The organism is Aeromonas sp. 97A (genome assembly GCF_051919185.1).
GTDB classification, from domain to species: domain Bacteria; phylum Pseudomonadota; class Gammaproteobacteria; order Enterobacterales; family Aeromonadaceae; genus Aeromonas; species Aeromonas veronii.
The window spans coordinates 1,958,513-2,016,183 of the sequence record NZ_JBQBFF010000001.1 but is presented as its reverse complement, the minus strand read 5'-3'; the positions used below and the strand labels follow the sequence as shown (position 1 = coordinate 2,016,183).

The window sequence follows — 57,671 nt, the reverse complement described above, 5'->3', positions numbered from 1 at the left end:
GGGAGGTCGGTGTGGCCTCGGTTCCCGGTGAAGGCACCTGCTTTACTCTGTCGTTCCCCCTGCACCAGCAAACGGTGCAGCTTGGAGGTGTAGCATGACACAGGCCAGGATCCTGGTAGTTGAAGATGACAATGGCCTGCGCGAAGCGCTGGTGGATACCTTGTTGCTCGGCGGTTATGAGTGCCGTGAAGCGGACAGCGGCGAGCGGGCTCTGCTGGCCCTCTCCCGTCAGCCGTTTGACATGGTGATCTCCGATATCCAGATGGGGGGGATGGACGGCCTCACCCTGTTGGCTACCATCCGCCAGCAATATCCACAGATACCTGTGCTGCTGATGACCGCCTACGCCAATATCGATGGCGCGGTGCGCGCCATGCGTGAAGGGGCCATCGACTATCTGGCCAAGCCATTTTCGCCAGAGGTGCTGCTCAATCAGGTCAGCCGCTATGTGCCCGCCCAGAAGGTGGAGAAGCGCGCCGTGGTCTACGGGGATCCCAAAACTGCCGAGCTGTTCCAGCTGGCGACCCGGGTGGCCAGAAGCGAAGCGACCGTGATGGTGACCGGCCCGAGCGGGACGGGTAAAGAGGTGCTGGCCCGTTACATTCACGATAACTCCAGCCGCGCCGAGCAGCCCTTCGTCGCCATCAACTGTGCCGCCATTCCGGAAAACATGCTGGAGGCGACCCTGTTTGGCTACGAGAAGGGGGCCTTCACCGGTGCGGTGCAGGGGTGCCCGGGCAAGTTCGAGCAGGCGCAGGGAGGCACCCTGCTGCTTGACGAGATCACCGAGATGGATCAGGGGCTGCAAGCCAAATTGCTGCGGGTGTTGCAGGAGAAAGAGGTGGAGCGGCTCGGCAGTCGCAAGATGATCCCGCTGGATGTGCGGGTCATCGCCACCAGCAACCGGGATTTGAAAAAAGCGGTGCAGGATGGCCAGTTCCGCGAAGATCTCTACTATCGCCTCAACGTTTTTCCGCTGCGCTGGTCTGCCCTCTGTGAGCGGCCCGGCGACATTCTGCCGCTGGCGGAGCACCTGCTGGCACTTCATGCCAGTCAGCAGGGGCTGCCGACACCGCAGTTGACGGACGCCTCGCGGGAGCGGCTGCTGGCCCACCCCTGGCCCGGCAACGTGCGGGAGTTGGATAACGTGGTACAGCGTGCCCTGATCCTCAGCCCCGACGGGATCTTGATTGTGACCACCTCATTCTGGAAGAGCTGGACGAGCAGGAGATGGAGTTTGTCAGCGTCGAGCGCAGCTATGGTGGCGACCGCCTCGGCAGCGAGCTCAAGCAGCAGGAGCACCAGATCATCCTCGACACCCTGCAAGATTGTAACGGCAGCCGCAAGGCGGTGGCCGACCGACTCGGCATCAGCCCGCGCACCCTGCGCTACAAGCTGGCTCAGATGCGGGAGGCGGGGATCGACCTGCCAGCCTAAGGATGTAGGGAAACCGCACTGTGTGGGGGCTGTCATGGTCTTGACGGCCCGGCTCGATTATCATGGGGCCCTTGGCGCTTTGAGCCTGGGCCCTGTTTTTATTGGTAAAGCAGGGGACCGAGCCTTAATAAGGGACCCCTATGATCTCTCATCGAAAACTCGAAACCGTACTGAATCATCTGCTCGAACCGCACGCCATCAAGGATTACTGCCCCAACGGCTTGCAAGTGGAGGGGCGCGAGCGCATTCGCAAGGTGGTGACCGGTGTCACCGCCAGTCAGGCGCTTATCGACGCGGCGGTGGCTGCCGAGGCCGATGCCATTCTGGTCCATCACGGCTACTTCTGGAGCGGTGAACCGGCCCAGATCACCGGCATGAAGCAGCGTCGTCTCAAGACCCTGCTGACCCACGATATCAATCTGTTTGCCTACCATTTGCCGCTGGATGTCCATCCCGAGGTGGGTAACAACGCCCAGCTCGCCAAGCTGCTCGACATCAAGGTACGCCGCGGTCTGGAGCCGTGGAACAGCAAGAGCGTCGCCATGGTGGGCAAGCTGGAAGAGCCGATGAGTGGCGCCGACTTTGCCAAGCTGATTGCCGAGCGCCTTGGCCGCGAACCACTCTATTGTGGCGATACAGGCCCCGAGCTTATCCGCTCCGTGGCCTGGTGCACCGGTGGCGGTCAGAGCTACATCAATCTGGCTGCGGAGCAGGGAATCGATGCCTTTATCTCCGGTGAAGCCTCCGAGCAGACCATTCACACCGCCCGCGAGATGGGGATGCACTTCTACGCCGCGGGCCATCACGCCACCGAGCGTTACGGCGTCAAGGCGCTGGGGGAGTGGCTGGCGACTGTGCATGGGCTGGATGTGACCTTTATCGATATCGACAATCCGGTCTAAACCTGTCCACGATCTGGCTACGAAACCGTGATCAAGGCTCATGTGCTGCTCGCTTATGTATACAGCAAAGAGTGCTCACGTATGTCCATACGCTCCGGTTCCTGGGCAGCTTGTAACCTTGTTGACGGTTTCTCGCTGCAGGTCGTGAACAGGTTTAAGCCTGTGCCTGTGGTGGGAAATTTCAGGAAATAAAAAGGAGGCCATCGGCCTCCTTTTTCACATTTCGACAAGACGTCTGCTTACTCGCAGGCGTAACCAGCGGGGCCCAGCAGGGCGCCATCCAGTTGCACAGCGCCGTCCACCATCTGCAGCCTGCCTTCGCAGAACCAGCGCACCACCAGCGGGTAGATGCTGTGCTCCTGCGCCTGTACCCGTGCCGCTACCTCGTCCGCCGTGTCCCCTTCAAAGATGGGCACGCGGGCCTGCAGGATCACCGGGCCACCGTCCAGCTCTTCGGTGACGAAGTGGACGCTGGCGCCATGCTCACTATCACCGGCATCGATAGCGCGCTGGTGGGTGTGCAGGCCCTGATACTTGGGCAGCAGGGAGGGGTGGATATTGATCATCTTCCCAGCGAAATGGCGCACCAGATCGCCGCTCAATATCCGCATAAACCCCGCCAGCACCACCAAGTCCGGCTGATAATCTGCCATCAGCGCCAGCAGGGCGGCGTCATACTCTTCCCGGCTGGCAAACTGCTGCTGGGCCAGAATGGAGGTCGCCACGCCTGCCTCTTTAGCGCGAACCAGACCATAGGCATCGGCCTTGTTGCTGATGACACCGACCACTTCACCGGCAATCTTGCCGCTGGCGCAGTGGTCGAGGATCGCCTGCAGGTTGCTGCCGCTGCCGGAGATTAGGACGAGGATCCGCATCATTTGATGACGACCTGCCCCTCACCGTCTGCTGCCTTGGCGATATGACCGATGTGCCATGCGTTCTCGCCTTCCGCCTTGAGCAGGGTCAGCGCCTTCTCCAGCTGGTTGGCGGGCAGGGCGATGATCATGCCGACGCCGCAGTTGAAGGTGCGATACATCTCGTGACGGGTGACGTTGCCAGCCTGCTGCAGCCAGCTGAACACTGCCGGCCACTGCCAGCTCTGCTCGTCGATCACCGCTTGGGTGTTGGCGGGCAGGACACGGGGGATGTTCTCCCAGAAGCCACCGCCGGTGATGTGGGATAGGGCGTGGATTTCGCACTCCTTGATGAGCTTGAGCACAGGTTTCACATAGATGCGGGTCGGCTCCAGCAGGGCGTTGGCCAGGGTGGTGTCACCCAGCGGCTGATGCACGTCGGCTTTGGAGACTTCCAGAATTTTACGGATCAGGGAGAAGCCGTTGGAGTGAGGGCCGCTGGCGGCCAGCGCGATCAGGGCATCCCCTTCACCGACCTTACTGCCGTCGATGATTTCGCTCTTCTCCACCACACCGACGCAGAAACCGGCGATGTCGTAGTCTTCCCCTTCATACATACCCGGCATCTCGGCGGTCTCGCCGCCCACCAGGGCACAGCCTGACTGCTCGCAACCGGCACCGATCCCGGTGACCACCGCGGCCGCGGTGTCCACGTCCAGCTTGCCGGTTGCATAGTAGTCGAGGAAGAACAGCGGCTCGGCGCCCTGTACGATCAGGTCATTGACGCACATGGCCACCAGATCGATGCCAACGGTGTCGTGCTTCTTCAGGTCGATGGCCAGCCGTAGCTTGGTGCCCACACCATCGGTACCGGAGACCAGTACCGGCTCCTTGTAGCCCGCAGGGATTTGACACAAGGCCCCAAAGCCGCCAAGACCACCAAGGACTTCAGGACGACGAGTGCGCTTTGACACGCCCTTGATACGTTCAACCAGTGCATTGCCGGCATCGATATCTACGCCAGCATCCTTGTAGCTCAGTGAGGTTTTGTCAGTCACGAGTATTCCCCGTCATGTAAAGAAGTGGAGGGTAAAATTCGGGGCGTATTCTAACAGTGGCGGTGAAAAACCAGAAAGGAAATCGTTTGCGCGTTTTTGCGCGGAAATGCTCTACAAGCGGCGGCTTTTGTTGTATGATTCCGCGATTTTTTTTGCGGCAGGTTAGAGGAGATAATAATGAAAGTCGTTGAAGTCAAACACCCCCTGGTCAAACACAAGATCGGTCTGATGCGTGAAGGCGATATCAGCACCAAGCGTTTCCGTGAACTGGCCAAAGAAGTGGGCAGTTTGTTGACCTATGAAGCGACCTCTGACTTCGAAACCGAGAAGGTTATCATCGATGGCTGGAATGGGCCAGTAGAAGTTGACCAGATCAAAGGCAAGAAGGTAACCGTCGTACCCATCCTGCGTGCCGGCCTTGGCATGATGGATGGCGTGCTGGAGCACATGCCGAGTGCCCGCGTCAGCGTGGTCGGTATCTACCGCGATGAAGAGACCCTGCAACCGGTTCCCTATTTCGAGAAGATCGTCAGCAACATCGAAGAGCGTCTGGCGCTGGTCATCGATCCGATGCTGGCCACCGGTGGTTCCATGATCGCTACCATCGATCTGCTGAAGAAGAAAGGCTGCCAATCCATCAAGGTGCTGGTACTGGTTGCCGCGCCGGAAGGGATCAAGGCGCTGGAAGCCGCTCACCCCGACGTAGAGCTCTACTGCGCTTCTGTCGACCAGGGGCTGAACGAGAAAGGCTACATCGTGCCGGGTCTGGGCGATGCAGGCGACAAGATCTTCGGTACCAAATAAGTTTATGCCTTGACCTGCTTCCCATATGGAAGGGGTGATCGGAGCCGGCGCATCGCCGGCTCTGCTGTTTGTGGCCGCTTGTGCCAGCCTTGCCGCAGGACGCGCCTTGCCGCTACCATAAGCACACTCTCCCATTTCGAGACTCTGTTCATGTTCAAACGTGTTGTGACCGCCCTCTGCTGCGGCTTGTCATTCATGGCCTCGGCCGCTCAGGTGACCGACCTCTATCAGGGCAAGGCCCCGACCAGTGGTGACATGGTGGCCGCTCAGGGGCAGGCACTGGGTCAGGTGCTGATCAAGGTGACCGGCAAGCGCGACATCCTCACCCAGCCGGTGGTGGTCAAGGCGCTGGCGGCGCCGGGCGACTATATCAAAAGCTATGGCTATCAGGATCAGGACTCCGTCAAGTATCTGAAAGCCGAGTTCAAGAGTGACAAGGTCAACAGCCTGGTCTCCGAGAGCCAGTTTGCCCTGCTTGGCCCGGCGCGTCCCCAAATGGCCATCTGGCTGGTGGTGGATCAGGGTGAGCGTCGCTTGCTGGCGGATCAATCCAGCGATGGTTGGGCGCAAGCCTTGCGCGAGCAGGCCCAGACGCTGGGGCTACCCATCAGCATTCCGCTGATGGATCTCGATGACAACATGGCTGTCAGTGCCACCGACGTCTGGGGACGCTTTGCCGACCCGATTTTGCAGGCAAGCCAGCGCTATGGCGCCGAGATGGTGGTGTTGGGCAAGCTGACTCCTGAAGGTGACAAGTGGAGCATCGATTGGGGACTCTACGGCCCCAAAGCGGCCGGTGAAGTGGCCGAGCTGACCCGTGGCAATAACACCGGCACTCAGGCCGAAGTGGCGCAAGGGTTTGCCGATACCTTGGCGGCCTGGCTAGTGAAAAACTACGGTGCCCGCATTTCTGGTCCGGCAACCAGCCAGACCCTGGTGGTAGATGGCCTCTCCGAAGTGGACAGCATGATCGCCGTGCAGAAGATGCTGCAGGGGATGGCCAACGTCAGCAAGGTCGAGATCGGCAAGCTGGAGGGCAATCAGGTCACCTTCAATTTCACCCTGCAGGGGGATCAGAGCGAGTTGGTGCGCGCCCTGCAGCTGGAGAGCCGCTTGCACAAGGTTGACGATAATGGCAGCAATCTGCGTTACCAATGGTCGCAGCCCTGATTTCACAAGGCTTTTGTCTACCGCCCGGCTTGTCCGGGCGGTTCTCTATCTGCCATTGCGATGGTACACTTAGCCACAAATATCACAGTCAAAGCCCAACGAGTGAAGCAACCGGCCCAACTGTCCCTAGCCGTACAACTACCGGATGATGAAACCTTCGTCAGTTTTTATCCCGGCACCAATGCTCATCTGATCACCGCCCTCAAGAATGCGGCCATCGGTCAGGGGTCGCCTTTCCTCTATTTCTGGGGAGCCAAGGGCTCCGGGCGCTCCCACCTGCTCCATGCCACCTGTGCCGAGGTCAATGCCCGCGATGCAGCGGCGGCCTATCTCTCCCTCGATCAGTTTGAACAGCTCGACCCCAGCATGCTTGATGCCCTCGAAAGTCTGCCGCTGGTCTGCCTCGACAGCATTGAGGCCATCGCCGGCAATGCTGTTTGGGAGCGGGCGCTGTTTGATTTTTACAATCGCTGGCAGGAGAAAGGGGAAGGGACGCTGATCGTCACCGGTTGCAGCGCGCCGCGCAAGCTGGGGCTGCAGCTGCCGGATCTCGCCTCGCGACTTGACTGGGGGGTGAGTTTCCATCTCGAAGAGCTGGATGATGAAGGCAAGCTCAGTGCCCTGCAGCTGCGAGCCGAGCTGCGGGGCTTCAAACTGCCCATCGATGTGGGCCGCTTCCTGCTCAACCGTCTCTCGCGCGATATGCGCACTCTGCTTACCACTCTCAATCAGCTCGACAACGCCTCATTTCGCGCCAAGCGCAAGCTGACCATTCCCTTTGTCAAAGAGATCCTCGAGCTCTGATCCTCTCGGCGGTGTGCGGTTGTGCACCTGACTTTCGTTTGAGTGGCAGATAAAAAGAAACCCCAGCTTCAGGCTGGGGTTTTGCTATCTCAAGGACTATCTCAAGGGACTAGGCCTATCAGTGGAACTGATCTTCTTCGGTCGAACCGGTCAGCGCAGTGACCGAGGATTGGCCGCCTTGGATCACGGTAGTCACCTTGTCGAAGTAACCGGTACCGACCTCCTGCTGGTGGGCCACGAAGGTGTAGCCACGGCTGGCGGCGGCAAATTCCGGCTCCTGCACCATCTCGACGTAGTGCTTCATCCCTTCGCCACGGGCGTACTGGTAAGCCAGTTCGTACATGTGGAACCACATGTTGTGGATACCCGCGAGGGTGATGAACTGGTACTTGTAGCCCATGTCGGACAGCTCCTGCTGGAAGCGGGCGATGGTGGCATCGTCCAGATTTTTCTTCCAGTTGAAGCTCGGTGAGCAGTTGTAGGCCAGGATGCGATCCGGGAACTTGGCCTTGATCGCTTCGGCAAATTTACGCGCTTCGTCCAGATCCGGCTTGGCTGTTTCACACCACACCATGTCGGCGTAGGGGGCGTAAGCCAGACCGCGAGCGATGGCCTGATCGATACCGGCACGAACCTTGTAGAACCCTTCGGCTGTGCGCTCGCCAGTCAGGAAGTCTGCATCGTACGGGTCGGCGTCGGTGGTCAGCAGGTCAGCAGCGTTGGCGTCGGTACGGGCTATCACCAGGGTGGTGGTGCCGCACACATCGGCTGCCAGACGGGCGGCAACCAGCTTCTGCACCGCTTCCTGAGTCGGTACCAGCACCTTGCCGCCCATATGGCCGCACTTCTTGACTGATGCCAGCTGATCTTCGAAATGCACGCCAGCGGCACCTGCTTCAATCATCCCTTTCATCAGTTCGAAGGCGTTCAGCACGCCGCCGAAGCCAGCTTCCGCATCGGCCACGATGGGCAGGAAGTAGTCGATAAAGCCCTCATCCTGCGGTCCGACCTTGTTGGCCCACTGGATCTGGTCGGCACGGGCGAAGGAGTTGTTAATGCGCTCCACCACGGACGGTACGGAGTTGGCCGGGTAGAGGGACTGATCCGGATACATGGTGGAGGACAAGTTGTTGTCCGCCGCCACCTGCCAGCCGGAGAGGTAGATCGCCTCGATCCCCGCCTTGGCCTGCTGCACCGCCTGACCACCGGTCAGGGCACCGAGGCAGTTGACGTAGCCTTTCTTGGCGTCGCCGTGGATCAGACCCCACAGCTTGTCGGCACCGCGCTGGGCCAGGGTGTGCACCGGCTGCAAGCTGCCGCGCAGGTTTACCACATCTTCGGCGCTGTAGCCGCGCTTGATCCCTTTCCAGCGGGGGTTTTCCGCCCAGTCTTTCTCGATAGCCTGGATCTGTTGCTCACGGGTCAGTGCCATATCAGTTCCCTCTTTCATTGATTTCACGTTTCCATTGACTTGTTATTGGCGAGCCCCGCCCGGGGCCCGGAGTTCAGAGCCGCTCGTAACCGGGCAGCGTCAGAAAATCGATCAGGGTATCGGCGCAGGTGATCTCTTCCATCAGCTCGCTGGCCTCGGCAAAGCGACCCGATTGCCAGCGGGCGGCGCCCACCTCGGCTTTGACCACCTCCAGCTCCTCGGCCAGCATCTGGCGGAACAGCTCTTTGGTCACTACCTTGCCATTAGACAGGCTCTTGCCGTGGCGGATCCACTGCCAGATGGAGGTACGGGAGATCTCGGCGGTGGCGGCATCTTCCATCAGACCGTAGATGGGCACGCAGCCGTTGCCATTGATCCAGGCCTCCAGATATTGCAGGGCAACCCGGATATTGGTGCGCATCCCTGCCTCGGTGCGCTCGCCCTCACAGGGTGCCAGCAGGTCGGCGGCGGTGATGGGGGCATCCTGCTCGCGCAGCACGCCGATCTGGTTCTTGGCACCAGCCGCAATGGTGGCGTTGAACACCGCCATGGCGGTGTCGGCAAGGCCGGGGTGGGCGACCCAGGTACCGTCGTGGCCGTTGTTGGCTTCGCGCTCCTTGTCGGCCTTGACCTTGGCGAAGACCTGCTCGTTGGCGGCAGCGTCCTTGGCCGGAATAAAGGCGGCCATGCCACCCATCGCCAGCGCACCGCGCTTGTGACAGGTCTTGATCAGCAGCCGCGAGTAGGCGGAGAGGAACGGCTTGTCCATGGTCACCACCTGACGATCAGGCAGTACCCGATCCGGATGGTTCTTCAAGGTTTTGATATAGCTGAAGATGTAGTCCCAGCGACCGCAGTTCAGCGCAACGATGTGATCCTTCATCTGATAGAGCAGCTCATCCATCTCGAATACGGCTGGCAGGGTTTCAATCAGCACGGTGGCCTTAATGGTGCCACGGGGCAGACCGAACTTGTCCTCGGTCCAGGCGAATACTTCGCTCCACCAGCGCCCTTCCAGATGGCTCTGCAACTTGGGCACGTAGAAGTAGGGGCCCGAGCCTTTGGCCAGCAGCGCCTGATAGTTGTGCAGGAAGTAGAGGGCAAAATCGAACAGGCCTCCGGGGATGGGCTCGCCATCGAAGGTGACATGTTTTTCCGGCAGGTGCAGACCGCGCACCCGGCAGATGAGCACCGCCGGATTGGGGGTCAGGGTGTAGGCCTTTCCTTCCGGGCTGGTGTAAGAGATGGTGCCGTTGACCGCATCTCGCAGGTTGATTTGGCCCTCGATCACCTTATTCCAGGCGGGAGCCAGTGAGTCCTCGAAGTCCGCCATGAACACCTTGACGTTGGCGTTGAGGGCGTTGATCACCATCTTGCGCTCGACCGGGCCGGTGATCTCCACACGGCGGTCTTGCAGGTCGGCGGGAATGCCGCGAATGGTCCAGTCACCTTCACGGATGTGGGCGGTTTCCGGCAGGAAGTCCGGCAGCTCGCCGCCATCGATACGGGCCTGACGTGCCACACGTTGTTTCAGCAATTCCCCTCTTTGGGGAGCAAAACGTTCCACCAGTTCGGAGACCAGAGCCACCGCGTCCGGCGTCAGAATTTGCGCGTATTCGGGTTGCATCTCGCCCTGGATGCGAAGGCGGGCGCTGCAGTGGGTCTGAGCCGGTGCCGACATAAGGTTCACTCCTTTGAGAATTACATTTTGAACTTACTAACTACGACTAAAGTCGAATCCCTGTTCCTGAAACGTTCCCGCAACAACGGGATAACACGATTGATAAGGTGCGAAATATTGTTGAGTACGTCAACAGTTTTTTTTAAACACTTGTTTTTTGGATATGGTTAAGTTGATGTTTTTTATTACTTTATTGGGTTGGTATAAAAGCTCTACGCAGATGGTTATGCTCCTGCTTTTTCCCATCGGACAACGGCTAATTTGGGCCGTTACCCTGCCCCTCATTTTGTAACTTATTACGTAATAAAATTACAAATGCAAAAACAAATCCCGACCTAACTCCAGGCTTTGCCAAAACAGCCGTATAAATTGCGTTTGAATGTGGCAATGAATGTTTTGCTATTGCTAGACCTATTTGGTGAACGTGCGTTTTAAACTTGATGTGGTGACGCAGGCTCTGTTGGCACCAGCGGTTGCAACGATGGAAAGTGAAGCGCAATAACGTAGGTTTGTATCAATTGTCGGGGGGGATGCCGGGGAGGGAAGAGGGAGACGCATCAGTCAATAATACTGCCATCCTTGATATAATTAGCAGTTTGTCGTTTTTTGCAGATTTCTCGCCAAGGGTGTGAAACTGAGTGTGTTGAACAGGCGATGCCCCAGTGATTGAGCGGCCATCTGGCCGGGCTCAATAGTCATCATCCGGTTCGGCAAGATCGATCACATCCAGCTGGATGACCTGTTCATTTTCGCTTTCGGTGTGGCAAGGGGTGTCGTGAGGAACGGAATAAAGCGTAATGGCGGGTGCGAAATCGGTGTTCTGGTTCATGCCTGGTCCTGTGTTGCACGCAAGCCGGACAGTGATCCCTTCACTCGTGTTTCCACCTCCCTGTGTTGTCTACCGGCGGAAAGTTGCGCATCTTAATGAGTTCGGCAAAAAGATTCAAGTGGTTCTGAGTATTTTTTGTTCTTGGTAGGCTGGCGTTGTCAGGAGGATAAATCGGAGGCAAAAAAATAGCCCAGTCGTTTGACTGGGCTATTCTGGGGAAAATGGTCGGTGTGAGAGGATTCGAACCTCCGACCCTCTACACCCCATGCAGATGCGCTACCTGGCTGCGCTACACACCGACGGAGTCAGACTCGGCTGACGGGGAGGAAGTCTAATAGCATGGCCAAACGGGTGCAACTCCTTTTTTATCATAGAGATGCCGATTGCTTCTTTATTGCTCAGTCGGGATGCGGCTTGGGTCTGACGTGCAGATTTGGCATAATCGCCGCCCTGTCACTGCGAGCTATCATGCCTGCTATCTATGGAATCATCTGACAGGTATGGATAGCTGGAATGCAAAAAGCACAATTGAACAATATAAAGAGGGGATGGGCGTGAAACCATCAGAGGTCCCAGAAATACCGAGTCAAACCGAGCAGGACGAACAGTGGATGCGCCATGCCATGGCATTGGCCGCCCGGGCCGAAGGGATTGGCGAGATCCCGGTCGGTGCCGTACTGGTGCTTGATGGTCAGGTGGTGGGCGAGGGGTGGAACCGCTCCATCAGTGAACACGATGCCTGTGCCCATGCCGAGGTGATGGCAATCCGGGCTGCGGGCAAGCAGCTGGCGAACTACCGCCTGCTCGACACCACTCTTTATGTGACGCTGGAGCCCTGCTGTATGTGTGCTGGTGCGCTGATCCATAGCCGGGTCAAGCGGGTGGTTTACGGCGCCCGAGATCTCAAGACCGGTGCCGCGGGGTCGGTGTTCGAGATCTTGCAGGACCCGCGCCACAATCATAGCGTCGAGCTGACCGGCGGCGTGCTGGCCGATGCCTGCTCGGCTCAGTTGTCGGCCTTCTTCAAGCGCCGCCGCGCCGAGAAAAAGGCAGCCAAACTGGCGCTGCAACAATCAAACGATACCCTTTCCTGAATCATTCGGGGGCAGCGCAGGCTGCCCTTGCTGATCACCAGCATAAATATCCCTTTATAAACAATATATTGCGCTCACCCGCCTTCGAAAGGATCCCCGCCCATTCTTCCGTTAACAACCTCAGTTAAAGCGTTCTCGATGTAACAAAACTGTCATGCAACCGCCATATAATGCCGCGAAGCCTAGCTTACATTGAGGTCTTGCATGTCATCGGAATCGTTAAACCTGGTCATGGCGGGCAGTAGAAAACGCCGGATCAAGGATAAATTGGCCAAATATGGCGTCACCACAGGCGGAGCCCTGGTACTGGTGGCGCTGCTGCTTATCTTCTTTTATCTGCTCTATGTGGTGAAACCCATCTTCAATGGCGCCTCCATGGAGCCGACAGCCTCGTTTACCCTGCCCGTCGCAGGGAAGACCGCCTGGCTCGGCGTGGAAGAGCAGAACGAGATCGGCTATCGCTTCAGCGATAAAGGGCAGGTCAACTTCTTTGCGGTGCAGGGAGATGACAAGATCAAGGTCGGCCAGTCACTGGGTCAGGCTCAGGTTGCTGGTGACATCACCACGGTAGCGACCCCGGCACCGGGCCAGCGGCTGATCGCTTACGGCTTTGCCGATGGCAAGGCGCAGGTCGTCCAGCCAGCGTTCAAGGTCTCCTATCCCAACGATGTGCGGGTGATTGAACCCAGCCTGCAATATCCCTTCGGCGAAGAGCCTGTGGTGATCGACCCGCAAGGGAAGGCACTGCAACTGATGGTGTTCGAAGCCACCAAGGACAAGATGGCGACCGCCGCCGTGACCGAAGATGGTCGTGGCGTGATGACGGTGATGAGCGGTGAGGAGAACTTCATCTCCGGGGAGATTGAGTGGAGCAGTGAAAACTACACGATTCCCTCCCTGCCGCGCCATGTGGATCAGATGTTGCTGACCCCCAATCTGCGGATCCTGTTCGTGCGCGAGGGTAATCGCCTCTCCGTCTATGACATTCATAACCTGAGCGAAATCTCCCTGCGCAACGTGTTGGAGATCAATGCCCCCAACGCCAATGTGACCCGGGTTCAGCTGCTCTCCGGCGCCTCTTCACTGCTGGTGGGTAATGACAACGGCGTGATTTCCCAGTGGTTCGAAGTGGCGAAGGATGGCAAACGCCAGTTCACCCAAATTCGTGACTTCAAGGGTGATGGCGCGGTAGATCTGCTGACTCCCGAGCACTTTCGCAAAGGCTTCATCAGTGCCGACAAGGACGGCATCATCAGCTTCTTCCACGCCACCGGCGAGACCAAGCTGCTGACCGAGACGGTGGAAGGGGGTGAACTCTCTGCCCTGGCCATCTCCCCCCGTCACAACCTGTTGCTGATGCAGCAAGGGAATACCTTCAAGCTCTTCTCGGTGGAGAACGAACACCCCGAAGTGACCTGGTCTGCCCTCTGGCAACAGGTGTGGTATGAAGGGTATCCGGAGCCCCAGTATGTGTGGCAATCCACCTCCGCCAGCAACGACTTTGAAGCCAAGCTGAGTTTGGTGCCGCTGGTATTCGGTACGCTGAAAGCCTCTTTCTACGCCATGGTGTTTGCTGTGCCGCTCGGCGTGGCTGGTGCCATCTATACCGCCTACTTCATGTCGGCGGGGCTGCGCAAATACGTCAAGCCGACGGTCGAGATCATGGCGGCGCTGCCGACCGTTATCCTGGGCTTCCTGGCGGGTCTGTGGCTGGCGCCCATCATCGAGGGTGCGTTGCCCGGGGTGATCCTGCTGCTGGTATTGCTGCCGATGGGGATGCTGCTGACTGCACTGCTCTGGAACTATCTGCCGGAGCGCGGCAAGTCCTTGCTGCCGGAGGGGTGGCACGCCATCCTGCTGATCCCGGTGCTGCTGCTGATTGGCTGGGGGGCCTTCGCCCTGAGCCCGCTCATCGAGAATGCCTTTATGCACGGCGATTCGCGCATCTGGCTGACTCACGAAATGGGCATCAAGTTTGACCAGCGTAACTCGCTGGTGGTCGGTATCGCCATGGGCTTTGCGGTCATCCCCACCATCTTCTCCATCGCTGAAGATGCCGTCTTCTCTGTGCCCAAGCACCTGACCCAGGGCTCGCTGGCACTGGGGGCCACCCCGTGGCAGACCCTGAGCCGGGTGGTGATCCTCACCGCGAGCCCGGGCATCTTCTCTGCGGTGATGATGGGTCTTGGCCGCGCCGTGGGCGAGACCATGATCGTGCTGATGGCTACCGGCAACACCCCCATCATGGACTTCTCCATGTTCCAGGGGCTGCGCACCCTCGCCGCCAACATCGCGGTGGAGATGCCGGAATCGGAAGTGGGCAGCTCCCACTATCGGGTACTGTTCCTCGCGGCCTTCGTCCTGTTTGTGTTCACCTTTTTGTTCAACACCCTGGCCGAGTTTGTCCGTCAGCGGTTGCGTGAAAAATACAGCTCGATGTAAGGGGCGACTCTGTAATGGACAAGGAATCGACAATGGGTAAGTGGTTTAAATCAGGGGCCCCCTGGATCTGGATGACCGGCGGTGCCGTCAGCCTGAGTCTGGTGGCGGTACTGGGTCTGCTGCTGCTGATCGGCTGGCGTGGTCTGGTCTACTTCTGGCCGCACCCCATCTATGAGTGGCAGCTGGAAGATGCCAGCGGCAACAAGAGCGTACTGATCGGCGAAATCAACGATCGTGAGCAGGTACCGGTGGAGCGACTGCGCGCTGCAGGTCTGGCGCTGGAAGGGGAAGAGCGCGAGCTGCTGACCCGCTATCTGGTCAAGACCGGCAACCGCGAGTTCGTTGACCTCGATTTTCGCTGGGTGCTGGAGACGGACATCAAGTCCCAGAGCCAGCCGGCTGAGCTGGCCATGGTTGAGCGTGCCACCAACGGCAACTTCTATGGCTATATCGTCGGGGTGAAAGAGGATGGCCGCGAGCTCACCTCTGATCTGCATCCTGCCCTGCAGCGGGTGCTGGCGCGAGCCAATGCCCTCTCCGAACAGGCCAACGATCTGCAAAAAGGGGACATCGGCAGCATCAACTATCAACTGGAGCGGCTGCGCCTGAAAGAGCGCAAGGCCGAGCTGGACGACAAGCTGACCGATCAGCTCAAAGCCGAACTGGCCAGCGAGCGTCAGGCCCTCAACGATCGCTATCAGGTGCTGGAAAAAGAGCTCTTCTCACTGCGTAGCCAAGCGGACCGTGACGCCATCACCGTCAAGGATATGCGTGGCGAGCTGGTGACCATGCCGATGTCCAAGGTACTGGACGTGGTATGGCCCAACGACATGAGCCTGCTGGCCAAGGTGGGTCACTGGTTCCACCAGATCGGCAAGTTCGTCTCTGACGATCCCCGTGAAGCCAACACCGAGGGCGGGGTGTTCCCGGCCATCTTCGGCACTGTGTTCATGGTGTTCCTGATGGCGATCATCGTGACCCCGCTGGGGGTGGTAGCGGCAGTCTACCTGCACGAATATGCGGGCAAGAACAGCCTGACCAAGATCATCCGCATTGCGGTGATCAACCTGGCGGGCGTGCCATCCATCGTTTACGGCGTGTTTGGTCTGGGCTTCTTCGTCTACACACTCGGCGGTTCGTTAGACCAGCTGTTCTACCCGGAAGCGCTGCCGAGCCCGACCTTTGGCTCACCCGGTGTGATCTGGTCGGCGCTGACCCTGGCCATCCTGACCCTGCCGGTGGTGATCGTCTCCACCGAAGAGGGGCTGGCGCGGATCCCGAGCACCATCCGTCAGGGCTCGCTGGCACTGGGCGCCACCCAGGCCGAGACCCTGTGGCGCATCGTGCTGCCGATGGCGAGCCCGGCCATCATGACCGGCCTTATTCTGGCGATTGCCCGTGCAGCCGGTGAAGTGGCGCCGCTGATGCTGGTGGGGGTGGTAAAACTGGCACCGACCCTGCCGATGGATGGCAACTTCCCGTATCTGCATGTGGAGCGCAAGTTCATGCACCTGGGCTTCCACATCTATGACGTCGGCTTCCAGAGCCCCAACGTCGAGGCGGCCCGCCCGCTGGTCTACGCCACCTCCTTCCTGCTGGTGACGGTGATCGTGGGTCTGAACCTGACCGCTATCGGTATTCGTAACCACTTGCGCGAGAAATTCCGGTCGCTGGAGCATTAATCCGGCGCCGCATGAGTGATACAAGAGTGAGATAACAGAGGGGCGGCCGAGCGCGAGTCGCCATCTCTCTGCACCAATACGTGAGGGGCGCCGGCAGCTGTCCGGCCACTCCAGATTGATTTTGAGGTAACAGATGATCAACGTAACGACCACGTCTACCCAGCACACCGCGCTGGACCTGCTCAACCTGACCCCGGAGCAGACCGCGCTGGAGGTGAAGGATCTCAACCTGTACTACGGCAGCAAACAGGCGTTGTTCAACGTCAACATGAAGATCCCCAAAGGGCAGGTGACCGCCTTTATCGGCCCGTCAGGCTGTGGCAAATCGACCCTGCTGCGCTGCATCAACCGGATGAACGATCTGGTGGAGATCTGCCGCATCGAGGGGGAGATCCAGCTGCACGGCCACAACATCTATGACAAGAGCGTCGATGTTTCCGCCCTGCGCCGTCAGGTGGGCATGGTGTTCCAGCGCCCGAACCCGTTCCCCAAGTCCATCTACGAGAACGTGGTCTATGGTCTGCGCCTGCAGGGGATCAACGATCGTCGCACTCTGGATGAAGCGGCCGAGCGCTCCCTGCGCGGTGCGGCCCTGTGGGACGAGGTGAAGGATCGTCTGCACGACAACGCCTTCGGTCTCTCCGGTGGTCAGCAGCAGCGTTTGGTGATTGCCCGTGCCATTGCCATCGAGCCGGAAGTGTTGCTGCTCGATGAACCGACCTCGGCGCTCGACCCCATCTCCACCCTCACCATCGAGGAGCTGATCAACGAGCTCAAGAGCCAGTTCACCGTGGTGATCGTGACCCACAACATGCAACAGGCTGCGCGCGTGTCGGATCAGACCGCCTTCATGTATATGGGCGAGCTTATCGAGTACTCGGATACCAACACCATTTTCACCACCCCGGCCAAGAAAAAGACCGAAGATTACATTACCGGTCGTTACGGCTAAGGAGAGGAGAGGATGAATCTCAGCAAACAGATTGGCAGTCGGTTCAACGGCTAAGGCATAATCGGAGCAATCAAGGATTATTTGTATGGACAATATGAACCTCAATAAACACATCTCCGGTCAGTTCAATGCCGAGCTAGAGAGCGTGCGCAACCAGGTGCTGGTGATGGGCGGTCTGGTGGAGCAGCAGCTCACCGACGCCATCGCGGCGATCCACGATCAGGATCTCGATGCGGCGCGTAAAATCGTGGCTAACGACCACAAGGTCAACGCGATGGAAGTGGCGATCGACGAGGAGTGCACCCGCATCATCGCCAAGCGTCAGCCGACTGCCTCCGACCTGCGACTGGTGATGGCCATCATCAAGACCATCACCGATCTGGAGCGCATTGGCGACGTGGCTGACAAGATCGCCCGCATGCTGACCGACAACGCCAACAAGCCGCAGCCGCCGCTGGTGTCGCTGGAGAACATGGGCCGTCGCACCATCAAGATGTTGCACGATGTGCTCGACGCTTTCGCCCGCATGGATCTGGATGCGGCGCTGGCGGTCTACAAGGAAGATGACAAGGTAGACCGTGAGTACGAGTCCATCATCCGTGAGCTGATGACCTATATGATGGAAGATCCCCGCACCATCCCCCAGGTTCTCAACGTCCTGTGGGCGGCGCGTGCCATCGAGCGGGTCGGCGATCGCTGCCAGCACATCTGCGAGTACATCGTCTACTACGTGAAAGGCAAGGATGTGCGCCACACCAAGGCGGATGATCTGGGCACCTTGCTGGGCAAGGGCTAACCGGAAGTGAATAAAAAGGCGCGTGAAGCGCCTTTTTTGTTGCATAACTGGTCGGAGTAAGATAAAGCCCCCAACTGGCTGTTTTCTGATAGAATACTCCCCCTGTGTGAGTCCCGGATGGGCTCACGGTCCGGTCTCCCGGGCCCAGTTTGCCGTCTTGTGCTAAGGCGGGTGTAGCAATAGGTTAATCATGAGTTTTGCCGATAGTTTGTTCTTTTTAATGCTGCTGGTTGGCGGCAGTGTGTTTCTCCCTCTCCGAGATCTCTCTCGCCGCGTCTCGCAAAATCAAATTGCAGGTGATGGCGGATGAAGGTAATCGCCAGGCCGAAAAGGTGCTGGCCCTGCAGGCCCAACCGGGCAACTTTTTCACCGTGGTGCAGATTGGCCTCAATACCGTCGCCATTCTGGGCGGTATCCTGGGTGAGTCTGCCCTCAACCCCGCCATCAAGGGGATTGTCTCTCAGTTCTACCAGGGCCCCTGGCTTGGCGAGATCAGCTCCGGTGCCTCCTTCGTGTTCGTCACCGGCATGTTTATCCTGATCGCCGATCTGATGCCCAAGCGTCTGGCCATGACCATGCCCGAGCAGATTGCCGTGGTGGTGGTGCGCCCCATGCTCTTCTTCGTCACCGTGTTGATGCCGCTGGTGTGGGTCTTCAACGGATTGGCCAACTCCCTGTTCCGTCTGATGCGCGTCTCCACGGTGCGTAACGACGAGATCACCTCCGACGATATCTATGCGGTGATGGATGCTGGTGCCGAGGCGGGGGTTATCCAGCGCGAGGAGCATCAGCTCATCGAGAACGTGTTCGAGTTGCAGTCCCTTGGTGTCACCTCTGCCATGACGGCCCGCGAGAGCCTCATCTACTTTACCCTGCAAGAGAGTGAAGAGAGCATCAAGGCGAAGATCGCCGAGCATCCCCACAACAAGTTTCTGGTCTGTGACCACAACCTCGACAGCATCAAGGGCTTTGTCGATGCCAAAGAGCTGCTGATCCGCGTTATCGGCGGCCAGAGCATCGACCTGATCGGTGGCAACCTGGTGCAGAACGTCATCATCATCCCCGATACCCTGAACCTCTATGAAGCGATGGAGTACTTCAAAAATCATCGTGGCGACTTTGCCGTGGTGATGAACGAGTACGCGCTGGTGGTGGGGATCGTCACCATGAACGACCTGATGAGCACCGTCATGGGCGAGTGGGCGACCCACGTGGTGGAAGAGCAGATCGTCCAGCGCGACGAGAACTCCTGGCTGGTGGACGGGGTCACCCCCATCTCCGACGTGATGCGCGCCTTCGATATCGAAGAGTTCCCCGAGAACCAGAACTACGAGACCATCGCCGGCTTTATCATGTATATGCTGCGCAAGATCCCCAAGCGCACTGATTCGGTCAAATACGCCGGTTACAAGTTCGAAGTGGTAGATATCGACAGTTACAAGATTGATCAGCTGCTGGTTACCCGGGTCGAACCGGCGGTGGCCGAGAAGCCAGCTCAGGAATCGTAAAAGGAGCGACATAAGAGTCATGAAGATGCAGTCTCATTTCCGTGCGCTGGCCTGTGTCGCGCTCGCCCTGGCACTGGGTGCCTGTAGTCAGAGTGCGCCGCGCAAAGCCACAGTAGCAGCCAAGCCGGTAGCCCCCAAGCCTGCCGTGGTCGTGCCGCAGCCGGATCCCGACGCGGTGGTACAAAGTGGCATGGCCGAGCCGAGCCCGGTCTTTGACGAGCAGTATCACGGCCCGGATCAGGGGTCGCTGGAGTCGGTGACCGCCCTGTTTGCCCGTGGCTACATCGAGTCCGCCATGCGCGAGACCATGCTGGCGGCGGTGCACAACGACTATCCGCTGCTCGGCATGCGGGATGTGCGGTTGACCGATCCGGTCTCCAAATTCCTCACCTCCGAGCATGCGGCCACCACGGCCCATGACTACCTCTATGCGGGTGTGCAACGTCGCCTCGGTCGTCCGCTCAGCCCTGCCCAGTGGGAGCAGATCTGGCGCGGTTTGCCGCAGCAGGGTCGGGTCTCCGACTGGGTCAAACAGATTAAGCGAGTGCTGGCCGGGCGTTAAGTTACCAGCGGATCAAGATTGTGATGAGGCCACCTTCGGGTGGCCTCTTGCATTTCTGCGTTTGCCTCGCCGTTTGCACGCTGATTTCTGCTGATACTGATTGCCGCCCGTGGCGCTTTGCTTTATCTTGTTTTGGCCATCTAAACATCCATATGTTTTTATGGCTGTGTAATAAAAGGGCTTCCCAGGATGAAGCAGGACGATCTGCAGCGATTCGATGTGAAACCGCAGATCAACAAAACAAACAGAAAAATACGCAAATAAACAACGCACATAACTAAGAGACACGACAGATGGAAACCAGGAAATTGTGGGTGCTGGATGGGGGCATGGGGCGCGAGTTGGCACGGCGGGGGGCACCGTTTCGTCAACCCGAGTGGTCGGCGCTGGCCTTGATGGAGGCGCCAGAGACTGTGCGTGACGTGCATCAGGCCTATGTGGCGAGCGGTGCCCGGGTCATCACCACCAACAGCTATGCGCTGGTGCCATTTCATATCGGCGATGAGCGTTTCTTTGCCGACGGTGAGGGGTTGGCGGCGCTGGCCGGGCAACTGGCCCGCGAGGTGGCTGACGAGCAGAAGGGCGCCGTGCAGGTGGCGGGTTCCCTACCTCCGCTGTTTGGCTCCTACCGTGCCGATCTGTTCAAGGCGGACAAGGTGAGCGAGCTGGCTATCCCGCTTATCCGGGCACTATCCCCCCATGTGGATATCTGGCTGGCCGAGACCATGAGCCTCATCGCCGAGCCACTGGCCCTCAAAGCGCTGCTGCCTGATGACGGCAAGCCGTTCTGGGTCTCTTTCACCCTGGAAGATGAGGCGCCGGGCAACGAGCCGCTACTGCGTTCCGGTGAGCGGGTAGCCGATGCTGTGACTGCGCTGGTGGCGGCTGGAGTGGACGCCATCCTGTTCAACTGCTGTCAGCCCGAGGTGATCGAAGGGGCCCTCGAGGTTGCCCGCACCCGATTGCAGACGCTGGGCCGCGCTGACATTCGCCTCGGTGCCTATGCCAACGCCTTCCCGCCGCAACCCAAGGAGGCCACCGCCAACGACGGGCTGGACGAGATCCGCACCGACCTGAGACCGCTGGATTACCTTGGCTGGGCCGAACGCTGGCGTGCGGCCGGGGCGAATCTTATCGGTGGTTGCTGCGGTATCGGCCCCGAGCATATTCAGGCGCTGAGCAGCCGGTTGCGCTAAGGAGTCCCCATGAAAGAGAACAAGATTGGGCTCTGGTCTCTCACCGCGCTGGTGTTCAGCTCCATGGTGGGGGCGGGGATCTTCAGCCTGCCGCAGAACATGGCCGAGGTGGCAGGCGCGCGCGCCGTGCTGATCGGTTGGGGCGTGACCGGGGTGGGCATAGTGGCGCTCGCCATGAGTTTTCTCTATCTGTCGCGGTTAAGGCCGGATCTCGATGGCGGCATCTACAGCTATGCCCGCGCCGGTTTCGGCGATCTGGTGGGCTTCTTCTCCGCCTGGGGTTATTGGCTCTGCGCCACCATCGGCGTGGTGGGTTATCTGGTCATCGCTTTTGCGGCGCTGGGCAGTTTTATCGATACCCCCGAGCAGATCTGGTTTGGTGACGGCAATACCCTGGCGGCGTTTGTCGGCGAGTCCTGCATCCTCTGGGCGGTGCACCTGCTGGTGGCCCGCGGCGTGCAGCAGGCGGCGCTGTTCAATCTGGTGGCGACCCTGGCCAAGAGCCTGCCGCTGCTGCTGTTTATTCTGTTTGCCTGCTACTGGTTCGACCCTGTTACCTTCGCGGCGGATCAGCAGGGCAGCACCCTGGCTGTGCCGGTTTCCGAGCAGGTGCGCAATACCATGCTGATCACTCTCTGGGTCTTCACCGGTATCGAGGGGGCAGCGGTGCTGTCGGCCCGCGCCCGAAACCGGCGGGATGTGGGCACGGCCACCGTGCTTGGGGTGCTATTGGCGCTGCTGCTCTATGTGCTTATCTCGGTTCTGGCGCTGGGGATATTGAGTCGGCCCGAGCTGGCGGCGCTGCCCAACCCCTCCATGGCAGGGCTGATGGCCCAGATGACCGGCTCCTGGGGAAAGCTGCTCATCAGCGTCGGCCTTATCGTCTCGGTGCTTGCCTCCTACGTGAGCTGGACCCTCTTCTCGGCCGAGGTGCCCTTCAGCGCGGCCAGACACGGCGCGTTTCCCGCCACCTTCCGGCGCCAGAACCGCAACGGGACGCCTATCGCATCGCTCTGGCTCACCAGCCTGACGGTGCAAACATGCCTGCTGCTGGTTTGGCTGCTCGGCAAGGGCTACACAAGCCTGCTGCTTATCTCCACCTCGATGATCCTTGTGCCTTACCTGCTGATCGGGCTGTTTCTGCTCAAGCTTTCGTTCAGCAGGAAGGGGAGAGCGGGCAGGGCCGAGGCCTGATGCGGGCGGTGGCACTGGTGTCGAGCGGTTACGGCTTCTGGCTGCTCTATGCCGCCGGGGTGGAGTATCTGCTGCTCTCTTTGCTGCTCTACGGGCCGGGTTTGCTGCTGTTTCTCTACAGCCGTCGTCAGCTGGGCACAGATCTTTGCCTGAGTGGTCGCGAGCGGCTGTTGGCCGGAGTGACCTTGCTGAGCCTGATCCCCGCCGTCTGGTCGTTCGCCCATCTCTGACATCGAAGAGGTGACTGAGCATAAAAGAGAGCGCCACAGTGGCGCTCTCTTGTTATCAGGGACTGGTTATCAGGGGCTTGCTATCCGGGAGTTGCGATTCGGGGCGAAGGCTCAGCGGCTGGCAGGCCCGGCCGGTTTGCCAAACAGCACCGCGAGTTTTTGTCGCCACGGCAGGCCACGGGCGTCACGCAGCATATCGTGCCACTCGTGGAAGGTGAGAGTGAGGGGGTTGAAGCTGTGGATCGGCTTGGTGATGCCAAAGCGACACGGCTCGGCCGGGTCCTCCTCGACAAAGGTGCCGAACAGCCGATCCCAGATGATCAGCACCCCGGCAAAGTTACGGTCTATGTATTTGGCGTTGCTGGCGTGGTGCACCCTGTGGTGGGAGGGGGTGTTGAAGATCCACTCAAGCCAGCCGAGTTTGCCCACCACCTGAGTGTGGACGAAGAACTGGAAACCGAGGCTGAGCAGCACGGTGGCGACCACCGCCTCGGGCGGGAAGCCGATGACAATCATCGGGATCCAGAACAGCCACATGCCGGAGATGGGATACATCAGGCTCTGGCGAAAAGCGGTGGAGAGGTTGAGCCGCTCCGAGCTGTGGTGCACCACGTGGGAGGCCCACAGCCAGCGAACATGGTGGCTGGTGAAGTGGAACAGCCAGTAGCAGAGATCCTGCAACAGGAACAGCAGTAGCACACTCCAGAGATTCAGCTCGATATCGAACAGCCGCCAGCCCCAGAGGGTATCGTAGAGGTAAGCGATGGCGATGGCTGCCAATGCATCGCCCCCCTGATGCATCAGGGCCAGCGCGGCGTTGGCCAGCAGATCTTTCCACTGGTAGGTGGCGGTTGGAAAAGCTGCGCCATGCTTGCGCAGATAGGCCATCTCCCAGCCGATAAAGGCCAGAAAGAGGGGGGATAGGTAGAGCAGGATCAGTTGCACATCCATGAGCAGATATCCATTCAGAGCAATTGCTCTCCAGCATAAAGGATGAAAGCAATATTTCATTAACATTTTCGAGCCTCTTGCCCGATGGCTCTGGTGAGTTTGCAGTGAGGCCGCAATTCAATCCGATGGATGGTGACCGCTGACTATGCTTGATGCAGATTGAGCGTCAGAGGATTGGTTAATGCGTATCTGTGTTTATCTGTTGCTGGGATTCTGCCTGCTGGCACAGGCCAAAACCCGGGTGGAGATAGTGGCGGATGCCAGCTATCCCCCCTACTCCTGGCAGGAGGGCAAAGAGGTGCGGGGGATCTATGCCGATATCATCCGTGAGGTAACCACCGCCATGCCCGACTATGAGGTGGTGCTCAAACCGATGCCATGGCGCCGCGGTCTGAGCATGGTGGAGCAGGGCAGCGCATTTGCCATTTTCCCTCCCTACTATATGCCGGATACTCGCCCCTATATCTGGCCCTACTCCCAGCCGCTGCTTGATGAAGAGCTGGTAGTGATGTGTGGCGCCAGTGTGGCTGCCAATACCCCGCAGGCAAGGTTTCCGCTCGACTATCAAGGTTTGCGCTTTGGCATGAATGCCGGTTTTGCGGTCGCGGCGATGCCTTCTGGCAGGCGGTGAAGGAGAAGAAAATCGATGTGGAGGAGGTGAAGAGCAACCGGGAGAACCTGCTCAAGATTGTGCGGGGGCGGGTGGATTGCACCATCAACGATCGCCTCTCTCTGCTCTATGAACTGCTCGCCATGATCAAGGGGGATCAGCTGGCGGTGACCGATATCTCGTTGCTCAAACAGGGGCCCGTGCTCAGCCGGGAACAGGGTTTTCTCGGTTACAGTCGCAAGGGGGATTTTCCCTACAAGGAGAGCGTTATCGAGCAGTTTGACAAGGGGCTCTATCAGCTCAAAAAGCGCGACGGGATCAAGCCCATCGTCGAGCGCTATTTGGGAAAGTCCCCGCGCTGAGCCGGTAACCGCGGGAGCGGCTTCAGCAGCGAGTAGTGTTGTGTCATCCGAACCGCCAAGAAAAAGAGAGAGGAACCATGGTTCCTCTCTCTTTTTTACTGGCCATTTTAACTGGCTGTGGGTCGGCGTTTACAGCACCTGGCTCAGGAACTGGCGCAGGCGCGGGGAGGGGGGATTGTCGAAAAACGCCGTTGGCTTCTCATCCACCAGCAGTTCGCCGCTCTCCATAAAGAGCACCCGATCCGCCACTTCCCGGGCAAAGCCCATCTCGTGGGTCACCACTACCATGGTCATCCCTTCGCGGGCGAGCCCCTTCATGACGTCCAGTACTTCGCCCACCATCTCGGGGTCGAGCGCGCTGGTGGGTTCGTCGAAGAGCATGATGCGTGGCTGCATGGCGAGCGCCCGGGCGATGGCCACCCGCTGCTGCTGACCACCGGAGAGCTGGGAGGGGTAGCTGCCCGCCTTGGCCGAAAGCCCCACTTTCAGCAACAGGGCCTTGGCGCGATCTTCGGCCTCCTTGCGCGACAGTCCCCGCACTTTTTGCGGGGCGAGGCAGATGTTCTCCAGCACCGTCAGGTGGGGAAAGAGGTTGAAGGACTGGAACACCATGCCCACCTCTTCCCGCAGCTTGTTGACATCGCCCGGCTGGGTGAGGCAGATGCCGTCCACCACGATATCGCCATCGTTGATGGTCTCCAGCTGGTTGAGGGTGCGCAGAAAGGTGGACTTGCCGGAGCCGCTGGGGCCGACGATCACTACCACTTCCCCTTCGGCGACCTCGGTGGTGACGTTTTTCAGGGCATGTACTTCGCTGCCGTAGAACTTCTCTACACCGGTCGCCTTGATGATGGGATCAGTTGCTTTTCGCATATTTCACCTCGAGACGGCGCACCAGAAAGGAGAGGGTACCGGTCAGTACCAGATAGAGCAGCGCCACGGTGAACCACACCTCGAACGGGCTGAAGGTGGAGCTGACCACCTCGCGCCCCGCCTTGGTCAGATCGGTGATGGAGATGACCGACACCAGCGAGGAGTCCTTGATCAGGTTGATGAACTGACCCGCCAGTGGCGGCAGTACCCGCTTGAACGCCTGCGGCAAGATGACGTAGAGCATGGTCTGGGCTGAGGTGAGACCCAGACTGCGGCCTGCCTCCATCTGTCCCTTGTGGATGGAGCTGATGCCGGCGCGGACAATCTCCGCCACATAGGCGCCGGTAAAGACGGCCAGTGCCGCGACCCCGGCAGTGAAGCGATCGAGGTTTAGCACGGTGCCGATAAAGAAGTAGACGATGAAGATCTGCACCAGCAGCGGGGTGCCGCGAATGAGCTCCACATAGGTGACGGCCAGATTGCGCAGGGCCGGGTTGGGGGAGAGTCGGGCCAGCCCGGCCAGGGTGCCGAGCAAAATGGCGAAGATGCCCGCCACCAGCGAGAGCTTGATGGTCATCCAGACGCCCCAGGCGATGGGGCCGGCGGTCCAGCTCAGCTGGATATCGAGGGCATCGCCACGAAAGACGGTATCCCCTTCGCTGACCTGCACACCGCTGGTCGCGATGGGCTGGCGCTGGTTGGGGTCGAGATCGTCTTGCAGGAACAGTTTGCCTTTCTCTGCGGCAGTGGTGCCGGCCACCACGGTGCCGTCAAACTCGGCGTAATTCTTCTGTTCGGCCTGATAGGCGATGTACTGGGGAATGCGTTCCCAGCGCCAGGTGTAGTCAACGGATTGCACCGCCTTGTAGATGCCGAACACGGCCACCAGCAGCATCAGCAAAAAGACGCCGTGCCAGAGCAGCGGGTTGGGCTGTTTTTCCATCTGTCTTGTCGGTTTGGGTGTGTGCACAGTCACAACCTCTTCTCGTTATTGTGTGGGGTGTTGCGAGAGGGGGCGGCAAGGCGCCCCCTTTTGAGGTTATTTGAGCTGACTCAGCCAGGCGTTGGATTCGAACCACTTCTTGTAGAGGCGGTCGTAGCTGCCATCGCCCTTGATTTGGCGCAGGTAGTTGTTGAACCAGTTGAGGGTGTCCTGATCTCCTTTGCGGATGGCCCAGGCCAGCGGCTCGAAGGTGAACGGCTTGTCGAGGTGTACCACGGCGCCCTTGTTCTGGGAGGCGAAGATGGCGTTGTAGGGCAGGTCGTAGACGAAGGCATCGACCTTGCCGTTGATCACTTCCAGCTTGGCGTCATCCTGGGTTTCAAACTGCAGCAGGGTGGCTTTCGGGATGAGGCGCTTGACCGCCTGCTCGCCGGTGGTGCCGAGCTTGACCGCAATCTTGTATTTCGGGTCGTTGAGGTCGGTGAAGGATTTGATCTCGGCTGCCTTGTCCTTGCGCACAACGATGGTCTGGCCGACCACGATGTAGGGATCGGCAAAGTTGACCCGCAGGTTGCGCTGCGGAGTGACGGTCATGCCGCCCATGATGACGTCGAACTTGTTGGTCAGGAGCGCCGGAATGATGCCGTCCCACGCGGTGTTGACGAACTCGACCTTCACGCCCATCTCCTTGGCGACCATCTTGGCGAGATCGACGTCAAAGCCGATGTACTGGCCCTGTTTGTTGGTCATCTCGAAAGGTTGATAGCCGGCGTCGAAGCCAACCCGCAGCACACCGCGCTCCAGCACGGCATCCAGGGTTGAGGTGGGGGTAGTGGCGGGGGCGGCGGTCGCCAGCCCGCAGAAGAGCAGGGTAGAAAGAATCAGTTTTTTGATCATGGGTGACGTCTCTGTCGATGTTGTGTTCGGCCTTGAACCTGATCCCGTGCGACTCCGTGGCACAAGAGACTGCTGCATCCGGCAACAGGCAAGACAGGATGAATGTCTTGGGTCGGGGGAAAGCCCCATATGGGATGCTATGAATCGAAATTGAGCGAAAAATGTACCAAAAACCAATTGTGTCAGAATACTCAATAGGTTAGAGGCACTTTTTGCTCACCGCTTCACTCATAAAATCACACGAAAACAACATATCTATCTAACGTGGCCGGTTCAAGCCCAAATTGTGTTCAATACCTTTTGTTACATATGGTGGGATTCGATTGTGACTTGTTTTGTGCTCTGACGTTTTCTGTACCTGCGGTGGTGCGATCCCGACAGGGCAAGCAGTCTACAGAGACAGTAAACAATATGTTTTTATTGTGAAAACAGTCAGTCCCCTCTGGGTCTTGGCAAACGCTTCTCATATACTCAGTTACCTTCTGAAACTGGTTCTTGTATGGCGCTCTCACTGCTGCTGAAACTGGACGTTTTTACCCTGATGCTGATGGCGCTGGGTGGCTACAGTCTTGGCTTTATTACCCTCTCCATCATCTGGTCTACCCACAGGGAGATCCCCGGTATCGGTTACTGGTGGTGGTCTGCACTCTGTGCGCTGGTGGCCCAGACGCTCTTCTCGTTGCAGGCATTTTTCCCCAGCCCATCCGGCATCTGGCTGGCTAACACCCTGATCACGCTCTGCATCGCGCTGATGCCGCTGGCGCTGCAGCGCTTTTTCGGCCAGCCCCCGAACTGGCGTGCCGGTGTGCTCTTTATGCTGGTCTATCTGCTGATCCTGAGCTGGTGCATCGTGAAGGGGGGGATGGAGTCCAGGGTGATGCTGGCTTGCCTGAGCTACATGGTGCTGGGGGCGGTGATCGTCTATCTGGTCTGGCGTCACGGCTACCCCGACTATTTGCCGGCGGTGATGGTCTTTACCGTGGTCAATATCCTGCTCTACGCCTTCTACCTGATGCGGCTCTGGTTCCTGTGGCAGGACAACGTGCAGATGCTGATGGATAAGAGCGGGGTCAATGTGCTGCCCTTCCTCTCCATGCTGATGGGGAGCTATCTCTCCACCTTCGGGGTGCTGCTGCTCTGTACCCAGTACCGGGCGCTGGCGCTGCACCAGCAGGCGAGCCACGACCCTCTCACCGGCCTGCTCAACCGGCGTGGCTTTATGGATCAGCTGAAGCAGCAGAAGTTGGGTGACGGCGGCGCGCTGGCCGTGCTCGATATCGACGATTTCAAGCAGATCAATGACCAGCATGGCCACGAGGTAGGTGATCGGGTGCTGGCCGAGCTCGGCGCCTATCTGGGTAGCCAGCCCGATTTGGTGTGCAGCCGTTTCGGTGGCGAGGAGTTTGTGCTGCTCTTCTCGCAGCCCGGTGTGCTGGCGCTGCAGCGCTGCGAGGGATTGCTGGAGGCGGTCGCGAACCGTGACATGGGCGGCCTCTCCATCACGGTCAGCATGGGGCTCTCCCACTGGCACGGGGAGTGGCACTTTGATCCTCTGTTCACTCAGGCCGATCATGCGCTCTATTGCGCCAAGCGGCAGGGCAAGAACCGGGTCTGTCAGGCTGGCCGGGAGGCGTAACTCCCGCTCAGTCCGGTATCACATAGTGTCGGCAGGTTGGGGGCGCGGTGCCTGCGCCTTGAGAAAGGGAAGCAGCAGCAGGGCCGAGACGCCCGCCGCCACCGAGATCACCACGAAGAAGCCGTTCCAGTGCCAGATCTCCATCACCTTGGCCAGCGGATAGCCCGACAGCGCAGCCCCCATATAGGCGAACAGCCCGACAAAGCCGGTGGCCGCCCCCGCCGAGTTCTTGTGGGAGCACTCCGCCGCCGCCATGCCGATCAGCATCTGGGGGCCAAACACGAAAAAGCCGATGGTGAAGAAGCAGGCCGCCTGCATCACATAGCTGAAGAAGGGCATCAGCCAGAGCGATCCCACCGCCAGCAGGATCCCCACCGCAAAGATGAGGTTCATCGGGCCACGGTTGCCGTTGAACAGCTTGTCCGATCCCCAGCCCGCCACCAGAGCACCGATAAAGCCTCCCACCTCGAACATGGAAATGGCCGAGTTGGCGCTCATCAGATTGAAGCCGCGCTGCTCGGTCATATAGAGATTGCCCCAGTCATTGATGGCGGTGCGCACCACATAGACCAACACGTAACAGCAGGCGAGCAGCCAGATATAGGGGTTGCCCAGCACATATTTGCGCAGGATCTGGCGGTGGGAGAGCCCCGCATCCTGGGTCTGCTGGGCCAGCTCCATGGCATCCTTGCGCCACTCGCCCACTGTTGGCAATCCCATGGCGCTCGGGGTATCCCGCAGTCGCCAGCAGAGGAACAATCCCGCGATGATGGCGATAAGGCCGGGCACTATCATGCCGTAGCGCCAGCCATGTTGCAGGGCGATGGTGCTGACGATAAGGGGGATGAGCGCGCCGCCGACGTTGTGGGCAGTGTTCCAGGCCGACCACCAGACGCCGCGCTCGGTGCGCGAATACCAGCTGGTAAGCAGCTTGGAGCAGGGGGGCCAGCCCCAGCCCTGGAAGAAGGCGTTGGCGACCCAAAGGGCGGCAAACATCCAGAGTGCCGACGAGAGGCCGAACAGTATGTTGATAACGCCGGTGGCCATCAGTCCGACACCCATAAAGTAGCGCGGGTTGGCGCGGTCACTGATGATGCCGGAGAAGAACTTGGAGCAGCCGTAGGTGATGTAGAACAGAGTCCAGAGCATGCCGATGTCGGACTTGTCCAGCATGCCGCTCGCCAGCATGTCTGGCATGGCGAAGTTGAAGCTCTTGCGGGTGAAGTAGAAGACCGCGTAGCCCAGATACATGGTCAGCAGCAGGTGCAGCCGCCAGTGGCGATAGGTGGCATCGATCTCGGCCTGATCCCGGATAAGGGGCCGGGGCGGCGCGCTTCTCATAAAACTCAGCACAGGCAGGCCCTCTGGTGGTGATTAGCCATGACTCTCCTCCCGTCTGCGACTGGGCAGGTTGACCGTCAGCTGGGTGCCGTGGATGCAGGAGAGCTGCAAGCTGCCCCCGAGGGCCTGTACCCGCTCGCGAATACCGAGCAGGCCATAGCCCTGTTGCGGGCGGCTTTCCGGCAGACCGCGGCCATCATCTTCCAGCACCAGTTGCAACTGCTCGCCGCTGGCCCGGGCGCGAATGGTGACCGAGTGGGCGTTGGCATGTTTGACCACGTTGTTGAGCCCCTCCTGACAGACCCGAAACAGGGTGACCCGCTGGGCATCGGAGAGATCCCCATCCGCCAACTGCCACTCCAGCCGGGTGACGATGCCGTGGCGCTCCAGCTCCAGTTCTCTGAGCAGCGCCCGTACCGCCTGCTCCAGGGTCATGTCGTCGAGCTGGCGCGGGCGCAGCCGCCCGAGCAGACCGCGTACCGCGTCGTAGATCCCGAGCGATAGGGTGTCGATCAGGGCGCTGCTCTGGCCCACCCCGGCATTGTCGGGGGCGAGGCGGCGCACGATCCCGGCTTGGGTGCGAATGGCGGTAATGGTCTGGCCGATGTCGTCGTGCAGCTCGCGCGCCACCTCCTTGCGGATACTCTCCTCGGTCTCCAGCAGCCGCTCGGTGAGCTGGCGATTATGGGCGAGCTGGCGGGTCAGCGCCTGATTGAGCTCGCGCTGGCGCTGGATCCCGGCGCCGAGCAGCAGGCCGGTGAGGCTCTGGGCCAGCAATGAGAGCAGCAAGTCGAGGGGGTGATCGTGCCAGGCCTGACTGGCCAGCAGGGCGATGGTGTTCATCAGGGTGGCGAGCAGCGCCCCCTGCCAGCCGTAGCGCCACGCCATGGCGATGATGGGGATGGCCAGACAAAACGGGGTGAAGCGCACCAGCGAGTTGGGCAATCCCAGTTGCAGCCAGAGGCTCAATATGAACAGCAGCAGATACCAGACCAGATGGCGAAAGCGCCACTCCACCGGCTGATCCACCAGCGCAGGCCCGAGCGGCACCCAGGTGGCGCGGGTGAGGTAGTGCCAGATCAGCATGCAGGTGGAGGTCAGGGTCAGCCCGCCGGTCAGGCTGAGCAGCAGGGCCGAGAGGCCATCTTCCCCGGCCAGATGCCAGAGCAGGGCTTGCAGCAGCGCCGCCGCCGTGACGGTGGCGAGCAGCAGCAACAGTTGCTGCCAGTCGTTGCGCACCTGTTGGCGACGGGCAATCAGCAGCGGTAGCAGGGTCAGCAGACTGCCCGCGACCAGCCACGGCCAGTGGGGGAGCCCCACCTCCAGATTGAGCCAGTAGAGCAGCAGCCCTTCGCACAGCAACAGTGGCGGCCAGTAGTGGCCGGGACTTTGCAACAACAAGCCAAGGCGAAGGCCGAAGGGGAATAGCAGCACCGCCAGCGCCGGGCCACCCGCCAGATGCAGGCTGATGCTCCAGAGGCAAAACCAGCCGGCGGCAAAAATGAAGCAGGCCGCCAGCGCGATGGCGACATAGCTGGCAAAACGGGAGATCACCAGCTATCCAGCATGCGGTGGGCCAGCTCGACGTTGTTGCTGACCTTGAGCTTGTCCATCAGGTTGGCGCGATGGACGTGGACGGTTTTGGGGGAGAGGCCGAGCTGCTCGGCGATGGCCTTCACCTCCAGCCCCTGTGCCAGCAACTGGGCAATCTCCCGCTCCCGATTGGTGAGGGGATCCCGGCTGCTGCTGGCCAGTTTCTGGGCGATGTCCGGCGTAAGATAACACCCCCCCTGGGCGGCGGTACGCACCGCGGCGATCAGCTCGTCCGGACTGCACCGCTTGGAGAGAAACCCCTTGGCGCCGGTTTGCAGCGCCTGCTCGATGAGGGCCGGGCTGTCGTGCACCGAGAGCATCACCACTGCCAGGCCGGAGGGGAGCTGCTTGAGCAGCTCCAGCCCCGATTGGTCGGGCATCGAGATGTCGCAGACGCAGACGCGCGCCCCGCTGCCGGGCAGGCCGGCAAGGGCGTCGCTGGCGGAGCCGAATTCGGCGACCACCTGCAGGTCGGGCTCCAGATTGAGCAGTTGGGCAAAACCGGATCGGACGATCTGGTGATCGTCGATGAGGGCAATTTTTATCATGATGTCAGCCTGAAATTCGGTGCGTCATGACCATGACGCGGCCAACAAGATACCTGCCCCCCGAGTCAGGCTCAAGCAGCAGCAGGAAAAGGGGCTAAAAACCGGGGAGCAAGGTGCGCAAAGCTTGATCGGGATCAGCTGGCAAGGGCGAACAAGCGGGCTGATCAACAGGGGGATGACCAGCCCGGGGGACTCAGCGGTGCAGCTCGCCGGCGCGTTCGGGCTGATAGACCACTTCCAGAATTTCTACCTCGATGGTGCGACCGGCCGGGCCCGGCCAGGCGATGCTGTCGCCCACTTTCAGGCCGAGCAGGGCGCTACCCACCGGCGCCAGTACCGAGATGTTGCTCTCGTCGCCCTTGGCATCGCGCGGGTAGACCAGGGTGAGGCAGAACTCGTTGCCGCTGCTCTGCATCTTGAAGCGCACCTTGCTGTTCATGGTGACCACGTCCGGCGGCATGTCGGCCGGTTCGCGGATCTCGGCGCGGTCCAGCTCCTCTTGCAGGGCCAGATGCTGCGGGTGGTTGCCGAGCAGTTGTTCGATACGGTCCAGATCAAGGCTGGAGATAACCAGATGAGGTTGTTTCATAAGATATTCCTTATCAATAGCGGATAGGCCCATACCGGCTGGTGCAGGTTGGCCATCACGCAAAGTGTTACAAAAATGGATTCAACAGGTTCAATCGATTGAAAATGCCATGCCCCCAAGCGACTCGCGGCCGAAGGAGCGAGGCGGGGGCTCAGCAGGGTGTGAGCAAATGCGAGGAAATAGCGAGTATTTTCATGGGGCTACCATAACCATTCTGGCCGGCCTTGGCAACCGCGATTGAGTGACTACTCAGGAGCCTGATAGTTGTACTGACGGATGATCCGCGCCAGTGTGCCATCATGGCGCATCTCGTCGATTACGGCTTGCCAGCGACGTCCCTCGGTGAAGGGGAACTCCTTGCTGGCGGCGACATAAAATTGGGTACGCATCAGAGTCTCCCCACGTACCAGCCGGTCGGTTGGCAAATCACCAAGGCGCTGGTTGTAGAGGATGGCGTTCCAGGCGGCCACCCAGGCATCGATACGGCCCCGATGCAATTTCTGGGCATTGAGCTTCTCGGTGGCCACGGTATCACTTTCAAGCTTAAGTCGTTGTCTGAGCAGATGCTGACCGAAGGAGTAGCGCAAGGTGCCGATCTGCAGCGGTGGGAGATCTGTCACTTTGAGGGGAGAAGGATGAAAGCGGCGATCGCTGACGATGACAAAATCGTCATCGAGTATCGGTGTTACCCAGTAGTAGAGGTGTTCCCGTTGAGTGCTGCGTACCGGCGGGATCAGCAGCACATCCTTGCGGTGGATAGCCTGAGTCAGGGCTCTGGCCAGTGGCATCAGCTCGATGGTGAGCGGTTCTTTAAGGCGTCGAGCAGCTTCTTCCATTATTTCGATACCCACCCCGCTGGGTTTACCATGGGAGGACTGAATGACGTAAGGGGGCAGCTCGGCCGCCACCAGCACAATAGCCTGTGCACCGGTGTTCACCAGCAATAACAGCAGGGTAAAAAAGGGCAGGCAGAGAGCGCGCATCAAGGTCGTGAGCCAGAGTCGAATATGCAGAGTGTAACATTCCTGCCTGCGTTGTCGTTGTGCCTGCTGAGGGGTTGGGATCTCAGTCGAAGAAATCCCGCAGATCGCGCACTTCGTAATCAGCGAGTTGCTGCCAGGGGAGCTGAGCAGGCAGCTTGCGCAGGGTTACCTCCATCCGGTAGCTGCGATAGCCGTCGAGACTGGCCGATTCGACTACCAGCGGGATCTGCCACTGACTCGACCAGAGAATGCGGGTTCGTTGCTGCCCTTCGCGCTTTTCATACCAGCGGGCCTGCTCGGGGGCGGCCTCATCCAGCGGGGTCATCCCCTCGATCAGCACCGGGTTGACGAGATGGCGGATCCGCAGCCAGTCGGGCTTGAAGGCCACCTGGCCATACTCTTCCACCGGTACTTCAACCAGCTGGTTGTGCCAGCTGTCGGCATAACGCAGCTGAAGTTCACCCTCATCACTGCGACTGACCCAGCGGGCCGCCATCTGGTGGGTAAAGTGCTTGTGGCCGGGCGTGGCGTCGTGAGTGGCGTGATAGGCACGGGCAAGGGGGAGGGGAATGAGCCGCTGGCTCCATACCTGATTGCCCACGCGCAGCCACTTCTCTTGCCAGAGACTCTCTCTGGCGATGCCATCGCTGCCGGTGTTCCGGTCGTGATAGCTGATCCGGGCGGCGAGATCCGGGGGCGTGTCGTCAGCATGCAGGGGGAAGGCGAGGGGGCTGCCAAGCAGCCATAACGAAAGCAAAAGTCGCATCATCATCTGTCGCTCGAAAGAGCCGGGGCCCGGGCCGCTGAGTCGATTGCTCAGATGCACCCGGGCCCCTGCTGCTTACAGGCCGAGCGCCTCCCGCAGTTTGCCAAACACCTTGGTGTTATCCAGCGTGCCTTTGAAGCGGTTGCTGCCGGCGCCATCGGCAAACAGCATCACATCGCCGCCGCCGTGGGTTTCCGATGTCAGTTTGACGCCGGTCTCCTGCAGGTAGTCATTGGCCATCACCTGATCGCTGGTGAGGACGGGGCGCACATCGGGGCGGTTGGGGCCGTTACCGAACACCAGGGTGGTGAAGGGCTTGCCATCCACGTCGTTCTGGGTCGAGCCATCGCCATTTTTCACCAGGTCCAGCACCGGATTGCCCTTGGCGGAGTAGCCGTTAATGGTCATGGTGTGGTCATGGTCGGCGGTGACCACGATCAGGGTATTGCTGAGATCCACTTTACCCAGCGCCGTCTTGACCGCCTCATCCAGTGCCACCGCGTCGGTGAGCGAGCGCTTGGCGTTGGTGCCGTGCAGGGCATGATCGATCCGGCCGCCTTCTACCATCAGGAAGTAACCCTGACTGTTCTTGCTCAGCAGGTCGATCGCCTTGGCGGTCATTTCGGAGAGGGACGGCTGGGTATTGGCTGCCCCCTTGGCGACCCGATCCAGCTCGTAGTCGAGGTGGGATTTGCTGCTGAATAGACCGAGCACCTTGCCGCTGGTGACCTTGGCCAGTTCACTTTGAGTGGTGACATAGCTGTATCCCTGCGCCTTCATCTCGGCGGTCAGGTCGCGGTTGTCATTGCGACCGCCCTTGTTGCTGGCGCTGTAGGGGGTCCAGTGGTTGGCACCACCGCCCATCAGTACATCGACCCCATCCCCCAGCGCCTGGTTGAAACCAGTTCCTCCCGGAACAGCTTGTGCGGCGATGTCATAAGCGGCATCCCGATGGCAGATGTGGGCGTAGGTAGCCGCCGGGGTAGCGTGGGTCAGCTCGGTAGTGGTGACGGCCCCGACCGATTTGCCTGCCGCCTTGGCCAGCTCCAGGATGGTGGGCACCGGCTTGCCGTTGTCGCTGCTGCAATTGTTGACGGTTTTGTTGCCATTGACGTCTTTGCCGGGGGCGACGGCTTTGGTGTCGCTGCTCATGGCGATCACCTCGTTGTTCATCTTGACCCCGGTGGTGTAGGCCGCCATGGAGGGGGCCGAGTCGGTGGTCTGGGCATCGTTGGAGAAGGTCTTGATGCGGGCACTGCGCGGCAGTTTCATCATCTCCAGATTGCCCTCTTCTCCCACCTTGAACAGGCGGGTGGCGGTGAGCACGGTAGGCCCCATGCCATCACCGATAAAGAGAATGACGTTTTTGGCATCACCGGCCTGTGCCTGGGAGGTTGCGCCCAGCGCACTGAACAGGGCGGCGCAGACCAGCGTGTGCTTGATGGATGTGTTCATCTGTTTGCTCATGAAAGTGCTCCTTACAGCTTGGCCGCAGCCTTGATCTTGCCGAACACGGCGGTGTTATCGAGTGAGCCATGGAAGCTGTCAGCCCCCTTGCCGATGGCGCCGAGGAAGACATCGGTGCCGCCGTGGGTCTCGTTGCCGATCTCGCCTACCTTGACCACCACTTCCTGGTGGTAGTCATTGGCGGAGACGGTGGCATCGTCGAGCGGGGCGACGCTGCTGCGCGGGCCATCCACCCGGTTGTAGCCGTTGCCAAAACCGATGATGGTGTAGGGCATGCCCTCGCTATCCTTGCTTGGCTCGCCAGTCTCGTAGTTCTTCACCAGCCCGAGTACGCCGGGGTTGTCGGCGGTGGTCTTGCCGGTGCGCTTGGCATAGCCGTTGAGCACTAGCGTGTGGTCGTGGTCGGCGGTGACCACGATCAGGGTGTTTTTCAGCTCGGGGTCGCTCTTTTTCACCTCGTCGATGGCGGCTTTGATGGCGTTGTCGAAGGCGATGGTGTCCTGCAGCGCCCGCTTGGCGTTGGTGTCGTGCAGGGCGTGGTCGATGCGGCCCCCTTCCACCATCAGGAAGTAACCCTTCTCTTTGCCCTTGAGCTGTTTGATGGCGGCCAGGGTCATCTGGGCCAGTGACGGCTCGCTGGCGGGACGGTCCAGGTCATATTTCATGTGGCTGGAACCAAACAGGCCCAGCAGTGGCTTGCCCGCATCGGCCTTGTTCAGCTCATCCAGATTGCTGGCAAACTGGTAGCCCTTGGCCTGCATTTCACTGATGAGGTTGCGGCCATCTTCCCGCTTGCCCTTGTCAGCTTTGGGCAGGAAGAAGCTGCTGCCGCCACCGAGCACCACATCCAGCCCCTCCTTGAGGGCGCTGTTGTAGCCTTTGCCGCCCGGTACCAGCTGGACGGCGATATCCGCCTCCAGATCCCGGTTGCAGATATGGGCATAGGTAGCCGCCGGGGTGGCGTGGGTTACCCGGGTGCTGGTTACCACACCTGTACCGCGGCCATCGGCTTTGGCCAGCTCCAGCAGGGTTGTCACCGGCTGGCCGGCGCTCTTGCTGCAGTCGCTCTCATAGGTGGCGTCGCCGTCCATGCTGATGACGCCGTTGTTGCTCTTGACCCCGGTCATGTAGGCCGCCATGGAGGGGGCCGAGTCAGTGACCTGGGCATCGTGGGAGAAGGTCTTGATAAAGGCCGTCTCTGGCAGGGTATCGATGGTGAGATCACCCTCTTCGCCGACACCGTAGATGCGGGCCGCCGTCAGGGTGTTGAGGCCCATGCCGTCACCGAGGAAGAAGATGACGTTGGTGGGTTGGGCTGCGGGCTTGGTCGCCACCGTGTCATTGTCTGATTTGCAGCCGGCAGCCAGGGCGGCGCCGATCATCACTGCAAGTCCTGCCATTTTTCTCATTGGGGTTCGCTCCTTGTAAAACCTGAGCGCAGCCTAGAGGGGGCAGATGACACTTTTACTGACTATCGGTGACGGTTGTGTGAAAAAGTGATGAAAATGTTACACTATATCAATATGTTATCTATCAATTGAGCCAGTTGGTCCGGTCGCTTCCGGCAAGGTTGCTCCGCCTCGGCGGTTTGCTGATTTGATGAGGTGATGGTTAGAATGACCTGTCAAAAGAGGCCCGCAGCAGGTAAAATGCGCCCCCTTCGTTCGATGCCCGCGGCAGAGCGCCTGTTGTTCCATGCGCGCGCCCGCAGCCCCCACAGAGAGTAACGGATATGTCCATCAACTGGTTCCCCGGTCACATGCACAAGGCCCGCAAAGAGATTGCCGAGGTCATGCCCCAGGTCGATGTGATCATCGAGATGCTCGATGCCCGCATCCCCTTCTCCAGCGAAAACCCGCTGGTGCCCGAGCTGCGTGGTGATACCCCGGTGATCAAGGTGCTGAACAAGGCGGACCTAGCCGATCCGGCGATCACCGATCTGTGGGTGGCGCACATGGAAAAAGAGAAGGGGATCAAGGCGCTGCCGCTGACGCAACAAGAGCCGGAGAAGATCAAGCAACTGCTGACCCTCTGCCACGAGATGCTGCCGGAGCGCAATTTTGAGCTGCGCGGCGTGCGGGCCATGATCATGGGGATCCCCAACGTGGGCAAGTCCACTCTGATCAATACTCTGGCGGGGCGCATCATCGCCCGCACCGGCAACGAGGCGGGGGTGACCAAGTCCCAGCAGCGGATCAAGCTGGATAACAACGTTATCCTGACCGATACCCCGGGTTTTCTCTGGCCCAAGCTCAACCCGCCCTCCTGCGGTTATCGTCTGGCCATCACCGCGGCCATCAAGGACACGGTGTTCGACTATGCCGATATCGCCATGTTCGCCGCTGACTACTTCATCAAGGCCTATCCGGAGCGGATCAAGGCGCGCTACCAGATTGACGAGTTGCCCGAGACCGAGATCGAGCTGCTGGAGATGATCGCCCGCCAGCGGGCGTTTATGCGCAAAGGGGGGCTGGCCGACCTGCACAAGGCGTCCGAGATCCTGATCAACGAGTTCCGCTCCGGCTTGCTTGGCCGCATCTCGCTGGAGACGCCGGAGATGGTGAGCGTCGAGATTGTCGAAGCCGCCGCAGAAGCCGAGGAAAAAGCCAAAGAGAAGGCCGAGCGGGAAGAGGAGCGTCAGGCCCGCGCCCGTCGAAAGTACGCCCGCAAGCGGCAGAAATAATTATCCTCAGATGTCCCGAGCTTGCCTGACAACGAGCGAGCTTGTGTGAGCGAGATGACGGAACACGAAGAGGCGACCCCAGGGGTCGCCTCTTCTGTTTTATCTGGTGAAATGCCGCCCACTTCTCATGGCGTGTCCGCGCTATCAAGCCATGCCATCAGCCAAAACGGTGGCGCGCTGTTTCAAACAGCGACATATGAAGCGGGATCAGCTGTTGCCAGTCGCGGCGATAGCCGCCACCGGGCACAGCGGCGACAGGTAACCCATGCTTGATTGCACAGTCAAATACCATGGCATCGCGCAGGCGAACCCCTTCATCGCTCAGGGAGAGATAGCCAAGCTCGTCAGCATGATGCACATCGACGCCCGCCTGATAGAGGATGAGATCCGGCGAATAGAGCCGCAGCGCCAGCGAGAGTGCCTGTTGCAGTGTGGTGAGATAGGCATCGTCCGTCATGCCGCTTGGCAGCGGAAAGTCGAGGTGAGAGGTGGCTTTGTGATGGGGAAAGTTGTGCTCCCCATGGAGGGATAGGGTGATGATATCGCGCCGTCCGGCGCACAGGGTCGCACTGCCATCCCCCTGATGCACATCGAGATCGACGATCAGCACCTGTTCACAGCGCCCCTCGTCAAGGCAAGCCTGGGCGGCAATCCCCAAATCGTTGAACAGACAAAAACCGCTGCCGTGATCCCGATGGGCGTGGTGGTAGCCGCCGGAGATCTGCAAGCCGCATCCCTGCTCAAGAGCATGGCGGCTGGCGGCAATAGTGGCTCCGACTGAGCGCAAGGTGCGCTCCATCAGCATGGGTGACCAGGGAAAACCGATTTTGCGGATGGCGCGCTCTTCAAGCTGGCCGCTCAGGGCCGCCGCGACATAATCGGCATCGTGAATGCGACAGATTTGCTCACAGGTTGCGGCCGGTGCTTCGCCAAGGGGGTAACCCTGCACCTGCAGGCGTTCAAACAGCCCTTGATACTTGGCCAGCGGGAAGCGATGGTGCTCGGGTAGCGTCAGGGAGGAGTAGAGGGGGTGATAGAAAATGCGCAACGACATGGTGCCATTCTCCCTGGCAAGGTGGCGCTTTCTATATATGAAATCAGCAGATGAATCCATATATGTACTCCCTATATAAAGGGGAAGTGGCAGCGCATAAATCAAGACGCGTCGTGAGTGAGACCGCAGGATATGGAAAAGGGGAGCTTGGCTCCCCTTTCAGTCAATCACTCAGCCCGGCTTATTGCTGCTGGATAACCCAGATCTGGAAGGCTTTGCGGGTTTCCGCATCGGCCTTGTTGTACCAGTTTTGCAACTGGGTCAGCGCTTCCGGATTGCTTTGAGCCTTGCTGGGGGCAACCTGAACCGGTGCGCTGGCGGCAGCCATCACGGCAGCAGAAGAGACGGCCACTGCTTTGGGCTGGTTGAAGGCTTTCCCCATGTTGATCAGCTCTTGCTGATAGTCACGGGTCAGCTGGAAGCCCTCTACTTTCGGCATCACGAACTGTTCGCTACTCACTTGCTGACCACTGACCTTGTCTTTCAGCGCCACTTTCTGTTCTTTGACAAACTGCTTGGCTTCGGCTTCGTTGCGGGGCTTTTTATAGTCCAGCACCAGCTGTTGGTTGTCGGCGGCAGTGAAGTTCAGCACCAGCGGCTCGGCGGTCACCAGCTTGATTTCGTTACGGCTGGAGTAGTTGCCTTCAAAGGCGACGACCAACTGGTGTTTGCCGGCAGAGAGGGGGAAGGTGCTGGTTTTGTCGAGCAGCTTGGGGTTGATGGATTGACCATCGATCAGCTGGACTACATACGGGGTGGTCACTTCCAATTGGGCATCAGCAAGGGCGCTACCGGCCCACAACAGACCAGCCAGCGCCGGTACCAGAACAGTCAGTTTCATTTCATCTCCTTGAACAGTCAGGCGATTGCCCACTGAAAACAGGGGCTCATTTTTACAGGTTTGGCCTACTGCGGCAATGGCTCTTTCTGGTGGTCGATGTTCGCGCTGCTGTCAGTTTGTTTATCAATAGCGACCGACTTATTTATTCGATCCGCCGTGTAAACGGGGGGAGGGCATCAAGTAACCCCTTGCCATAACGCTTGGTCAGCAGACGCCGGTCAAGAATGGTGACCCGCCCCCGATCGGCCTCCTTGCGGATGAGGCGGCCACAGGCCTGGATCAGTTTGCGCGATGCCTCCGGCACTGTCAGTTGCAGGAACGGGTTCCCCCCTCGCTGCTCCACCCATTCGGCGGTAGCCTCCTCGACCGGTGAGTTGGGTACCGCAAAGGGGAGTTTGGTGATCACCAGATTGGTGAGATAGTGACCCGGCAGATCCAGCCCCTCCGAGAAGCTGCCGGTACCAAACAGGATGCTTGCCTGACCGCCATCACATTTTTGTTTGTGCAGGGTGAGCAGGGCATTGCGGGAGGCTTCCCCCTGCACCAGCAGTGACAGTCCCTTGGCTCGCAAGCCAACAGCCACCTCATTCATCTGGCGGTAGGAGGAGAAGAGCACCAGACTCGCCTCCTTGCCCGCCAAAATACGTGGCAGCACGCTGATGAGTTCGTTGGTAAAGGCCGGCGAGTTGGGTTCGTGCTCCATCTTGGGCAGATAGAGCTCGGCTTTCTGATAATCAAAGGGGGAGCGCAGGCGTAGATAGCGAGTGCCGTCGTGCTCCTTGAGCCCCACCTGATGGCGAAAATAGCTAAAAGAAGAGAGGGCGGTGAGGGTTGCGGAGACCAGCACGGCCCCCAAACATTTCGACCAGAGCCACTCCTCAAGCAGATACCCCACCTCTATCGGTGAAGCGTGCAGCCAGATATCGCCGTCATCGCTCTTGGCCATCCAGCGGGCGAGCGGGGTTTTGCCGGTCGGCACATGGCGCCCCAGCATCTCCCAGAGGGCGCAGAAACTCTCCAACCGCTGCAGATGAAAACCGCTCTCTGCCAGCAGAGGTTCGGCCTCCTTGCGGCGGATCTCGCCATCTTTCAGCGCTTCACCGATGGCCCCTTGCATCCGATCCAGCGCTCGCAGCGCCTTCTTGCTCGACTCCTTGAGATTCTCCGCCAGCATGGGCAGGGGATCAGGCAATACCCCTTCGGCGAAGCGGTAGTGAGGTTCCGTGCCAAACAGCCGATCGTTGGCGCTGAGCCACTGCTCGACCGCCTTCAGATCGGGCTGGATGGAGGCCAGTGCATCCTGCAGTTTGAGTTGGGGGTCGAGCAGGCTCTCCTTATTAAGCGTCCGCGCCAGCTTGCCTGCACTTTGTACCAGCTTCTCCAGCCAGCGGCGCGAGCCTTTGACGCTGGCCGAAGCAGCGCCGTGATCCCGGGCAATGGTGGGCAGGTGATGGGCCTCATCCAGCACATAGATGCACTCATCAGGGGGCGGCAGAATGATGCCGCCGCCCATGGTGAGATCGGAGAGCAGCAGCGCATGGTTGACGACCAGCACATCGGCGCTCTCCATGTCGTTGCGGGCGCGATGAAAGGGGCAGTGCTGGTGATGGCTCAGCGCCTTGTTGCAGGTGTGGCGGTCTGCGGCGATGCGATCCCAGCAAGTGTCGGGAATGGGCTCTGGCCAGTTGTCCCGATCCCCGTCCCATTTGCCATTGGTGTAGGCCTGCCACAGGGCCTGGTAGCGATCTTTGTCGCTGTCAGATGGTTTGGATTTGCTCAGACTGCCAAAGTCGAGCTCGAAGTTGGCCATCTCGGCGCCACTGGCTGCCTGTTCCAGTAGATGTTCGCAGCAGTAGCGCTGACGCCCCTTGACCAGCATAAAACGAAACGGCAGCTCGCTGTGGCTGTGGTAAAAAGGGAGGTCTTTGTGGATCAGCTGCTCTTGCAGGGCCACGGTGGCGGTGGAGATCACCAGCTTCTTCTGGGTGAGCCGCGCCACCGGGATGGCGCCCTGCGCATAAGAAAGAGATTTGCCGATACCGGTTCCTGCTTCGGCCACCAGGATCCGGCGTTGTTTGTCGTACTCGCCGGTCAGGGTTTTGGCTATCTCGGCCACCAGAAAGTTCTGCTCTTTGCGCGGCACAAAACCGGGTAATCCATCCGAAATCTGGCGATAGGTTTGACGAATGGTGGCTTTAAGGCGAGTAGAGAGCATGAAGAGAAGGCCGGTTAGGTGTTAATCGAAGGACAAGGATACCCGCAACCCCTTGGTGAGGTCGAGGCAACTGCCATTATCACGGCTGTTTTACGCTGATCAGACCACTTTGGTTGTTTATCAGGTAGTTAGCGTTATTTGCATGCAAAACAGACTATTTGAGTCCAAATAATCAGCAGGATTCATTGTAAACGTTTTCCTTTTGCCTTGCCGTTAGGTGAGACTTGGCTCACATTTTTGCCTCCATGACTATGGTTTCCGTAAAAAGTTCCAAGTTTTTTCATTGCGGTTCAAAAAATCCGGTGCTAGTCTCGGCGGCATAGTGATGCAAAGAACATCGCTAACACAGGGAATAACAACAACTTAGTGTTTAATTACAGTAGGCATTGGAAACTATGAAAAAGACAATTCTGGCTATTGCTATTCCGGCTCTGTTTGCATCCGCCGCTAACGCCGCAGTGATCTATGACAAAGACGGTACCAACTTTGACGTTTACGGCCGTGTACAGGCTAACTACTACGGTGAAAGTGATAACCCCAATGGGCTGACTGAAGCTCACAAAGGTGATGCAGAACTGGTTGGTACTTCTCGTCTGGGTTGGTCAGGCAAAGTTGCGCTGAACAACACGTGGTCTGCCATTGCCAAAACTGAATGGCAAGTTTCTGCCGAAAACACCGACGGTAGCACTTTCAAAGCGCGTCACATCTACGCAGGCTTCGATGGCTCCCAAAACGGTAAAGTAATTTTTGGTCAGACTGACACTGCCTTCTACGACGCTATCGCTTCAACTGATATTTTCAATGAGTGGGGCTCCAACGGTAACTACTATGATGGTCGCCAAGAAGGTCAGGTGATCTACTCCAACTCTTTCGGTGGTTTCACCGGTAAATTGTCATATCAGACCAACGATGAAACAGCCGTCGTAATCAAAGACGTAGGCGGTAAAATTAAGACTGAATCATTCAAGGACGTTAAGCGCAAAGCTGGTTATGCAGCATCTGCTGGTTACGCATTTGACTTCGGTTTGGGTCTGAATGCCGGTTATGCATACTCCGATCTGGAAACCAACAACAACGCAGCCACCTACAACAGTGGTGAGAAGTCAGAGTGGGCACTGTCTGCTAACTACGCCATCAACGGCTTCTACTTCGCTGGTATGTACACTCAGGGTACTCTGAAGAACGATACCACTGGTCACAAAGACGAAGGTCGTGGTTACGAGCTGGCTGCTTCTTACAACGTAGACGCTTGGACCTTCTTGGCTGGCTACAATTTCAAAGAAGGCAAGAAAGGCGCTCAACTTTCTGGTGCCAGCTATCAGGATCAGGTTGATGAAACCCTGTTGGGTGTTCAGTACGCCTTTACTCCGAAGCTGAAAGCTTACACCGAGTACAAGATTCAGGGTATGTCCAAAATGGACGACGAGTATACCGTTGCCCTGCAGTACAACTTCTAATAAGTTGAACAAGAGTAATATCCTGGCTTGAGTCTTTGACCAAGCTACGAATGGCCGAGATGAACTCTCGGCCATTTTTCTTTTTGGCGGTATAGCTGCTAGCACCATGGTGAATCGCCGGATTGCTGTTTCATGGTGATATTTGGCGAACCGTCTGTCTCGGCTAATCTATCCTGCTCCCTGCTCCCTGCTCCCTGCTCCCTGCTCCCTGCTCCCTGCTCCCTGCTCCCTGCTCCCTGCTCCCTGCTCCCTGCTTCCTGCTTCCTGCTTATCTCTTTGATGGGGAGGGCACTGCTCTCCTTTACGCCATACAGTCGTTGCTCGCAGCAGCTTGGTTTGACCGTGAGAATCTGGCTGCCCTTGCAAGGGGCGGTGCTATTTGCGCGGATTGTGCGGATATTGAGGGGGCATACTTGGGATGTGATGCAGCACAGGGGGAGGGGATTGTGAGGCCAATCAGCGGTAGGTACTTGATGTGTAGCCGCTCGCGACTGAGTTAGCGTTGAAATCGGTAATAAACAAAAAAAGGGAAGATGCCTGAGTATCTTCCCTTTCTGGCGATATGAGGTGGTTGCTTTTGCAGGATCAGCCGTGTTGGCGGCGGTCGTTGGCCTGGGCCAGTAGCATGCGGCTTTCACGCAGGAACTGGTCGGCATGTTCGCCGAAGAAACCGGAGACTTGCGAGAAGGCCTCGATGAAACCGTCCCTGTCTCCCCGATCCAGCAGCCCCAGCGCTTCGCCGAAGTTTTGGTAGTAGCGGCGGATCATCGCCAGATTCTGCGGTGACGACAAAATGATGTCGGCATAGAGGTGGGGATCCTGAGCGAACAGCCGCCCCACCATTGCGAGCTCCAGCCGGTAGATGGGGGAGCTCAAACTCAGCAGGCGATCCAGATTGGCCTGCTCCCGGGAGAGGTGCCAGCCATAGGCAAAGGTGGCGAAGTGACGCAGTGCCTGAATGAGGGTCATCGCCTCATCGTGGGCCTTGGCTTCCACCTGTTGCAAGCGGGCGCCCCAGATGGTCATCTGATCCAGCAGCCATTGGCTGGCGGCGGGGTCACGACCCTGGCAGCAGACGATCACCTGCTTGGCGAGGCTCGCCACATCAGGTCCGAACATGGGGTGCAGCCCCAGCACAGGCCCTTGGTGTACTGCCAGCATATGTTCGAGCGGAGCCGCTTTCACGCTGGTGACATCCACCAGCAGGCTGTGGGCGTGCAGGTTGCCGAGGCGGTCGATGATCTGGCAGGTGATATCGATGGGCACCGCCACCATCACCAGACCGGCTCCGGCGAGGATCTCGTCAGCGCGCGGCCAGTCGGCTTGTTCCAGCGTCTCGACCCGATAGCCTGAGAGGCTGAACATATGGCCGAACAAGCGGCCAAGCTGGCCCTGACCACCGATGATGACCACCTTGCCAAGATCCGGCTTTATGCATTTGAAGCCGGTATCTTTCTCGCTGGCATAAGATTCACGCATCACCCGGCGCAGCACGTCTTCGATGAGATCGCCGGGCACTCCCAACTGCTCGGCCTCGGCGCGGCGGCGGGCCAGCATGCTCGCCTCCCTGTCCGGTGCATAGATGGGCAGGCCGTGGCGGCTCTTTACCTCACCCACTTCTCCCACCAGGGCCAGACGGGCGGCCAGCAGATCGATCAGCTGCTTGTCCACCGCATCTATCTTGTCCCTGAGTACATTCAACTCTTCAGCCATATCCAGTCCCTGCTGGCGCCGCGAGCGGCGGCGCCCTGAAATTCAAGATGCAACAAGGTATCACGGCGTGAGCGGCTTGATGCCACCAGCAGTGATACCTCGATTGTTCAATAGGTTACGCCAAGATACCACGGCTTACCGTGCAGTTCTGCCCTTGAGGGGGTCAGCCAGCTGGTTGTGGCAGCGGGCCAGCAGGGTGGCGGTGGTGTCCCAGTCGATGCAGGCATCTGTGATGGAGACCCCGTAGCGCATCTGCTCCTTGGGCTGCTCGCTGGACTGGTTTCCCTCGAACAGGTTGGATTCGAGCATCACCCCGATGATGGAGCGGTTGCCCTCCTGGATCTGGTGGATGACGTTGTCGGCCACCTTGGGCTGCAAACGGTGATCCTTGCTGGAGTTGCCGTGGCTGCAATCCACCACAAGGCTCGGCAGCAGGCCCGCTTTCTCCAGCGCCTCTTCCGCCAGCGACACGTTGACCGAGTCATAGTTGGGATGTTTGCCGCCGCGCAGGATCACGTGGCCATCCGGGTTGCCCTGGGTCTGCAGCAGAGCAACCTGGCCCTGCTGGTTGATCCCCATAAAGGCGTGAGGGGAGGAGGCCGCCTGCAACGCATTAATGGCAGTCCCCAGGTTGCCGTCGGTGCCGTTCTTGAAGCCGACCGGCATGGAGAGACCTGACGCCATCTCCCTGTGGGTCTGGGATTCGGTGGTGCGGGCGCCGATGGCTGACCAGGAGAAGAGCTCGGCCAGGTATTGCGGGCTGATGGGGTCGAGCGCTTCGGTGGCCAGCGGCAACTCCAGCTCCGCCAGCCAGCAGAGCAGCTCGCGGGCACGGTTCAGCCCCAGCTCCACATCGAAGGTGCCATCCAGATTGGGGTCGTTGATAAAGCCTTTCCAGCCGACTGTGGTGCGCGGCTTCTCAAAGTAGACCCGCATGACAATGTAGAGAGAGTCCTGATAGGCATCATGCAGCGCTTTGAGTCTGGTTGCGTACTCTTTGGCGGCGTCCATGTTGTGGATGGAGCAGGGACCACAGATCACCAGCAGCCGGTGATCGCGGCGGTGAATGATATCGGCGATGGTATTGCGGGCCCCTTGCACGAATGCCAGCGCCTTGTCGGAGATGGGTAACTTCTCCTTGAGCTGGGCAGGCGTGATCATCACTTGTTCGGACTGGATATGGATGTTGTTCAGGGGGTCTCTTTGCATGATTTCATTCTCTCTACTGTATTAAGCTAAAAGCGATTGTACCGATATGTTTACGTTGGTACCTGCTTTGTTACGCAACCGCCCTCACCTTACCAAGGAAAAACAAACAATCAAGTGAAACTAGCGGGTTTACCGCTAAAAAGTCAGATAAAGGAGCTGCTATATAGCGCAAACAGGAATAATACAGAGGATTTTTCGGAGGATTGATGGTTTTTGTGTAATTTAATGTTTACGGTTTGTGGGCGTAAAGGTTGCATTGTCCAGCTGTTTACCCACAGTAAATGGTATCTCTGGGAGACTGCAACGCGATGGCAATGATGGTGTGAGGTGGCTATCTGGTCAGCCATAGAAAGAGGGAGCCATGATGGCTCCCTTTGCGGTAGGAAGGGGGATCCCGTCTGGCTGCGGATCAGCGCTTCTGTTTTCCCTGCAGCTCTTTGTTCAGGCGAGTGAGCATCCCCTGAGTGACCAGCACTATGCCCTGCTCGGAGCGGTGGAAGCGACGTGCATCTTCATCGGCGTTTTCACCGATCACCGTGCCTTCCGGCAGTTTGCACCCCTTGTCGATCACCACCCGGCGCAGTCGGCAACCGGCACCTATCTCCACTCCCGGGAAGATAACGGCCTGATCCAGGGTGCAGAAGGAGTCGACCCGCACATTGGTAAAGAGCACCGAACTCAGGATGAAAGAGCCACTGACGATGGTGCCCCCGGCAAACATGGAGTTGATGGTCATGCCGTGCTGGCCGTTTCGGTCCTGCACGAACTTGGCGGGAGGAGTCATGTTCTGACTGGTCCAGATGGGCCAGTCCTGATCGTAGATATCCAGCTCAGGCGTGACGGAAGCGAGATCCATATTGGCCTCCCAGAAGGAGTCCACGGTGCCCACATCGCGCCAGTAGGGGCGGCGATCCGCACAGCAGCCGACACAGGACATGCCAAACGGGTGAGCGAATGCGGTGCCCTCTTTCACCACGCGGGGGATCACGTCCATGCCGAAATCGTGATGGGACTGCTCGTTGGCAATGTCCTCTTCCAGCAGCTGATAGAGATACTCCGCATCGAAGATATAGACGCCCATGGAGGCCAGCGCGGTGTCGGCCTTGCCCGGCATGGCGGGCGGGTTGGCAGGCTTTTCGACGAAGGCATTGATCTTGCGATCATCATCCACCGCCATTACCCCGAAGGCGCTTGCTTCACTGCGTGGCACCTCGATGCAGGCAACGGTCACCTTGGCACCCATATTGACGTGGTCGAGCAGCATGGCGGCGTAATCCATCTTGTAGATGTGATCGCCTGCCAGCACCACCACATATTTGGGGGCGTGATCGCGGATGATATCCAGATTCTGGTAGACCGCATCGGCGGTACCCCGATACCAGTTCACCTCATCCACCCGCTGCTGGGCCGGGAGCAGATCGATAAACTCGTTCATCTGGTAGCGCAGGAAAGACCAGCCCGATTGGAGATGGCGCAACAGGCTGTGGGATTTGTACTGGGTCACGACACCTACCCGACGAATGCCGGAGTTGATGCAGTTGGAGAGCACGAAATCGATGATGCGGAATTTGCCGCCGAAATGAACGGCAGGTTTTGCACGGTTGTCGGTTAACTGTTTGAGGCGACTACCCCGCCCTCCTGCGAGTACCAAAGCCATGGTCTCGTTCAGCAACTGTCTGGATTTTGCTGTATTGGCAGGTTGTAACAACATCTCATATCCCTTTGTAGATAAATCACTACAATGTTGCCTCCTTTGAGCCCTCAAGAAAGTGCTTTCAGTCACATTTTATGGTTTCTGACGTAATAAAATGACCTTTTTGTTATTAAAAATGACGGGTTGATCCGTCATTGCTTTCAATATGGTCAGTTGTCAATTGAAGCGAGCCGAGTACCAAAAGGGGCGGCGAGAGACCGAGAGGAGGGATGGAAAAAGCCCCTGCCAATGGTTGGCAGGGGCCCGGTTCGCTGAGAACCGGTGAGCCGGGCCTAATTAACAAGATTCAGGCTGCGTTGGCCAGTGGCTCCTCGCTCTTTTTCTGATAGGCCTGCGGGGTGAGCCCAAGCAGCTCCTGCACGGTCGAGGCGACGGTAATGGAGGAGACGGTGCCCACCAGGATCCCGGCAAACAGGGTGAAGGAGAAGCCGTAGAGGGCGTCACCACCAAACAGCAGCAGAGCGCCCACGGTAAACAGGGTGGTGCCCGAGGTGATCATGGTGCGACTGAAGGTCGCCTTGATGGCCACATCGGAGCACTCGTGGATGCCCATCTGGGTACGCGAGCTCAGCAGATCCCGCAGCCTGTCCGAGATGACGATGCTGTCGTTGAGGGAGTAGCCGATCACCGCCATTAAACCGGCGATGATGTTCAGATCGAATTCGATCTGAAAGAGTGACAGCAGCCCCAGCGCCACGATGGCGTCATGGACCACCGAGAGCAGGATGCCGATGGCCTGACGCCACTCGAAGCGAAACGCCAGATAGGCCGACATCGCCAGCGAAGCGACCAGCACCGCCAGCATACCCTGCTGGAACAGTTCGGCCCCCACCTGAGGGCCGACGATGGTGGTGCGCAGCAACTCGACCGGCATCCCCAACTGCTGGGTCAGCATGGTGGCGAGATCCGCCGCGGGCCAGGGCAGTTCGTGGGGGGGCAGCTTGATCAGCCACTCGCCGGGAATTCCGGCCGAGCTCAGCTCAACGGCTCCCGCCAGCGGGGAAACCAGCATGGCATTGAGCTCATGGGCCTCTTTCAGGGTCTGGATATGAAACTCCAGCAGGATCCCGCCGGTAAAATCGAGCCCCAATGTCAGGCCGTTCACCAGCAAGATAGCGACGCTGGCCACGGTCAGCAGGATGGAAGCCCACAGGCCGATATAGCGCCAACGGGTCAGCCCCATGGCAACGATCATTCTCAACATAATTCTCTCCTTGGCCAGCCAGCATCAGGCTGTTGGCCCATCACGACGTGTCGCGACACGCCGGGAAAATAGTGTTCTGCTTTGGCCGCTCCGGCCATATCCATAGCCGATGGCGCAGTCAAAGCCGCTCATCAGAGGGACTGCTGTCCCGTTACACCTTCAGCGTGCGCTCGCTGCTGCGTCCCCACAGGGGGTTGATGATGGCGCGCGTCCCCCAGATCCCGGTGATCATGCTGGAGAGCAGACCCAGAATGAGGGTGATGGAGAAGCCCTGCAGCGGCCCGGAGCCGATGGAGTAGAGCACCACGGCGCAGATGAGCGTAGTGATGTTGGCATCGAAAATGGTGTGGAAGGCCGAGCGATAGCCAAAGTCGATGGCGTTGGCCAGTGAGCCCCCTTCTCGCAGACGGTCCCTGATCCGCTCGAAGATCAGCACATGGGTATCCACCGCCATGCCCACCGTCAGCACCAGACCGGCGATCCCCGGCAGGGTCAGCACGGCGCCCGGCAGTACCGCCAGCATGCCGACCTGCATCAACAAGTTGGCGACCAGCGCCGTGATGGCAACCCAGCCGAATTTGCGGTACCAGGCCATCATGAACAGCATCATGCCCGCCATGCCGAAGGCCAGTGCGGTGAAGCCCGCCTCGATATTCTGCATCCCCAGCGTCGGGCCAATACTGCGTTCTTCCAGGATCTTGAGCGGGGCGGTGAGGGCACCGGCGCGCAGCAGCATGGCCAGCTCTTGCGCCTCCGGCAGACTGCCAATGCCGGTGATGCGGAACTGGTTGCCAAGGGCGGTCTGGATGGTGGCGACGTTGATCACCTCGCTCTGGGCGCGCAGTTTGCCCTGAGCGTTGGTCTTGTACTCGGTGAAGACGGTTGCCATCGGCTTGCCCACATGCTGGCGGCTGAATTGGTTCATCTTGCTGCCACCCAGAGTGTCGAGCACGATATTGACCTGGGGTTGACCCATCTCGCCCATGTTGGCGCGGGCATCGACGATGTGCTCGCCGGTGAGTACCGGCTTGCGCGCCATGCCGACGGCCTGACCGTTGCGATCGGCGATGTAGAAGTGGCTGTCGGCTTTGGCCTCGTAGAAGGCCAGCGAGGCGGTGGCGCCGATCACCTCTTTCGCCTGCTTGGGGTTATGTACCCCGGGCAGTTCGATACGGATACCATCCTGCCCCTGACGCACCACCGAGGCCTCGACGATGCCGAGCTCATTGATCCGTTTTTTCAGGATCGACAGGTTCTGGGTCACGGCGTTGTTGACCAGCAGGGTACGCTCCGCCTCGCTCAGCACCAGTTTCAGATCATTGCCGGAGCGGGTCAGCTTCCACTGATCCTGACGGGTACCGGCACTCTCCTTGATGATAGAGAGCCAGCTCTCCTGTTCGGCGACCTCCGGCAGGGTGACGGCTACGGCGCCCTGTGCCGTGCGAGTGACGCTGGCGCCGCGCAGATTGGCTTCACGGAAGCGGGTGCGCAGGGTATCCACCAGATTCTTGGTCTGATTGTCGATGACAAAGTCCACGTCCACCCCGATCAGCAGCTGGGAGCCGCCACGCAGATCGAGCCCCAACTTGATGGGGTCGGCGCCGAGGCGGGTGATCCAGGCCGGTGCGTTGGAGTGAAACTCCAGGGTCAGGGCGGCACTGTCGACCCCTTGCTGCTCCAGCAACTGCTTGGCGCGCTGCTGTTCACCCTGGCTGGCAAAGACCAGCTCGACTCGCTCAGGTTGCTCAATTACCTTGAGCGGGGTCAGGTGTTTGTCGCTCAGCAGCATCTGTTGCTGGGTGGTCAGGCGCTGCTGTCCGTGCAGGCCGAGGGAGGGCTGCTCACCGAAAAAGGTGGGCAGGGAGTAAAAGGTAAAGGTCAACAGCATCAACAGCAGTAGTGCGTACTGCCACTTGCTCATGCGGTTGAGAACGGTGCGATAGCTCTTTCTCATGGCAAACAAGCCTCTGTCAGGAGAATGGTGCCTAGGCCGATAGCAACAAGGCTCGGCAAGGCGCAAAAAATGGGATGCATCAGATGCGGATCAGGCAGTTGCCGGATCCGTCAGGAAGAGGAGATGAGCAAACAGTGGATGTGCCAGCCCCTCCGGGGTCAGGCGTTCAGATAGCTCTGGGTGAAGCGGTACTGCAGATGTTGGCGCTGTAGATGGCGCCGATGGATCGCACCGAAGCGATCGCGAAAACTCTGTTTGTGATAGAGCTCGGGTGCCAGCATCAGCCAGCCGAGCAGCAACAGCAGGATGGCTTGGGCCGACCAGCTCTGGATCAGCTCGTAGACCACACTCTTGGGCTGGTTGTCACTGCGCAGGGATTGTTCGAGACGCAGCAGGTGATTCTGATGGCTGCCAACAAACTTGATGATGCCATCATCGCTGTCGCTAAGCTGATTGAACACCTGAGTCTGCTGCTGTTCACTGTGGGGAGATGCGGGTAGCAGCGGGCCTTCCATTCGGGCGATGGAACAAAGCAGGGTGAGGGCGATAACCAGAGTTACCAGCACCAGTTTTACTTTGTCGATAAGGCGCAAAAAGTTAATTCCCGATAAATAGAAAGGGAAAACTACCATAAGCGCCCGGTTTGAACAAGGTTGCCCGTGTGCATGGCACCATTCGGTGCCGCTCGTCAGCTGCCGCTCATCTGCTTGAAGTCGCGGGCGTAGCCCTTGAGCAGGGAGTAGAGATGGGCCCGCTGGGAGATATCCAGCGACTGGCTCATGGCGCTCAGCCAGTTGACGGTACGCTGGCGCGACTGTTCGGTATAGCCGGTAAAGCGGCCATCCATCAGCCCATCCCCCTCGGCCAGCAGGTCAGTCAGCTCGCGGGTAAAGTCGGGACTCTGGCGCTGCTTCATCAGCCTGTCCAGCTCCTGGGTCCAGGACTCCTGAAACTCGAGCCAGGGGGGCATCAGCTCGTATTGCCATTCGGCCCACTGGGCCACCAGTGGCGCCTGTGCCGGTTTCACCTCGCCAATCCAGAATTCGAGCCGCTTGTTCATCTTGTCGCGAAACTCCGCCAGCATCTGCTCTTTGGGCTCAGTGGCAAAGTCCTTTTGCCGCTCCTGTTGCCGCTTGACCCGATCGGTCATAAAGCGGGCCACCTGCTCGTCGGTCAGGGTGCGCGCCAGCCTGACCGCGCGGGGGATAGTATTTTCCAGCGTGCGGGTCAGGCTCTGCTGCACCGCATCTAGGTTGGTCGAGATCTGCTCCGGCGTCATGGGGCTGGCCACCGCCTTGGCCAGCGCATCGAGATCCTTGGCGTAGCGCGGCAGCTCGTGTTGGCGATGCCAGGCCATCAGCCCCTTCACTTCGCGGCTGAGCAGATCCTTCTGCGAATAGGAGAGGGCAAAGTAGTCATCCAGCTGCCAGATGATGGCGGTATCGAGCCAGTAGTAGATCACCCGAGTGGAGCAGCCGGTCAGCAGCAGGCCGATCAGCAGCAGACCCCAGGTTTTCGGCTTGTGCCAGCGCACCTTGTTTATCATCTGTTACTCCAGTCGTTGCCGGTTGATGGCGATCAGGGTGTCATAGTCGAGTGAGGGCTGTTGCTCTGCCATCAGCAGGGCCCAGAGCAGGCCGATATAGTCGACCCAGGGTAAAAAAGCCTCGCTCTGAAAATCGGGCCACTGGTGGCGCGGCACGGCCTGCAGATAGTGCACTTCCAGCTCGTCGCGCCGCTCGGCGGGCCACTCATGGGTGCGCTGGATGCTGGCGAGCTCAAAGCCGGGGTGACCTGCCGCGCCATACTCCCAGTCGATGACCCAGGGTTTGCTTCCCAACAAGTTAGCCGGATTGAGATCATGGTGGCAAGGGTGCCAGCAATCATTTGGCTCACTGCTGACGAGCAAGCTCCGCTCCAGGGCGGGCAGCCAGGAGGGGATGTGGGCCAGTCTGGCGCGATAGCCCGCGGCGTGGGCTCGCACCGCCATCACCACCGCAGGCAGCGGCAGGCGATGGAGCTTGCGCAGCACCTCAGCCAGCAGACGGGGCTGATCGACTGCTGGTGGCGCCGCGTGTACCCAGTTTGGCTCATCGCACCATTCGAGCAGCATCAGACCGCTGGCGGGATCGCCATAGTGGCAGGGCAGCGCCAACCCTTCTGCCATCGCTCCCTGATAAAGCTGCCACTCGGTGGGACGGTCGATGCCAAGGCGCACCGGGTCGGAGTGGCCCTGACGCAAAAAGTAACTGCGCCCCGAGGGGAGGCGCAGTCGATAGTTGCAGTTGGTCAGACCTAACCCGAGTGGTTCCAGCTGCCCCTCCCGCCAGGGGGCGGGCAGGCGGGCCAGTAGCGGGTCACGGTTGCCTGTCACCGGGAGCTTGTTACCAGCCAAAGGTGGATTTCTTCGCCTGTTTGCGGATCTCTTTCTGATCGGCCCAGAGCAGTTCGCCGTTTTGCAGATCCATCAGGTTCATGGTCATCTGGTAGTAGACATCTTTCACCTTGCCATTGTCCTTGACGATGCTGGCGAGGTTGCCATAGACCATGTAGCGGGCACCGGTCTGCTTGCCCAGACGCACCATGGAGGCAGGATCTACCATGCCGCTGCTCTGCTGGTATTCGAGCTGCTGCTTGACGGCGGCCACCTTGCTCATGTCGACGAAGCGGAACTTGCCGGCCCGCAGCAACTTGGTGCGGATGGTATCGGTGATGGCCTCGGTATCGATGTGCTCGGAGGTCTTGTTGCGGATAGAGTCCATAAACATCACCGGACGACCGCCTGCGGTGATCTCGCTGGTGGCAGGGGAGGCGAGCATGGAGTCCGCCATCTTGTCGGCGATGGCCTGCAGGTCGCTTGAGCCGTAATCGACGGTGACGGTTTCGGTTTCAGTGGGATCGCCATAGCTGACGGTGGTGCTGGAGCAGCCGCCCAAGAGCAATGCAGAGGTCAATATCAGCAGGGCATGATTCATTTTCATCAGTAGGATTCCTCAATCACTTCGCGTACGTAAATCCGGTAACCCTGCGCCGCCGGGCTGGGCGCCAGGGCCGAGAGGGTGCGGGTCTGATAACCATGCAGCTTGATGGGGATCCAGCCGCGGCCATCGCTGGCGACCTCCTGACCGGCCTCATCATACCAATAGAAGATATATTGCAGCTTGTTATCGCCGCGCTGGGTGCTGGCGGCGGCCACATTGACCTGCAGCAGGCCATTTTGCTGGCGGCGGCTCAGCTCGGTCAGGGTGACGTTGACGTTTTGATGCTGCTCCGCCACTGGTGCACCGCCCGCCGGGCCATAGAGCGCCACGCCGGAGGTGTTGGTGGCGCAGCCGGTCAGCAGCAGTGCGAGCCCGAGGGCCAACCCGTATGCTTTCATCTTGCTCTCCTTAATCGGGGTGAGTGGGGCCGCGTGTGAGCCTGCCCGGTTAATTGTCTTGCTCATCTCCTTCGCCATCAGCTCAGAGCGGCATCACCCGGGTGGTCAGACCGGCGCCGAGGCGCTGTACCCAGACCAGGGTGGTGCGTCCCTTGTGGATGGTGAGCGGCAATTGCCGCTGCGCTGCCCCTGCGCCCAGAGTGAGATTGATGTCACCTGCCGGCACCATCCCCTGCCAGCTCGATGCCTGAGCTGGCAGCGTCAGCCAGCTGCGGGTATCGGCCCGCTCCGAGAGAGTGTTGAAGATCCCCACCAGAATATTGCCCACATCCCCCCCCTCTTTGGCGGCGGTGCGGCGCATCTGCTCCTTGGCCACCAGTCGCAGCGCCTGGCGGGTCAGCATGCCGGGCAGCCGCTCCTGCAGATCTTTGGCGGCCAGCGCTTCCAGCCTGACCAGCTCGCTGGTCTGCTCGACCCGCTTGCCGACCTCCACCGTCAGCGGGCCGGTGTCGCTGGCCCGATTATCGTAATAGGGGATGGCGACGGTAAAGGTGCGAAAATCACCGCGGGAGGTGGAGATGGGCAGCGGCAGGAACAGTTCGCGCCGTGCCGGGATCAAACCATCTTCAAACAGCACCACCAATTGGCCTTGATCTTTTGCAAGCGGCGGTGCTTTGCGGCCTATCTTTTTCTCGGTCTCGCGGATCTCGTCCGGTGAGCCACGCAGCCGCGCCAGACGCAGCAAGGCATCTTGCAGGCTGCGGTTTTCCGGCGCTATCTGGTAGCCGCGCTGATAGTCGACCCAGGCATCGTTGAGATCCCCGGCCGCCTCATAGAGCACGGCGGAAAAATAGAAGGTGTAGGCGTTCTGAAAACCATTTTTGACCTTGCCGATCAACCGGTCGAGATCCGGTGCGCCGCGCGACATCAGCTGGCGCATCTCGCCTTCTGCTTCGGCCTCTTCGCTCTCATCCTTCGCCTTGCGCACCTCATCGGCTCGCCGTTTCAGGGCCTGCTCCTGCACCTGATTGGCCCGGCGCACCTCCACCAGGGCACCATCGGCATCACCCCGTTGCAGGTAGTTGAGGGCCAGATAGTGGTGCAGCATGGTGCGTTCGTAATCGGGAGTACGATAGGCCATCGACTGATCGTTGGTGAGCAGACTGCCCACCTGATCCAGACCGTGACTCAGCCGGTATTCGGCCTGATTGTCTTCCCACTGAAGGCGACTGTCGGCGGCGGTGAACGCCTGCTTGCTGCCCGCATCCTGACCGGCGAGCCAGGCAATGCGCCCCTGTTCGAGCCGATCCAGCACAAAGGTGTCATCCCCAAGGGTGGAGTCGCGCACCTCGGGCAGCGCCTCGGCGGCATGGCCCAACAGCAGTTGGTTGCGCAGGGGCACCATCTGATCGGAGTAGGAGACGAACATATCCTGCCAGCGGGAGGCACAGCCTCCCAGCAACAGCAGGGCGCCGCAGAGCAACAGGGCGCTGCGGCAGGTTGAGGCGTGGCGATTCATTACAGGCTGAGCAGCGGTCCCAGCGGCTGGCCACCGACCAGATGCATGTGGATGTGGTAGACCTCCTGCCCGCCGTGGCGGTTGCAGTTCATGATGAGGCGGTAGCCATCTTCGGCGATGCCAGCCTCGGCGGCCAGTTTGCGGGCCACGGTGAACATCCGGCCAAGGGCCAGTTCATGTTCGGCTTCCACGTCATTGACGGTGGGGATCAGTACATTGGGGATGATCAGAATATGGGTCTTGGCCTTGGGCTGGATATCCCGGAATGCGGTGACCAGATCGTCTTGATAAAGGATGTCGGCGGGGATCTCTTTACGGATGATTTTGCTGAAAATGGTTTCTTGCGCCATGGCTAACTCCCTTATATGAAACAGAAAATTGAACTAGAACCCCAAGCGGCTCCCGAAAGGGGGGCGAGCAGCACGCCAAGTGTGACACAAGCCGACATTTGACACAGCTGATGTCCCATTCCCTTCAGTTATTGTTAAAAATACCGATAGCCAGAGGGACGTCATCTGCAGCGCCTGTTCAGGGTGGTCTGCA

General features: G+C 59.4%; 47 protein-coding genes, 1 tRNA gene and 4 pseudogenes (1 of these 52 cut by a window edge). 19 read left to right on the top strand and 33 right to left on the bottom strand.

Annotated features, from left to right (window positions below; genetic code table 11):
* From ACTG27_RS08945 to ACTG27_RS08935, 3 genes and pseudogenes are all read left to right on the top strand, one after another.
* A protein-coding gene (locus ACTG27_RS08945; RefSeq protein WP_118853617.1) for a sensor histidine kinase crosses the window boundary here: on the top strand, positions 1 to 98 show its end. Its footprint begins 937 nt before the window's first position; 98 of the gene's 1,035 nt are visible here — the last part of the coding sequence; its start codon lies beyond the left edge, outside the window; its stop codon occupies positions 96 to 98.
* Positions 95 to 1,437, top strand: a pseudogene (locus tag ACTG27_RS08940) (sigma-54-dependent transcriptional regulator). The gene ACTG27_RS08945 and the pseudogene ACTG27_RS08940 overlap by 4 nt, the downstream one beginning before the upstream one ends.
* Positions 1,438 to 1,577: 140 nt before the next feature.
* On the top strand, positions 1,578 to 2,339 hold the full coding sequence (locus ACTG27_RS08935) for a Nif3-like dinuclear metal center hexameric protein (RefSeq protein WP_021231048.1): 762 nt from the start codon (positions 1,578 to 1,580) through the stop codon (positions 2,337 to 2,339).
* Positions 2,340 to 2,578: 239 nt separating this feature from the next.
* Here ACTG27_RS08935 and purN read toward each other — a convergent pair whose 3' ends face one another.
* Together purN and purM are read right to left on the bottom strand one after the other, a co-directional pair.
* Positions 2,579 to 3,217: a phosphoribosylglycinamide formyltransferase gene (purN, locus tag ACTG27_RS08930; RefSeq protein ID WP_421266597.1), complete on the bottom strand. Its 639-nt coding sequence runs from the start codon at positions 3,215 to 3,217 to the stop codon at positions 2,579 to 2,581.
* Positions 3,214 to 4,251, bottom strand: coding sequence for a phosphoribosylformylglycinamidine cyclo-ligase (gene purM / locus ACTG27_RS08925; protein WP_439979516.1), 1,038 nt, complete (start codon positions 4,249 to 4,251; stop codon positions 3,214 to 3,216). The genes purN and purM overlap by 4 nt, the downstream gene beginning before the upstream one ends.
* Before the next feature lie 177 nt (positions 4,252 to 4,428).
* On the opposite strand from purM, the gene upp reads away from it, so the two are divergent.
* The 3 genes from upp to hda all read left to right on the top strand — a co-directional run bounded on the left by upp (position 4,429) and on the right by hda (position 7,029).
* The gene (gene upp / locus ACTG27_RS08920) at positions 4,429 to 5,055 is read left to right on the top strand and encodes a uracil phosphoribosyltransferase (protein WP_005334115.1); all 627 of its coding nucleotides are present in this window, start codon (positions 4,429 to 4,431) and stop codon (positions 5,053 to 5,055) included.
* 150 nt (positions 5,056 to 5,205) lie between these two features.
* The gene (locus tag ACTG27_RS08915; RefSeq protein WP_421288089.1) at positions 5,206 to 6,225 is read left to right on the top strand and encodes a DUF2066 domain-containing protein; all 1,020 of its coding nucleotides are present in this window, start codon (positions 5,206 to 5,208) and stop codon (positions 6,223 to 6,225) included.
* A gap of 102 nt (positions 6,226 to 6,327) precedes the next feature.
* A complete protein-coding gene (gene hda / locus ACTG27_RS08910; protein ID WP_033114378.1) occupies positions 6,328 to 7,029 on the top strand; it encodes a DnaA inactivator Hda in 702 nt (233 codons plus the stop codon).
* A gap of 118 nt (positions 7,030 to 7,147) precedes the next feature.
* On the opposite strand, the gene aceA is transcribed toward hda, so the two are convergent.
* The 4 genes from aceA to ACTG27_RS08890 all read right to left on the bottom strand — a co-directional run bounded on the left by aceA (position 7,148) and on the right by ACTG27_RS08890 (position 11,270).
* Entirely contained in the window at positions 7,148 to 8,461 is a 1,314-nt protein-coding gene (gene aceA, locus ACTG27_RS08905) for an isocitrate lyase (protein WP_005344572.1), read from the bottom strand.
* Positions 8,462 to 8,534: 73 nt separating this feature from the next.
* Entirely contained in the window at positions 8,535 to 10,142 is a 1,608-nt protein-coding gene (aceB, locus tag ACTG27_RS08900; RefSeq protein WP_439979515.1) for a malate synthase A, read from the bottom strand.
* Between the two features lie 688 nt (positions 10,143 to 10,830).
* Positions 10,831 to 10,971, bottom strand: coding sequence for a hypothetical protein (locus ACTG27_RS08895; RefSeq protein WP_005334106.1), 141 nt, complete (start codon positions 10,969 to 10,971; stop codon positions 10,831 to 10,833).
* Between the two features lie 222 nt (positions 10,972 to 11,193).
* Positions 11,194 to 11,270, bottom strand: a tRNA-Pro gene (locus ACTG27_RS08890).
* 249 nt (positions 11,271 to 11,519) lie between these two features.
* Here ACTG27_RS08890 and tadA point away from each other — a divergent pair.
* The 9 genes and pseudogenes from tadA to ACTG27_RS08845 all read left to right on the top strand — a co-directional run bounded on the left by tadA (position 11,520) and on the right by ACTG27_RS08845 (position 22,627).
* On the top strand, positions 11,520 to 12,065 hold the full coding sequence (tadA, locus tag ACTG27_RS08885; protein ID WP_050498476.1) for a tRNA adenosine(34) deaminase TadA: 546 nt from the start codon (positions 11,520 to 11,522) through the stop codon (positions 12,063 to 12,065).
* A 204-nt stretch (positions 12,066 to 12,269) separates the two neighbouring features.
* Positions 12,270 to 14,507, top strand: coding sequence for an ABC transporter permease subunit (locus ACTG27_RS08880; protein WP_439979514.1), 2,238 nt, complete (start codon positions 12,270 to 12,272; stop codon positions 14,505 to 14,507).
* 32 nt (positions 14,508 to 14,539) lie between these two features.
* Entirely contained in the window at positions 14,540 to 16,189 is a 1,650-nt protein-coding gene (gene pstA, locus ACTG27_RS08875; RefSeq protein WP_005359546.1) for a phosphate ABC transporter permease PstA, read from the top strand.
* A 133-nt stretch (positions 16,190 to 16,322) separates the two neighbouring features.
* Positions 16,323 to 17,141, top strand: coding sequence for a phosphate ABC transporter ATP-binding protein PstB (gene pstB, locus ACTG27_RS08870; protein ID WP_005334102.1), 819 nt, complete (start codon positions 16,323 to 16,325; stop codon positions 17,139 to 17,141).
* 85 nt (positions 17,142 to 17,226) lie between these two features.
* Positions 17,227 to 17,937, top strand: a complete 711-nt coding sequence (phoU, locus tag ACTG27_RS08865) for a phosphate signaling complex protein PhoU (protein WP_005334097.1) — start codon at positions 17,227 to 17,229, stop codon at positions 17,935 to 17,937.
* A 190-nt stretch (positions 17,938 to 18,127) separates the two neighbouring features.
* Positions 18,128 to 19,445 (top strand): annotated as a pseudogene (locus ACTG27_RS08860) (hemolysin family protein).
* A 19-nt stretch (positions 19,446 to 19,464) separates the two neighbouring features.
* Positions 19,465 to 20,007, top strand: a complete 543-nt coding sequence (locus ACTG27_RS08855; protein ID WP_219594069.1) for a hypothetical protein — start codon at positions 19,465 to 19,467, stop codon at positions 20,005 to 20,007.
* 293 nt (positions 20,008 to 20,300) lie between these two features.
* Complete coding sequence (locus ACTG27_RS08850; protein ID WP_139441525.1) at positions 20,301 to 21,203, top strand: homocysteine S-methyltransferase family protein; 903 nt, start codon at positions 20,301 to 20,303, stop codon at positions 21,201 to 21,203.
* Between the two features lie 9 nt (positions 21,204 to 21,212).
* A pseudogene (locus tag ACTG27_RS08845) lies at positions 21,213 to 22,627 on the top strand (basic amino acid/polyamine antiporter).
* 111 nt (positions 22,628 to 22,738) lie between these two features.
* Here the strand turns inward: ACTG27_RS08845 and ACTG27_RS08840 are convergent.
* On the bottom strand, positions 22,739 to 23,578 hold the full coding sequence (locus ACTG27_RS08840) for a sterol desaturase family protein (RefSeq protein WP_439979513.1): 840 nt from the start codon (positions 23,576 to 23,578) through the stop codon (positions 22,739 to 22,741).
* Positions 23,579 to 23,759: 181 nt separating this feature from the next.
* On the opposite strand from ACTG27_RS08840, the pseudogene ACTG27_RS08835 reads away from it, so the two are divergent.
* Positions 23,760 to 24,550: pseudogene (locus ACTG27_RS08835) on the top strand (substrate-binding periplasmic protein).
* A 129-nt stretch (positions 24,551 to 24,679) separates the two neighbouring features.
* Here ACTG27_RS08835 and ACTG27_RS08830 read toward each other — a convergent pair.
* From ACTG27_RS08830 to ACTG27_RS08820, 3 genes are all read right to left on the bottom strand, one after another.
* Entirely contained in the window at positions 24,680 to 25,423 is a 744-nt protein-coding gene (locus ACTG27_RS08830; protein ID WP_252353522.1) for an amino acid ABC transporter ATP-binding protein, read from the bottom strand.
* Positions 25,407 to 26,366, bottom strand: a complete 960-nt coding sequence (locus tag ACTG27_RS08825; protein ID WP_439979512.1) for an amino acid ABC transporter permease — start codon at positions 26,364 to 26,366, stop codon at positions 25,407 to 25,409. Before ACTG27_RS08825 ends, ACTG27_RS08830 begins: the two co-directional genes overlap by 17 nt.
* Positions 26,367 to 26,462: 96 nt before the next feature.
* Positions 26,463 to 27,263 carry a transporter substrate-binding domain-containing protein gene (locus ACTG27_RS08820; protein WP_041209881.1) on the bottom strand — a complete coding sequence of 267 codons (801 nt, stop codon included), beginning with the start codon at positions 27,261 to 27,263 and terminating at the stop codon, positions 26,463 to 26,465.
* A 499-nt stretch (positions 27,264 to 27,762) separates the two neighbouring features.
* Between ACTG27_RS08820 and ACTG27_RS08815 the strand changes: the two genes are divergently transcribed.
* Complete coding sequence (locus ACTG27_RS08815; RefSeq protein WP_208736558.1) at positions 27,763 to 28,899, top strand: GGDEF domain-containing protein; 1,137 nt, start codon at positions 27,763 to 27,765, stop codon at positions 28,897 to 28,899.
* An 18-nt stretch (positions 28,900 to 28,917) separates the two neighbouring features.
* Here the strand turns inward: ACTG27_RS08815 and ACTG27_RS08810 are convergent, their stop codons facing one another.
* From ACTG27_RS08810 to ACTG27_RS08775, 8 genes are all read right to left on the bottom strand, one after another.
* Positions 28,918 to 30,252, bottom strand: coding sequence for an MFS transporter (locus tag ACTG27_RS08810; RefSeq protein WP_005334075.1), 1,335 nt, complete (start codon positions 30,250 to 30,252; stop codon positions 28,918 to 28,920).
* Positions 30,253 to 30,273: 21 nt separating this feature from the next.
* Positions 30,274 to 31,794, bottom strand: coding sequence for a signal transduction histidine-protein kinase/phosphatase UhpB (gene uhpB, locus ACTG27_RS08805; protein ID WP_406595394.1), 1,521 nt, complete (start codon positions 31,792 to 31,794; stop codon positions 30,274 to 30,276).
* The gene (gene uhpA / locus ACTG27_RS08800) at positions 31,791 to 32,381 is read right to left on the bottom strand and encodes a transcriptional regulator UhpA (protein ID WP_021231026.1); all 591 of its coding nucleotides are present in this window, start codon (positions 32,379 to 32,381) and stop codon (positions 31,791 to 31,793) included. The genes uhpB and uhpA overlap by 4 nt, the downstream gene beginning before the upstream one ends.
* 193 nt (positions 32,382 to 32,574) lie before the next feature.
* Positions 32,575 to 32,970 carry a nucleoside diphosphate kinase regulator gene (gene rnk / locus ACTG27_RS08795; RefSeq protein WP_005334070.1) on the bottom strand — a complete coding sequence of 132 codons (396 nt, stop codon included), beginning with the start codon at positions 32,968 to 32,970 and terminating at the stop codon, positions 32,575 to 32,577.
* 245 nt (positions 32,971 to 33,215) lie between these two features.
* Positions 33,216 to 33,953, bottom strand: a complete 738-nt coding sequence (locus ACTG27_RS08790) for a substrate-binding periplasmic protein (RefSeq protein ID WP_159158649.1) — start codon at positions 33,951 to 33,953, stop codon at positions 33,216 to 33,218.
* 82 nt (positions 33,954 to 34,035) lie between these two features.
* Positions 34,036 to 34,722, bottom strand: coding sequence for a hypothetical protein (locus ACTG27_RS08785; protein ID WP_362786986.1), 687 nt, complete (start codon positions 34,720 to 34,722; stop codon positions 34,036 to 34,038).
* Positions 34,723 to 34,794: 72 nt separating this feature from the next.
* Complete coding sequence (locus ACTG27_RS08780; protein ID WP_139732383.1) at positions 34,795 to 36,186, bottom strand: alkaline phosphatase; 1,392 nt, start codon at positions 36,184 to 36,186, stop codon at positions 34,795 to 34,797.
* Positions 36,187 to 36,197: 11 nt separating this feature from the next.
* A complete protein-coding gene (locus ACTG27_RS08775) occupies positions 36,198 to 37,595 on the bottom strand; it encodes an alkaline phosphatase (protein WP_439979511.1) in 1,398 nt (465 codons plus the stop codon).
* A 323-nt stretch (positions 37,596 to 37,918) separates the two neighbouring features.
* On the opposite strand from ACTG27_RS08775, the gene ylqF reads away from it, so the two are divergent.
* Positions 37,919 to 38,869 (top strand): ribosome biogenesis GTPase YlqF, encoded by a 951-nt coding sequence (gene ylqF / locus ACTG27_RS08770; protein ID WP_439979510.1) that lies wholly within the window; start codon positions 37,919 to 37,921, stop codon positions 38,867 to 38,869.
* Positions 38,870 to 39,026: 157 nt separating this feature from the next.
* Here the strand turns inward: ylqF and ACTG27_RS08765 are convergent, their stop codons facing one another.
* From ACTG27_RS08765 to dinG, 3 genes are all read right to left on the bottom strand, one after another.
* The gene (locus ACTG27_RS08765) at positions 39,027 to 39,923 is read right to left on the bottom strand and encodes a histone deacetylase family protein (RefSeq protein WP_439979509.1); all 897 of its coding nucleotides are present in this window, start codon (positions 39,921 to 39,923) and stop codon (positions 39,027 to 39,029) included.
* A 181-nt stretch (positions 39,924 to 40,104) separates the two neighbouring features.
* Entirely contained in the window at positions 40,105 to 40,764 is a 660-nt protein-coding gene (locus ACTG27_RS08760; RefSeq protein ID WP_058056075.1) for a YccT family protein, read from the bottom strand.
* Positions 40,765 to 40,906: 142 nt separating this feature from the next.
* Entirely contained in the window at positions 40,907 to 42,979 is a 2,073-nt protein-coding gene (gene dinG / locus ACTG27_RS08755) for an ATP-dependent DNA helicase DinG (protein WP_439979508.1), read from the bottom strand.
* A gap of 395 nt (positions 42,980 to 43,374) precedes the next feature.
* Between dinG and ACTG27_RS08750 the strand changes: the two genes are divergently transcribed.
* Positions 43,375 to 44,436, top strand: a complete 1,062-nt coding sequence (locus ACTG27_RS08750) for a porin (protein WP_127006770.1) — start codon at positions 43,375 to 43,377, stop codon at positions 44,434 to 44,436.
* Positions 44,437 to 45,021: 585 nt separating this feature from the next.
* Here ACTG27_RS08750 and tyrA read toward each other — a convergent pair.
* The 12 genes from tyrA to hinT all read right to left on the bottom strand — a co-directional run bounded on the left by tyrA (position 45,022) and on the right by hinT (position 57,478).
* On the bottom strand, positions 45,022 to 46,149 hold the full coding sequence (gene tyrA / locus ACTG27_RS08745) for a bifunctional chorismate mutase/prephenate dehydrogenase (RefSeq protein ID WP_439979507.1): 1,128 nt from the start codon (positions 46,147 to 46,149) through the stop codon (positions 45,022 to 45,024).
* A gap of 135 nt (positions 46,150 to 46,284) precedes the next feature.
* Positions 46,285 to 47,358, bottom strand: a complete 1,074-nt coding sequence (locus ACTG27_RS08740; protein ID WP_439979506.1) for a 3-deoxy-7-phosphoheptulonate synthase — start codon at positions 47,356 to 47,358, stop codon at positions 46,285 to 46,287.
* A gap of 409 nt (positions 47,359 to 47,767) precedes the next feature.
* Positions 47,768 to 49,069: a glucose-1-phosphate adenylyltransferase gene (gene glgC, locus ACTG27_RS08735; protein WP_201906311.1), complete on the bottom strand. Its 1,302-nt coding sequence runs from the start codon at positions 49,067 to 49,069 to the stop codon at positions 47,768 to 47,770.
* A gap of 289 nt (positions 49,070 to 49,358) precedes the next feature.
* Entirely contained in the window at positions 49,359 to 50,276 is a 918-nt protein-coding gene (secF, locus tag ACTG27_RS08730; protein ID WP_005334046.1) for a protein translocase subunit SecF, read from the bottom strand.
* Between the two features lie 151 nt (positions 50,277 to 50,427).
* Positions 50,428 to 52,230: a protein translocase subunit SecD gene (gene secD / locus ACTG27_RS08725; RefSeq protein ID WP_439979505.1), complete on the bottom strand. Its 1,803-nt coding sequence runs from the start codon at positions 52,228 to 52,230 to the stop codon at positions 50,428 to 50,430.
* 158 nt (positions 52,231 to 52,388) lie between these two features.
* The gene (locus ACTG27_RS08720; RefSeq protein ID WP_257690226.1) at positions 52,389 to 52,823 is read right to left on the bottom strand and encodes a hypothetical protein; all 435 of its coding nucleotides are present in this window, start codon (positions 52,821 to 52,823) and stop codon (positions 52,389 to 52,391) included.
* Positions 52,824 to 52,918: 95 nt separating this feature from the next.
* Positions 52,919 to 53,776, bottom strand: coding sequence for a DUF6279 family lipoprotein (locus ACTG27_RS08715; protein ID WP_005353080.1), 858 nt, complete (start codon positions 53,774 to 53,776; stop codon positions 52,919 to 52,921).
* A 3-nt stretch (positions 53,777 to 53,779) separates the two neighbouring features.
* Entirely contained in the window at positions 53,780 to 54,625 is an 846-nt protein-coding gene (locus tag ACTG27_RS08710) for a phosphotransferase (RefSeq protein ID WP_439979504.1), read from the bottom strand.
* Positions 54,615 to 55,211: a penicillin-binding protein activator LpoB gene (gene lpoB, locus ACTG27_RS08705; RefSeq protein ID WP_005334041.1), complete on the bottom strand. Its 597-nt coding sequence runs from the start codon at positions 55,209 to 55,211 to the stop codon at positions 54,615 to 54,617. The genes ACTG27_RS08710 and lpoB overlap by 11 nt, the downstream gene beginning before the upstream one ends.
* Entirely contained in the window at positions 55,211 to 55,609 is a 399-nt protein-coding gene (locus ACTG27_RS08700) for a YcfL family protein (RefSeq protein ID WP_439979503.1), read from the bottom strand. The genes lpoB and ACTG27_RS08700 overlap by 1 nt, the downstream gene beginning before the upstream one ends.
* An 82-nt stretch (positions 55,610 to 55,691) precedes the next feature.
* Complete coding sequence (locus tag ACTG27_RS08695; protein ID WP_162506341.1) at positions 55,692 to 57,128, bottom strand: COG3014 family protein; 1,437 nt, start codon at positions 57,126 to 57,128, stop codon at positions 55,692 to 55,694.
* Positions 57,128 to 57,478, bottom strand: coding sequence for a purine nucleoside phosphoramidase (gene hinT / locus ACTG27_RS08690; RefSeq protein WP_005334033.1), 351 nt, complete (start codon positions 57,476 to 57,478; stop codon positions 57,128 to 57,130). The genes ACTG27_RS08695 and hinT overlap by 1 nt, the downstream gene beginning before the upstream one ends.
* Positions 57,479 to 57,671 lie beyond the last annotated feature (193 nt).

What these genes read in the sequence shown, in the direction of transcription:
- ACTG27_RS08850 (WP_139441525.1), top strand. Translation starts at nt 20,301, where the DNA reads ATGGAAACCAGGAAATTGTGGGTGCTGGATGGGGGCATGGGGCGCGAG.
- dinG (WP_439979508.1), bottom strand. Translation starts at nt 42,979, where the DNA reads ATGCTCTCTACTCGCCTTAAAGCCACCATTCGTCAAACCTATCGCCAG.
- ACTG27_RS08750 (WP_127006770.1), top strand. Translation starts at nt 43,375, where the DNA reads ATGAAAAAGACAATTCTGGCTATTGCTATTCCGGCTCTGTTTGCATCC.
- secF (WP_005334046.1), bottom strand. Translation starts at nt 50,276, where the DNA reads ATGTTGAGAATGATCGTTGCCATGGGGCTGACCCGTTGGCGCTATATC.
- pstA (WP_005359546.1), top strand. Translation starts at nt 14,540, where the DNA reads ATGGGTAAGTGGTTTAAATCAGGGGCCCCCTGGATCTGGATGACCGGC.
- ACTG27_RS08935 (WP_021231048.1), top strand. Translation starts at nt 1,578, where the DNA reads ATGATCTCTCATCGAAAACTCGAAACCGTACTGAATCATCTGCTCGAA.
- ACTG27_RS08815 (WP_208736558.1), top strand. Translation starts at nt 27,763, where the DNA reads ATGGCGCTCTCACTGCTGCTGAAACTGGACGTTTTTACCCTGATGCTG.
- ACTG27_RS08785 (WP_362786986.1), bottom strand. Translation starts at nt 34,722, where the DNA reads ATGATGCGACTTTTGCTTTCGTTATGGCTGCTTGGCAGCCCCCTCGCC.
- rnk (WP_005334070.1), bottom strand. Translation starts at nt 32,970, where the DNA reads ATGAAACAACCTCATCTGGTTATCTCCAGCCTTGATCTGGACCGTATC.
- uhpA (WP_021231026.1), bottom strand. Translation starts at nt 32,381, where the DNA reads ATGATAAAAATTGCCCTCATCGACGATCACCAGATCGTCCGATCCGGT.
- ACTG27_RS08825 (WP_439979512.1), bottom strand. Translation starts at nt 26,366, where the DNA reads ATGGAAAAACAGCCCAACCCGCTGCTCTGGCACGGCGTCTTTTTGCTG.
- ACTG27_RS08695 (WP_162506341.1), bottom strand. Translation starts at nt 57,128, where the DNA reads ATGAATCGCCACGCCTCAACCTGCCGCAGCGCCCTGTTGCTCTGCGGC.
- aceA (WP_005344572.1), bottom strand. Translation starts at nt 8,461, where the DNA reads ATGGCACTGACCCGTGAGCAACAGATCCAGGCTATCGAGAAAGACTGG.
- aceB (WP_439979515.1), bottom strand. Translation starts at nt 10,142, where the DNA reads ATGTCGGCACCGGCTCAGACCCACTGCAGCGCCCGCCTTCGCATCCAG.
- secD (WP_439979505.1), bottom strand. Translation starts at nt 52,230, where the DNA reads ATGAGAAAGAGCTATCGCACCGTTCTCAACCGCATGAGCAAGTGGCAG.
- ACTG27_RS08700 (WP_439979503.1), bottom strand. Translation starts at nt 55,609, where the DNA reads ATGAAAGCATACGGGTTGGCCCTCGGGCTCGCACTGCTGCTGACCGGC.
- ACTG27_RS08855 (WP_219594069.1), top strand. Translation starts at nt 19,465, where the DNA reads ATGAAGATGCAGTCTCATTTCCGTGCGCTGGCCTGTGTCGCGCTCGCC.
- ACTG27_RS08820 (WP_041209881.1), bottom strand. Translation starts at nt 27,263, where the DNA reads ATGATCAAAAAACTGATTCTTTCTACCCTGCTCTTCTGCGGGCTGGCG.
- ACTG27_RS08760 (WP_058056075.1), bottom strand. Translation starts at nt 40,764, where the DNA reads ATGAAACTGACTGTTCTGGTACCGGCGCTGGCTGGTCTGTTGTGGGCC.
- glgC (WP_201906311.1), bottom strand. Translation starts at nt 49,069, where the DNA reads ATGTTGTTACAACCTGCCAATACAGCAAAATCCAGACAGTTGCTGAAC.
- purN (WP_421266597.1), bottom strand. Translation starts at nt 3,217, where the DNA reads ATGATGCGGATCCTCGTCCTAATCTCCGGCAGCGGCAGCAACCTGCAG.
- ACTG27_RS08740 (WP_439979506.1), bottom strand. Translation starts at nt 47,358, where the DNA reads ATGCAAAGAGACCCCCTGAACAACATCCATATCCAGTCCGAACAAGTG.
- ACTG27_RS08765 (WP_439979509.1), bottom strand. Translation starts at nt 39,923, where the DNA reads ATGTCGTTGCGCATTTTCTATCACCCCCTCTACTCCTCCCTGACGCTA.
- ACTG27_RS08840 (WP_439979513.1), bottom strand. Translation starts at nt 23,578, where the DNA reads ATGGATGTGCAACTGATCCTGCTCTACCTATCCCCCCTCTTTCTGGCC.
- lpoB (WP_005334041.1), bottom strand. Translation starts at nt 55,211, where the DNA reads ATGAAAATGAATCATGCCCTGCTGATATTGACCTCTGCATTGCTCTTG.
- pstB (WP_005334102.1), top strand. Translation starts at nt 16,323, where the DNA reads ATGATCAACGTAACGACCACGTCTACCCAGCACACCGCGCTGGACCTG.
- ACTG27_RS08780 (WP_139732383.1), bottom strand. Translation starts at nt 36,186, where the DNA reads ATGAGCAAACAGATGAACACATCCATCAAGCACACGCTGGTCTGCGCC.
- tadA (WP_050498476.1), top strand. Translation starts at nt 11,520, where the DNA reads ATGGGCGTGAAACCATCAGAGGTCCCAGAAATACCGAGTCAAACCGAG.
- tyrA (WP_439979507.1), bottom strand. Translation starts at nt 46,149, where the DNA reads ATGGCTGAAGAGTTGAATGTACTCAGGGACAAGATAGATGCGGTGGAC.
- ACTG27_RS08915 (WP_421288089.1), top strand. Translation starts at nt 5,206, where the DNA reads ATGTTCAAACGTGTTGTGACCGCCCTCTGCTGCGGCTTGTCATTCATG.
- upp (WP_005334115.1), top strand. Translation starts at nt 4,429, where the DNA reads ATGAAAGTCGTTGAAGTCAAACACCCCCTGGTCAAACACAAGATCGGT.
- ylqF (WP_439979510.1), top strand. Translation starts at nt 37,919, where the DNA reads ATGTCCATCAACTGGTTCCCCGGTCACATGCACAAGGCCCGCAAAGAG.
- ACTG27_RS08715 (WP_005353080.1), bottom strand. Translation starts at nt 53,776, where the DNA reads ATGATAAACAAGGTGCGCTGGCACAAGCCGAAAACCTGGGGTCTGCTG.
- ACTG27_RS08895 (WP_005334106.1), bottom strand. Translation starts at nt 10,971, where the DNA reads ATGAACCAGAACACCGATTTCGCACCCGCCATTACGCTTTATTCCGTT.
- ACTG27_RS08790 (WP_159158649.1), bottom strand. Translation starts at nt 33,953, where the DNA reads ATGCGCGCTCTCTGCCTGCCCTTTTTTACCCTGCTGTTATTGCTGGTG.
- ACTG27_RS08775 (WP_439979511.1), bottom strand. Translation starts at nt 37,595, where the DNA reads ATGAGAAAAATGGCAGGACTTGCAGTGATGATCGGCGCCGCCCTGGCT.
- ACTG27_RS08880 (WP_439979514.1), top strand. Translation starts at nt 12,270, where the DNA reads ATGTCATCGGAATCGTTAAACCTGGTCATGGCGGGCAGTAGAAAACGC.
- phoU (WP_005334097.1), top strand. Translation starts at nt 17,227, where the DNA reads ATGGACAATATGAACCTCAATAAACACATCTCCGGTCAGTTCAATGCC.
- ACTG27_RS08830 (WP_252353522.1), bottom strand. Translation starts at nt 25,423, where the DNA reads ATGCGAAAAGCAACTGATCCCATCATCAAGGCGACCGGTGTAGAGAAG.
- hinT (WP_005334033.1), bottom strand. Translation starts at nt 57,478, where the DNA reads ATGGCGCAAGAAACCATTTTCAGCAAAATCATCCGTAAAGAGATCCCC.